Below are 57,671 nucleotides of genomic sequence, written 5' to 3' on the forward strand. Positions count from 1 at the left end.
CGGAACACCGCTTACAACTACGCAGACCACCGCTTCCAACTCCGGCTATCCGCCAGCCCCGGGCTTTGCCCTCTTCTTCGATGAAGCGGTCGATTCGCGCTACCTGAGACAGGGACCCGACTCGGCGTGGTAACTCTGCTGCATCGGCACCGTAGATTCGGTGCGGCAGTTCCCATTCGAGGCTCATGCTGTCCCCAAGGGCAGGGTGAGCCGGTCGCGCTCCAGCTCTCGATTCCCCGGGCCGAAGTGCTTCAGAATGACAAGGTCTTCCGTGGGGTGTGTATTGCGAATGGTCACTCCGGCGGAGGCGGCGGGAGCTGTCACGAAATACTCATCACAGGTCAGCTGGCCGTAGCGGACCATCGTGGCCGACATCAGTGGCTGGCCATCGATTTCCCCGGTACCTCCCACGCAGATGAGACCGTAGGCATCGGTTTCTTCGACCGCGACAGACGAGCCGGGCTGTACCGTGAGCTCTTTTGCGCTGAAGCTTGGCGAACGGTAAGTGATCCACTTCTCTGTCCAGCCCTGGCCCTGCGAGGAGGCTGTAGTTTCCACTGGGGGAGTGAAGCGGTTGCTGTAGAAGTGGTTATCCACGTTGCGGTCCCAGTCCACGAGATCGACAACGAAGTCCAAGTTCCCGTGGTGCTCCTCGGGGACGTCCTTCCACAGCAGCTCATCCGGGACCTCCCGATGATTGGACCAGGATTCCGTCATGGCGAAGACGTCGCAGGCTGCCTGCGGCTCATAAGTACAGACACTGGCCGGAGCATGGAGGATGCCGGCGGGTACGTCCCATCCGGTCCCGAGAGTGATCCGGTAAGCACGGGACAGCGCGGTGATGTTGTTATCGCCACCGGTGAGGAACTGCTCCAGCTTGTCCACTACATCCTGACGGGTGGTCTCGGGATGGAGGCCGAAGAAGGTGTAGCCGAACTCCCCCAGATGGTTGTTCATTTGCGGCGGGAAGTAGTACGCCTCGGGTTTCCCTGGCTTGCCCACCAGCGCTGCGTGCTCGTCGCGGTGGTGAATGTGGAAAGGCAAAGGCGCCTGGTTGTCGAAGAACTTCGAATACATGGGCCACCCCTGATGGGTATCCCAGAGCGTTCCTAGGGCCTGGTCTTGGAAGTGGGCAATGAACTCGTCGAAGGGGATCACGCCGCCCTCGGGGTCCACCACCAGGCTCAGGCCCTCGAAGGGGTCCGTTCTTGGACCGTTCTCCGCGCGGATTGCGGACGCGAGCCACCGCTCATCGATTCCGCCGCGGTCCTTGCCCAGGGGGTAATAGTCATTCGGGTGCAGGCGGATGCGCTTGCCCGGTGTGCAGAACGCCCGAGGCACCCAGGCGGGAGCTAGGCGCAGGACTCCGTTGCCCGAAGTCATTGCTCGTTCCATAGCCTCCTGGGAGGAGGTGACGCCTTCGTAAGGACCAGCTTTGCTCATGTGGCACTTCCTAGTTTTCGGGGGCCAAGAACTTGGCCCTTCGGGACTATGGTTCATTGAACCACGGCATGCTGTGACGGTAGTCACAAGAAGAGGAGGCTGTCAAGCCTGCAAAACAGGGGATTCTGCTCGGAGAGGGTCGGGTAGACGGTGAGAACGCTTCACTGAATCGATCTGTCCGGACCGGGGCTCCTCCTCGGGTAGCATTCCGAGGCATGGCCATTTCCTCGTCGCTCGACGCTGAGTCGAGGCGTTCCCGCCTTCTAGAAATCCTCGGTGCCGAGGGGCGGATTACGATCAGCGACGCCGCTGAAACCCTGGGGGTTTCCGAGATGACCCTGCGTCGGGATCTAGGGGATCTGGAGAGTCTCGGTCAGGTGCGACGGGTGCGTGGCGGTGCGGTTGCGCCATTGCAGCCCCAAAGCTTTTCTGAGCGCAGCAGCAAGCAGGCCGCGGCGAAGCGACTCATCGCGCAGAAAGCCCAGCGTCTGGTTCCCCGCGAAGGCGTCTGCGCTTTCGATGCTTCATCCACTATCGGGGTGCTGCTTTCTGGGCTGAGTGACGCGGCCGACTTGACGGTCGTAACGAACTCCGCGGAGAACTTTCGCGCGGCCGAAGATCGGCCGGGCGTGACGCCGGTCCTCGTGGGCGGCCACCGTGAGCGCCGGACCGACAGCTTTGTGGGGCCCCATGCTTCTTTGACGGCGGCAAGTCTCCACTACTCCGCCTTCATGACGTCGGCGGCTGCCCTGGACGCGGAATGGGGCAGCTCGGAGGCCACGGCGGGGGAGGCTGCGCTCAAGCGGGTTTTTCACGAGCACGCTGACATTACGGTGCTGCTCGTGGACTCCTCGAAGTTGAACTCTCGAGCGGTCGCCCGGGCGCTTGGTCTGGAGGAGGTGGATGTCCTGGTCACCGAACTTGACCCTTCGCATCCCAGGTTGGACGCGTATCGGCCTGTCGTGGAGCTCCTCTAGTCCGACTGCAAGGCGGGCACTCTTTCGGTCGTGACCCGGCTCCCCCTAGTGTGAGCCTGGGCACTTTTCATGATTGTCCTGCGAACCCATGCGTGATATTTTTTGTTCGATTGCTCAATATCGAACATCATCTTCGGGAGCCCCCATGACCAACCCAGCAGTTGAAGCACTCATCGCCCGGTCCAACCGTCTCGGTTCGGACCCCAAGAACACCAACTACGCCGGCGGCAACACCTCCGCCAAGGGCACTGACCGTGACCCCGTGACCGGTGAGGACGTTGAGCTCCTCTGGGTCAAGGGCTCCGGCGGAGACCTCGGCACCCTGAAGGAGACGGGCCTGGCCACCCTGCGCCTGGACCGCATGCGGGCTATGGCCAACACCTACCCCGGCGTGGAGCGCGAGGACGAGATGGTCGCCGCCTTCGACTACACCCTCCACGGCAAGGGCGGGGCCGCTCCCTCCATCGACACCGCCATGCACGGCCTGGTCGACGCGGCTCACGTGGACCACCTCCACCCCGACTCCGGCATCGCGATCGCGACCGCCGCGGACGGTCCCGAGCTCACCGAGAAGATCTTCGGCGACAAGGTCGTGTGGGTCCCGTGGCGCCGCCCCGGCTTCCAGCTCGGTCTCGACATCGCCGAGATCAAGCGTGCCAACCCCCAGGCAGTCGGCTGCATCCTCGGCGGACACGGCATCACCGCCTGGGGTGACACCTCTGAGGAGTCCGAGCAGAACTCCCTGTGGATCATCGATACGGCCGCCAAGTACATCGAAGAGAACTCCAAGCCCCAGCCCTTCGGCGCGCCCCTGGACGGCTATGGGCCTCTGGAGGAGGCTGAGCGCCGGGCCAAGGCTGCCGCGCTGATGCCCACCATCCGCTCCATCGCCAGCGCAGACCGTCCGCAGGTGGGTCACTTCACCGACGACGACGTCGTCCTGGACTTCCTCGCCCACGCGGAGCACCCCCGCCTGGCTGAGCTGGGCACCAGCTGCCCCGACCACTTCCTGCGCACCAAGGTCAAGCCCCTGGTGCTCGACCTCCCCGCGGATGCCTCCATCGAAGACTCGGTGAACCGCCTGCGGGAGCTCCACGAGGCCTACCGCACCGATTACCAGGCCTACTACGACCGTCACGCTGAGGCCGACAGCCCCGCCATTCGCGGCGCCGACCCGGCTATTGTGCTGGTGCCCGGTGTGGGCATGTTCAGCTTCGGCAAGGACAAGCAGACCGCACGGGTGGCCGGAGAGTTCTACATCAACGCCATCAACGTGATGCGCGGCGCTGAGGGACTCTCGACCTACGCCCCCATCGATGAGCGTGAGAAGTTCCGCATCGAGTACTGGGCCCTGGAGGAGGCCAAGCTCCAGCGCATGCCTAAGCCCAAGGAGCTCGCCACCCGAATCGCCCTGGTCACCGGCGCCGCCTCCGGCATCGGCAAAGCCATCGCCAAGCGTCTGGCCGCTGAAGGCGCCGTCGTCGCCATCGCGGATCTGAACCTGGAGAAGGCCCAGGAGACGGCCGCGGAGATCGGCGGACCCGATAAGGCGATCGGCGTCGCCGTCGACGTCTCCAGCGAGGAGGCGGTCCAGCAGGCCGTCAATGAGACCCTGCTGGCCTTCGGCGGACTCGACATCGTGGTCAACAACGCCGGACTGTCCCTGTCCAAGTCTCTGCTGGAGACCACAGAGAAGGACTGGGACCTGCAGCACAACGTCATGGCCAAGGGCTCGTTCCTGGTGTCCAAGACCGCCGCCAAGGTCCTCATCGAACAGGGTCTCGGCGGAGACATCATCTACATCTCCTCGAAGAACTCGGTCTTCGCCGGGCCCAACAACATCGCTTACTCCGCTACCAAGGCAGACCAGGCTCACCAGGTGCGTCTGCTGGCCGCTGAGCTGGGCGAGCACCAGGTCCGCGTCAATGGCATCAACCCCGACGGCGTGGTGCAGGGTTCGGGCATCTTCGCCTCGGGCTGGGGCGCCAACCGTGCCAAGACCTATGGCATCGAGGAGAAGGACCTGGGCAAGTTCTACGCCCAGCGCACCATCCTTAAGCGAGAGGTGCTGCCGGAGAACGTCGCCAACGCGGCGTTCGCCCTGCTCTCCTCTGACATGTCCCACACCACCGGCTTGCACGTGCCGGTCGACGCCGGTGTGGCCGCAGCGTTCCTGCGGTAGCGCCACACCTACACCGCATACAGCACGCTGACCAGGAGCAACATGGCAGACACCACCCTGCACGCGGCCGTGGACCTCGGCGCCTCCTCCGGGCGCGTCGTCCTCGGCCGCATCGGGCCCGATACTCTCGAATTCCGCGAGGCCGCGCGCTTCCCCAATGGGGTGATCAACCTCCCCGACGGGCTGCACTGGAACCTCGTGGGACTCTACGAGCACGCACTGAACGGGCTCGCAGCAGCAGTGCGCCAGGCCAAGCCTGAGGGTGGGCTCGCCTCCGTGGCCGTGGACTCCTGGGCGGTGGACTACGGTCTGCTGGCCAGCCCCTCGCACCTGGCCAGTAAGGCGCATGGGGCCGCCGCTCCGAAGCAGGGCGACGACGCCGGCAGCATGACCCTTCTGGGCACGCCCTTCCACTACCGGGACTCGCGCACCGGATCCGGGGTGGAGGCCGTGCACGCCACGGCGGACTTCGCCGAGCTCTACCGCCGCAACGGTCTGCAGTTTCTGCCGTTCAACACGCTCTACCAGCTGGCAGCGGAGCCGCTGCTCGCCCAGGCGCAGAAGCTGCTGCTGGTGCCTGATCTGCTGGGCTACTGGCTCACAGGGCAGATGCTCACCGAGGCCACCAACGCCTCGACCACCGGGCTGCTGGATGTGCGAACCACCTCCTCGGGGGCGCCCGAGTGGGACACCGATCTCATGGAGACTCTGGGGTTGTCCCGGGCGCTCTTCACCGAGGTGGCCGCCCCCGGCGCGACCCTCGGCTGGACCCGGGAGGAGCTGACCCCCCTGCTGGGGCAGCGCCTGCCGGTCACGCTGGTGGGCTCCCATGACACGGCCAGCGCCATCGTGGGAACCCCGCTGTCCACCCCCGACGCCGCCTACATCTCCTGCGGGACCTGGGGACTGGTGGGCCTGGAACTCGACGAGCCGGTGGTCACCGACGCCAGCCGTGAGGCCAACTTCACCAACGAGGGCGGGGTCGACGGTCGCATCCGCTTCCTGACCAACGTGATGGGCACCTGGCTGCTCTCGGAGACCCTGCGGACCTGGGAGCGCCAGAGCGGCAAGCCCCAAGACCTTCCGGCCCTGCTGGAGGCCGCCGCCGAGGTGCCCAACTACGCGGTCGCGGTCTTCGACGTGCAGGACGAGCGGTTCGTGGCCCCCGGCGACATGCCCGCCCGCATTGCAGAACTCTGCGCCGAGCAGGAGATTCCCGCCCCCGAGACGAAGCCGGAAATCGTGCGCAGCATCGTGGAGTCCATCGCCGCGGGCTTCGCCGCTGCGCTCACCGACGCCGCCCGGCTGGCCGGGCGCAGCATCGACGTCGTCCATATGGTCGGTGGCGGATCCCTCAACACCCTCCTCTGCCAGGCCACCGCAGACCGCAGCGGCTACCCTGTGGTTGCCGGACCTGTAGAGGCCACCGCGATCGGCAACCTGCTGATTCAGGCCCGTACAGCCGGAACCCTGAACGGCAGCCTCGAGGACCTGCGGGAACTCATCATCCGCACCAACAATCCCGAGACCTACCGGCCCCGCTGACGCGCAGACGCCCGCAGCCGACACCGCTCACATCAGCTTCTGAAGGAGATCCCATGGTGAAGCGACAGCTCCCCAAGCCCCGCGATCTGGCCCCCCTGATGCAGTTCAAGAAATTCGACTTCAACGCATCACGCCGCAGGCTCTCTGCAGCGCTGACCATTGAGGACCTGCGCACCATCGCCAAGCGCCGTACCCCCAAGGCTGCCTTCGACTACACCGATGGTGCCGCTGAGGGCGAACTCTCCCTCTCCCGCGCCCGCCAGGCGTTTGAGGACGTGGAGTTCAACCCCTCGATCCTGCGCGACGTCTCCCAGGTGGACACCTCCACCGAGGTCTTCGGCGGGCCTTCGGCGCTGCCCTTCGGCATCGCCCCCACCGGGTTCACCCGGCTGATGCAGACAGAGGGTGAGATTGCCGGGGCTTCGGCGGCCGGAGCCGCGGGTATTCCGTTCACGCTCTCCACGCTGGGCACCACCAGCATCGAAGACGTCAAGGCGGCGAATCCGCACGGCCGCAACTGGTTCCAGCTCTACGTGATGAAGGAGCGCGAGATCTCCTACGGCCTGACCGAGCGGGCGGCGGCGGCAGGCTTCGACACCATCTTCTTCACGGTCGACACCCCGGTGGCAGGAGCCCGGCTGCGGGACAAGCGCAACGGCTTCTCCATTCCCCCGGCACTGAGCCTGGGCACCATCATCAACGCCATTCCGCGCCCCTGGTGGTGGATGGACTTCCTCACCACTCCGCCTCTGGAGTTCGCCTCCCTCTCCTCCACCGGGGGCACCGTGGGAGAGCTGCTGGACAAGGCGATGGATCCCTCCATCAACTTCGAGGACCTGAAGATCATCCGCGAACTCTTCCCCGGCAAACTGGTGGTCAAGGGCGTGCAGAACGTGGAGGATGCCAAGAAGCTCGCGGACCTGGGCGTGGACGGCATCGTGCTCTCCAACCACGGCGGGCGCCAGCTGGACCGGGCCCCTGTGCCCTTCTACCTGCTGCCCGACGTCGTCCGCGAAGTGGGCCAGGACCTCGAGGTCACCCTCGACACCGGCATCATGAACGGTGCTGACATCGTGGCCTCCCTGGCGCTGGGGGCGAAGTTCACCTTCATCGGCCGCGCCTACCTCTACGGCCTGATGGCCGGCGGCCGCCCCGGCGTGGACCGCGCCATCGAGATCCTGAAGGACCAGATTGAGCGGACCATGAAGCTGCTGGAGGTTCCCAGCATCGAGGAGCTGGAGCCCAAGCACGTCACCCAGCTGCACCGGCTGATGCCCCGGAACTCCCAGACTCTGGTGGACCAGCCGCAGTAGCGCTGGAAGCGGCACCGTTTCGTGCGACCATAGTGGGGGTCTTCTGATACCACGTCCGTACGTCTCGGCAAGAAAGGACCGCATGCCGGCACTGCACATCATCACGCTGGTGAAATGGGTGCCCGATGCCCAGCTGGAGCGGCGCTATAACGACCAGCAGCGTCTGGACCGCTCTGAGGGCATCCTCGGGGAGCTCGACGAGTACCCCCTGGAGGCGGCGCTGCAGATCAAGGAAGCGCTCCAGGCCCAGGATGCGGACGCCCAGGTGCGGGTCTCCGCGCTGACCATGGGTCCGGCAGGTGCCTCCGCGGCGGTGAAGAAGGCGCTGCAGATCGGTGCCGATGACGGTCACCACCTCACCGACGAGGCGCTCATCGGCGCGGACCTCTACGCGAGCTCGGCTGCCCTGGCGGCCGCCGTGCAGCACGTGCTGGACACCGCGGAGTTCGCCGACGACGCCCAGCACCTGATCCTCACCGGCATGGCCAGTGAGGACGGCGAATCCGGGGCGCTGCCCGCCCAGCTGGCCGAGCGGCTGGGGCTGCCGGCGCTCACCCAGGCCACAAGCCTGAGCCTTCAGGACCAGACTCTGACGGTCACTCGCCTCGCCGGGGACCGGGCCCAGCGCATCGCTGCTCCGCTTCCGGCGGTGGTGTCCGTGACCGATCAGGCCAACGATCCCCGCTACCCCAACTTCAAGGCCATCATGGCCGCCAAGAAGAAGCCGGTGGCCACCTTCAGCCTCACCGATCTGGGGCTCAGTGCCACAGCGGTGGAGGCCCGGCTGTCCATGGTCTCCGCCGAACCGCGCCCCGAGCGCATGGCGGGGGAGATCATCACCGACGACGGCGACGCCGGCACCCGCGTCGTCGAATTCTTGGCTAAGGAGCGTCTGCTGTGACTCAGGTACTCGTCTTCTTCGACCAGGTGGGCTCCGCCCTCACCGGCGCCCAGCAGGAGCTGATCACCCACGCCGATGCGCTCGGCGAGGTCCGCGTGGTCACCGGCACGGCCCCGGAGTCCGCTGCGGCCCCGCTCGCGCTGGCAGCGGTCACGGAGGTCTACACGGGAGAGACCGCGCTGCGGGCCCCCGATGCCGCGCTGGCCGATCTGCTGGAGACCGCCGCCAAAGAGGTCCGCGCCGACGTCATCCTGGGCACGGACACTCCCGACGTCGTCGACGCCTTGGCGCGTCTGGCCGTTCGCCTGGACACCGGTCTGGTCACCGCGGCCACGGGTGTCACCGGAAGCGGAGTGGCCACCAAGCCGGTGCTGGCCGGAAGCTACTTCACGACCGCACAGCTGGTCGAGGACCGTCCCCTGATCGCCACCCTGCGGCCCAACACCGCGGAGAAGACCACCGAACCGGGCCCGACGCCGGAGGTGACGGCCCTACCCATCAGCGCCTCCAGCACCCTGCAGATTCTGGAGGAGACGGAGCTGCCGGCCACCGGCCGCCCTCCGCTGGCCGAGGCGCGCGTGGTGGTGGCCGCCGGACGGGGTGTGGACGGAGACTTAAGCCTCATCGAAGAGCTCGCCGATGAGCTAGGGGCAGCGATCGGCGCCTCACGTGCTGCCACTGATGCCGGTTGGCTGGACCACTCCGCCCAGATCGGGCAGACCGGCGTCACCGTCTCGCCGCAGCTCTACATCTCCGTGGGCATCTCCGGCGCCATCCAGCAGAAGGCCGGCATGCAGACCTCGGGCACCATCGTGGCGATCAACAAGGACGAGGACGCCCCGGTCTTCGAGATCGCTGACTTCGGTGTGGTCGGCGACCTCAACGACGTGCTGCCGCAGATGATCGAGGAAATCCGGCGTCGCAAGAGCTGACGCAACCGGAAGTTGGCTGGGTCCACGTGCAGCGACGGAGCCCCAGCGCCGCGCCGGTGCTGAAGCTCATGCTCACACCGGTCCGGACGTTACAGTGATGAAGTACGCCCCGCACAAGAAAGGCCCGCTGAGATGACCCAGCAGCACCCGGACGACCGCCCAGACGCCTACGAGCCGGTGCAGGGCGGCTACTCCCAGAATCCCTACGGGGCCTATCCAGCGCCCAACGCTTACCAGGGTGGCGCAGCCTGGCAGCCTCAGGCCGCCCCCAACCCGCAGGGCCAGAGCCACGCCACCACAGCACTGGTGTGCGGCATCCTCTCCATCGTGCTGGGGCTGGGCATCATCCTGGGCCCCATCGCGATCTGGCAGGCCGGCAAGGCCCAGGCGCTAGGGGTGGACGCTACCGCGGGGCGCATCTGCGGCTGGATCGGTCTGATCCTGGGCATCATCGGCACCCTGATCATCGTCGGCTACATCATTCTGATCATCTTCGCGTTCTCAAGCGGTTTCGCCGCTGGCTTCCTCCCCGTATGAGCCTCACTCCTTAGGAGACCATCGTGTCCTTCCTCGACCTCGGTCCAGCTCTTCTCTTCTGCCCCGCCGATCGTCCTGACCGCTTCGAGAAGGCCGCCGCCAGGGCCGACGCCGTCATCCTGGATCTGGAGGACGCTGTCACGCCCGAGTCCAAGGACCAGGCGCGCGAGAACCTCGTCCACGCTCTGAATTGGCAGGAGCCGGGTCTTCAGCTTGAGCGCACCCTGGTGCGCATCAACACCGCCGTCTCCGGGCATCAGGAGGCGGACCTGGAGGCGCTGGCCGGCACTGAGGTGCGCTTCGTCGTCGTCCCCAAATGCGACAGCCCCGAACAGCTCGACGCGGTGGCGCAGGCTCTGCCGGAGGCACAGCTAATCCCGCAGATTGAGACACCCGCCGGCGTGCTCGCCGCCCAGGCGCTTGCCGCCCACGGGTCTGTTGCGGCCCTGTTCTGGGGGACTGAGGATCTGATCGCCGGGCTCGGGGGCACCAGTGCGCGCGGGCCCGGAGGAGCCTTCCGGCACGTGATCCGGCACGCTCGCGCTCACCTGCTACTCGCCGCGGGGGCCCACGGCGTCGCCGCCATCGACACCATCTATCCTGCCATTCAAGACACCACGGGACTGGCGCAGGAGGCCTCGGACGCCGCCGCCGAAGGCTTCATCGCCAAGGCCTGCATCCATCCCCAGCAGGTCGAGACCGTCCGCGCCGCCTATGCGCCGGAGCCCAGCCATGTGGAATGGGCCAAGGCCCTGCTGGTCGAGTTCGCCTCCGCCGCGTCGATCACCCCGGAGGAAGCACGCACCGCCGAGGCATCCATGGTGGGCGCGTTCAGCTTCCGGGCCGAGATGATCGATGCGCCGGTGATCATCCAGGCCCAGCGCATCCTGCAGCGCCACTCTGCGACCTTGAGTCCCGAGGCGGCCTGAACTCCGACGCCGCTGGGTGCCCTGCCCGAGGCCAGTACCCACAGCTTAACGCGGGTGAGTGTTATCCCTGCCGCACGCTCCTGTGGGCCAGCGGCATCATTGCCGCCGCGTGTGGAGGGGTCGAGGGTTCTGGAGGCCGTGAGGGACCAGTGCTTGGGCACTTTGAGTCACGAGGGCAGCCCAGGAGCTGTTTCCGGGCCGCTTCAGTGACCTCAACTGCTGAATCAACGAGGGCCCGGCCGCCCAGAGTCCCTCCGGCTGACGGTAGTAGGCTGAGTTCCGTGTTCAGTGGCTTTTATGAAGAGATTCACGATGAGTTCCGCGAGGTCGTCCGAGAGTTCGTGACCCGCGAGGTCGCCCCTCACTACAAGCAGTGGGACGAGGCGCACCTGATGCCGCGCAGCCTCTGGGAGGCCGCCGCCGAGAACGGGCTCCTGGGTCTGGCAGTGGGGGAGGACCACGGGGGCATGGGGCTCACCGATTACCGGTTCCGCATGATCATCGACGAGGAGCTCGCCCGCGCCGACGCCCTCGCCGTGGCCCTGGCTTTTCACCTGCACGACGACTGGGTCCTGCCCGCCGTGCTGCAGTTCGGCACTGAGGAGCAGAAGCAGACCTGGCTGCCGCGCTTTGTCGACGGCTCCTTCGTGACCTCCGTGGCCTTCACCGAGCCCGGAGCCGGGTCCGACCTGCGGGGAGTCCGGACCAAGGCGGAGAAGAACGACGACGGCAGCTGGCGTCTGAACGGTCAGAAGACCTTCATCGGCAACGGCATCTCCGGCGACGGTTCCCTTGTGCTGGCCCTCACCGACCCTGACAAAGCGCACACGGGCGGCGGCCACAGTCTCTTCCTGGTGGAGAAGCAGGACAACCCGGGGTACAAGCCCGGCCGGCAGCTGCCGAAGATGGGGCTTCGCGCCTCCGACACCGCAGAGCTCTTCTTCGATGACGTACATGTGCCCGCTGCGAACCTCATCGGGGAAGAGGGGCGCGGGCTCGAATACGCCAAGGCGATCCTGCCTCAGGGGCGCCTGGCCGTGGCGGCTGCCGCCGTCGTCGTCGCTGAGGTCTCCCTCCACCAGACCCTGGACTACGTTCGCGACCGACGGGCGTTCGGCCACGCGGTTGCCGAATTCCAGAACACCCGCTTCCAGCTCGCAGAGCTCAGCTCAGGCCTCGAGGCGGCCCAGCGGCAGGTGGCCGCCGCGGTAGAGCAGTTCAATGCCGGAGACCTTAACCTTGTCGCGGCGTCCCGTGCCAAGCTGCACGCCGGCGATTTTGCCAAGGGCGCCGTGGACACCTGCCTGCAGCTGCACGGCGGGTACGGCTACATCCTGGAGTACCCCGTTGCTCAGGCCTATCTTGCCGTGAGACTCCTGACAATCTTCGGCGGCACCAACGAAATCCTCAAAGAGACCATTGCGAAGGACCTCCTCTCATGACCCCCAGCACCCCCAGCCCCGAGCGGTCCGCCGCCAACCCCTCCGCTGTGCTGCGGGCGGTGCGAGACATTGCGATCGAGGACCGACCGGTCCCGCAGCCGGCACCCGGCGAAGTCCAGGTGCGCATCGGTGCGGTGGGCATCTGCGGTTCCGATGTCCACTACTACGAGCACGGCCGCATCGGTGACTTTGTGCTGGACTCACCCATGGTCATTGGGCACGAGTCTGCCGGCGTTGTCACTGCCGTGGGCGAGGGGGTGGATCCGGGGCGCATCGGTCAGCTTGTGGCGCTGGAGCCCGGGGTGCCGTGCAAGAGCTGCACCCAGTGCCTGGCCGGACGCTACAACCTCTGCCCTGACATGCAGTTTTTCGCGACCCCGCCGGTGGACGGTTCGATCGCGGAGTACATCACCCACGACGCCGCCTTCGCTCACCCGGCCCCGACCGGTCTGAGCGCTGAGGCGGCAGCCATGGCCGAGCCCGTCTCGGTCGGCGTATGGGCCTCCCGCAAAGCTGAGGTGACCGTGGGGGACCGAGTGCTCATTACCGGCGCCGGCCCCGTAGGTCTCTTTGCCGCGCAGGTCGCTCGCGCCTATGGGGCCTCCTCGGTCACTCTCACCGACCTCTCCGACTACCGGCTCGAGATAGCTCGACAGCTGGGCTTCCAGGCACAACGCGGAGATGATCCCCTGAGTGAGGGCAGCTTCGATGTGCTCTTCGAATGCTCCGGTGCCGCTGCCGCATTCAAAGCCGGCATGAGGGCGCTGGACCGCAACGGCCGGGCCGTGGTCATCGGGATGGGAGCGGATGAGCTGCCGCTGGAGGTCTTCGCCCTGCAGGGACGAGAGCTGACCATCTCCGGAGTCTTCCGCTATCGCAACTGCTACCCCGCGGCCCTGGAGCTCATCGCCTCCGGAAAGGTCGCGGTGGAGCCGGTGCTCACCCACCGCTTCGGCCTGGCTGAGACGGAGCAGGCGCTCACCCTGGCACGACGCGAGCCGAACAGTCTCAAAGCAGTGGTAGCCCCTTAACGTCACTGGTCACTAACCCCTAAGTGCTGAATCGTTAAAAATTGCCCACCCTACACTGGTTGGTGATTGTTGTCACAGATGTTTCCGCCTGCTATAAAGATGAGGCGCAAGTGAGCTGAATCACTTGCCATCACCGCATCGACTGCCCAAAGGCGGGCACATAGCGTGAGGACACACAGATGAATATCACCCGCATTGCAGGGGTCGCACTCGCCGGAACAATGGTGTTCGGTGTGGCCGCCTGTGGCAACACCACCCAGGGAGAGGGCTCTGACGAGCTCACCTCCGTCGGCATTTCGATGCCGACCCGTGAGCTGGAGCGCTGGATCAACGACGGCGCCCAGCTTCAGGAGCTGCTGGAGGACGAGGGCTTCGAGACCGACCTTCAGTACGCGCAGAACGACACGGGCACGCAGATCTCCCAGATCCAGAACCAGATCGCTTCCGGCGTGGACGTGCTGGTCATCGCCGCCATCGACGGCGAGGTACTGGCACCGGTTCTGGAGCAGGCAGCCGAAGAGGACATCACTGTCATCGCCTATGACCGCCTGATCAACGGCACCCCGAACGTCGACTACTACGCGACCTTCGACAACTACGAGGTTGGCCAGCTGCAGGGCAACTTCATTGTGGAGCAGCTCGATCTGGAGAACACCGACGAGACGTTCAACCTCGAACCCTTCGCCGGCAGCCCCGACGACAACAACGCCCGGTTCTTCTTCTCAGGTGCCTGGGACGTGCTGCTTCCCTACATCGAAGATGGCACCCTGGAGGTCCCCTCCGGCAACTCCCCGGCATCGAATGACCAGTGGGCCTCGATCGGTATCCAGGGCTGGGAGTCCGCAGGTGCTCAGTCTGAGATGGAAAACCGGCTCTCCTCGTTCTACACCGGTGGGGAGCAAGTCGACGTCGTGCTCTCCCCGAACGACTCGCTGGCACTGGGCATCGCCGAGGCGCTCTCTACCTCGGGCTACACCCCCGGTGAGGACTGGCCGATCCTCACTGGTCAGGATGCCGACCGCGCCAATGTCATCAACATCCTTGACGACCGCCAGTCCATGACCGTCTGGAAAGACACCCGCCTGCTGGGTCAGGCCGTGTTCGAGATGATCGTGGCACTGCGCGACGGCGGCGAACCTGAGATCAACGACACCGAGACCTACGACAACGGTGAGAAGGTCGTTCCGACCTACCTCATCGAGCCCGAAGTGGTGACTAAGGACACCGTCGAGGAGAAGCTCGTCGACTCGGAGTTCCTCAGCGCCGAGGACATCGGACTCTGATCCCCTCAGTGGACTAGACACCCACTGATACCCCGCGACACGGCGGCAGGACGCATGCGTTCCTGCCGCCGTCGTCGCCGACTGAGGAGATTTTCACACCGTGAAACCCACCGTGAATCGAGGTGCCCGATGAGCGAGGCCCCCATCCTGCGCATGGAAAACATCGTGAAGGAGTTCGGCGGCGTCAGGGCCCTCGACGGCATTGACCTCGAGGTCCGCCGCGGCGAAGTCCACGCCATCTGCGGCGAGAACGGCGCCGGAAAATCCACACTGATGAAGGTGCTCTCCGGGGTGTGGCCCCACGGCTCCTTCACCGGTCGCATCATCTACGAAGGTCGCGAGGCCCAGTACAAGTCGATCAATGACTCCGAGGCCGACGGCATCGTGATCGTCCACCAGGAACTCGCGCTGAGCCCCTACCTCTCGATCGCCGAGAACATCTTCCTGGGCAACGAGCTATCCCGAGGGGGTGTCATCGACTGGCACGCCACCAATAAGCGAGGTGCCGAGCTGCTGGAGCGCGTCGGTCTACGGGAGAACCCCGCCACGCCAGTGAACCAGATCGGCGTGGGCAAGCAGCAGCTGGTGGAGATCGCTAAGGCCTTCGCCAAGAACGTGAAGCTGTTGATCCTCGATGAACCCACCGCCTCCCTGAACGACGAGGACTCCGCGCATCTGCTGGGCCTCATCGAGGGCCTGCGGGATCAGGGGATCACGTGCATCATCATCAGCCACAAGCTCAAGGAGATTCGCAGAATCGCTGATCGGGTCACCGTGATCCGGGACGGCGCCACCATTGAAACCCTAGACATGAGCGCACCCGACGCGGATGAGTCACGCATTATCCGCTCCATGGTTGGCCGCTCGCTGTCCTCCTTGTTCCCGGAGCGTGCGCCCGAGATCGGGGAGGAGAAGTTCCGGATCGAGGACTGGCGAGTGCATCACCCCAGTGATCCGAGCCGTGTCGTGGTCGACGGCGCCAGCCTCAGTGTGCGCGCCGGGGAGATCGTCGGGCTGGCGGGACTCATGGGGGCTGGCCGCACCGAGCTGGCGATGAGCGTCTTCGGTCGCAGCTGGGGCACCGGCATATCCGGCCGGGTCTACAAGGACGGGCAGCAGATCACCACGAGCAGCGTTCCCGAGGCTATCCGGCACGGCATCGCCTACACCACCGAGGACCGCAAGGGCTTGGGCCTGAACCTCATCGGTACCGTGCAGACCAATATCTCTCTCGCCTCCCTTCCCGGGTTTTCCCGCTTCGGCGTCGTGGACCAGTACCGAGAGAACCGGGTGGCCGAGAGCTACCGGAAGTCCATGAACATCAAGACCAACACGGTGGCCAAGGAGGTTGGCAAACTCTCCGGTGGAAACCAGCAGAAGGTGGTCTTGAGCAAATGGCTGGAGACCTCACCGGACGTGTTGATCCTCGACGAGCCCACCCGAGGGATCGACGTGGGTGCCAAGTACGAGATCTATGAGCTCATCAACGAGCTCGCGGCCCAGGGTAAAGCCGTGCTCATGATCTCCTCCGAGCTGCCGGAGTTGCTGGGCATGTGCGATCGCATCTACGCGCTCTCCGAGGGGCGTATCACCGGTCAGCTCAGCCGCGGCGAGGCCGACCAAGAATCACTTATGCATCTGATGACCGCTGGAAAGGAAGCAGCGCTATGACCACTGCCGTGAAAGAGGAGTCCTCATCAGGCTCCCGCAGACTGCGCATCAAGATTGATGCGCGCCAATACGGAATCCTCATCGCGCTGGTCGCGATTGTGCTGTTCTTCCAGATCCTCACCGAGGGCAGGTTGCTGATTCCGGCCAACGTCAGCAACCTCATTCAGCAGAATGCCTATGTGCTGATCCTGGCGATCGGGATGGTCTTTGTCATCGTCTCCGGCCACATTGATCTCTCCGTTGGCTCAGTGGTGGCCATGGTCGGTGCGATCACCGCGATTGCCAGCGTCAACTGGGGATGGTCCTGGTACGCAGCGGTTCTCCTGGCACTGGTTGTCGGAGCCTTGGTGGGGGCCTGGCAGGGCTTCTGGGTCGCTTACATCGGGATCCCGGCATTCATCGTGACACTGGCGGGCATGCTCCTCTTCCGAGGCATCACACTTGTGCTGCTCTCGGGCGGCACCATCAACGCCCTTCCCCAGGGACTGGTCAGCATCGGGCAGGGGATGCTGCCGCAACCCTTCGGGCTTCTCTTCGACGGGCGTGACGGTCTGACGCTTCTGATCGCCGTCGTCGTCGTCGGTGCCATTGTGCTGGCCGCCCAGCGGAGCCGCCACCGCAAGCAGCGCCTGGCCTTGCCGGTGGAGAAGATGCCGGTGTTCGTCCTGCGCCTTGCCGTGACCGGCATCGGCATTCTGCTCTTCGCCTGGCTCCTCTCCGGACACCGCGGGCTGCCGATTATCCTGATCATTCTCTCGGCGCTGATCCTGCTCTACACCTTCGTGCTGCGTAACACCGTCTTCGGTCGCCAGGTCTACGCAGTGGGCGGGAATCGTCATGCCGCCATGATGTCGGGCGTGCGCACCCGTCGCGTGGACTTCCTCGTGTTCGTGAACATGGGAACCCTGGCCGCACTGGCGGGTGTGGTGACGGCATCTCGTGCCGGAGGCGCGGTGGCGTCCGCGGGGTACATGTACGAGCTGGACGCCATCGCAGCCGTCTTCATCGGAGGTGCGGCCATCACCGGTGGCGTCGGTACGGTAATCGGCGCGGTGATCGGTGCTCTCATCATGGGCGTGCTGAACATGGGTCTGTCCATCCTGTCGGTGGACTCCGCCTGGCAGCAGGTCGTCAAGGGTATGGTGCTGCTGCTCGCCGTCGGCTTCGACGTCTGGAACAAGCGCCGCCAGCGCCAAACCTAAGGCGCCGCACGCAAGTATGATCTGCGGCCCGGGCCGGCGGTACAAGCTGCCCCCGGGCCGCAGGCGTGTGCAGGACCAGATCGCAGCCGAGACCAGCAGTGCGCGCCGGCCGATAGCATGGAGCCCATGCCTGAGAACCCCGCAGTTGAGAGCCTCGTGAGTGAGTCCCTGGTCAGTGCCGCCCATGCGCGGCTGGAGCAGATGCTGGAAGACATCCGGCGCCTGGTAGAGGTTGAATCGCCCTCCGAGGATCTCGAAGCAGTCGCCCGGGGTGCCGCTGAGGTGGCCGCGCTCGCTGTGGAGCGCCTCGGTGCGGAGCCGGAGACCCTGACCATCGACGGCGTCCCGCATCTGCGGCTGCGCTTCGGTGCGGACAATCCCAAGGTCGTGCTGGTGAACCACCAGGACACAGTCTGGCCCCTGGGCACCCTGGAGCGGAAACCCTTCACCCACGACGACGGCGTCCTGCGCGGCCCCGGAGTCTTCGACATGCTGACCGGGGTGGTGATGTCCCTGCATGCCGCAGCGATACTCAAAGATGCCGGGCACAGCCTGGAGGGCCTGAGCATTCTGGTCACCGGGGATGAGGAGGTCGGTTCGGTCACCTCCCGGGAGCTGCTGCAGGAGGAGGTTGCCGGTGCTCGGGCCGCATTCGTGATGGAGTCAGCGGCAGCGGGGGCCTACAAGATTGCCCGTAAGGGCACCTCCAACTACGAGGTGATCGTCCACGGCCGTGCCGCTCACGCTGGACTGGAGCCGGAGAAGGGAATCAATGCCGGCATCGCGCTGGGTCTGCTGCTGCCGGAGATCGAGGCGCTGGGCGATCCTGAGGCCGGCACGACCGTGACCCCCACCGTGATGAGCGCGGGAACCACCACCAACACCGTGCCGGACCGGGCCCAGGTGATCATCGACGGGCGGGCGACGACCGTGGCTGAGCAGCAGCGCGTGGACCGTCAGATCCGGGAGCTGACCTCGCCGGTGGAGGGTGCCGTGGTGGAGGTGACCGGCTCCATCAACCGCCCGCCCATGGAACGGCGCATGGCCGATGAGCTCTTCGCTGAAGCTCAGGAGGTCGCCGCCGCACTGGGGCTCCCCCAGGTGCCGGGTGCAGAAGTGGGCGGAGCCTCCGACGGCAATTTCACCGCAGCGGCCGGAGTTCCCACCCTGGACGGCATGGGCGCGGTAGGCGACGGCGCGCACGCCGAGCATGAGCACACCCTGGTCGAGCACATCGCCCCCCGCACCGCAATGCTGGCCGGGCTGATGGCGCGCCGGCTCGCTGACTGATCAGGCCTCCCCGTAGCGGATCTCGACCCGCCGGTTCTCCGCCAGCGTGCCGGGATCTTCGGGATCCTCCTGAACGGCCGGTTGGCTGTCTCCGAATCCTTCAACCTCCAACCGCAGGTCAGGCCGCTCCTGCTCCAGGACGTCGGCCACCGCTTGGGCGCGGTTCTCCGAGAGCTGCTGGTTGTCGAAGTCATAGCCCTCCGGCACCGGATTGGAGTCGGTGTGGCCGTGCACGCGCACCGTGGCGCCCTCGGGGACTACATCCACCAAGTCACCGATGCTCCCAGCAGCGCTGGCGGGCAGCTCCCACTCCATCGCCGGGAACAGGATGTCGGTCTCCAGGACGATGACGTCATCCTCCTCGGACTCCGAGGTTCCCAGCCGGTCGATGTAGTCCTCAGGGTCGATGCGGAGAATGTAGTCCTCCGCATCGGGAGCCAGGATGTAGTCGTGCAGCGACTCCCGTCCCTCAGCGGGGATCTCTGGTGCGGAGTCCGGAAGCTGTTCGTCCTCCTGCCCGGAGGCGTAGGCGGACGGTGCCCCGGCGAGGAGTCCGCAGGCGAGCAGCAGGCCAGCGGACGGCAGTGCCAGGGAGCGGAATGGATCGCGGACGGCGGACCGCTTACGCCTGGCCATCGTCGGGCTCCTCGGTGTCTGCGTCCTCGGAGGACTCGTCGTCGTCGGGCGTCTCATCAGAGTCGTCAGTGTCTGCGGGAGAGTGGGCGCCCCAGTCGATCTCAACATCGCGGAATTCCTGCACTCCGGGGACCACGGAGACGTCAACTGTCTCCACATCATCCTCCGGGGCGGGGAAGTGCGCCCACATGATCAGCGTCTCACCGGAGGGGACGGGGTGATCGACGGTGCTCGCCCAGTGGTGGAAGGTGTCGGAGGCCCATCCGGTCCGGTGGAATCCGTCTTCGCCGGGAACGTAGTAGCTCTTCATGTGCTGCCGATCGATCACCTGGGGCAACAAGTAGGCCGTGACATTCTCGAACTGCACCGTGTGCATATCCCGGGTGAAGACAGCAATCTCGTCACCGTCGTCGTACTCGGGGACGAAGCTGACGGTCAGCAGCATGGTCTCCCCCTGGACCTCCAGGGAGTGCAGCCCCATGGTGATCTCGCCGTCGACCTCTCCGGTCATGGGATAGGTGATGGTCTGCTGGGCGTCCTGCGCATCGATGGTCTGGTCCTGAGGGGAGCTCGCCGGGGCGCTCTCGTCGTCAGATTCCTCGTGCTCCGCATCGGTTGCTTCGTTGGCAGCAGAGCCCTCGGCGGTCCTTTCCTCGGAGCCTTCCTCCGTGGTGGAGGAGGCGCGCGAGCCTTCGGCCGAGCCGTTCTCTTCGTCGCCGGGAGCACAGGCCGTCAGGGCCAGAAGGCTGACCAGGCCGAGTGCCGCCGCTGATTCTCGGAGGGGGAAGTCCATGATGTCTCCTGATGTGTGTGCGGTCCGTGACCGGGGTTCCCCACCCCGTTGAATTCACAATAGCAAACACGTGTGAATTCTGTGAAGGCTTCCGCACCGGGACGGCAGAAGATCAGTTGGCCGCCCCGGGCACCGTCTGGTCCCAGTCGATGATGGAACCCGTGACCACCCCCGAGCGCGGCGAGAGCAGGTATGTCACCATCTCGGCGATCTGCTCGGGGTCGCCGAGCTGGCCCATCGGCTGGGACGCTTCGGCCTCCTGCAGCCATGTCTGCGGGGCGCCGTGAAACTCGGTCTGCACCTTCTTCTCGCCGTCGGTCTTGGACCAGCCGATGTTGAGGGCATTGACGCGTATGCGGTCCCAGCGGTGGGCGTAGGCGGCGTTCTTGGTCATGCCCAGAAGCCCGGATTTAGCAGTGGAGTAGGGCGCGAGGAACGGCTGGCCCCCGTGGGCGGACATGGAGGCGATGTTCACCGCCGACCCCGCGGCGGCCGCTTCAACGCGGTGGCGGATGAAGCCCTGGAGCAGCAGAAAGGGCGCGCGCAGATTGACGGCCAGGTGAAGGTCCAACAGATCCGGATCGCTGTCCAGCCAGCCGCCGCGGGTGGAGATTCCCGCGGCATTGACCAGGCCGTCCAGTGCGCCGGCCCTCTCCAATGCCTCGGGGAGTAGCCCGAGCACTTGCTCACGGTCCGCCAGGTCGGCGAGCACCACGTGCGGGTGCGTGCCCAGGTCCTGGAGCATCTGTGCCGTGTGTTCCGCGGCCGCAGCATCGCGACCGGTGATGACCACGTGGGAGGCTCCTTCGAGGGCCGCCCTGCGTGCGATGGCCCGGCCCAGACCGTGAGTGGCTCCGGTGATCAGGATGCGGTGGCCGGTGAGCATCCCACTGCCCTGGCTGCTCTTCGGGTCGGCGGGGAGGTTTCGCGGCGTCGTCGTCATGTCTGTTCTCCTTGTGTGCAGCACACGCATTCGCTGTGCCGCAGGCCACAGCTTACTGCGCAGCAGCGGACGAGGTCCCAAGGCCTGCGTCCAGGTCAGGCATCATAGAGGGATGCGCAGAGCAGGCAGTCCCTGGATGATCTATGTCTTCGGTGCCCTCGGGGGCCTGAACTGGGGGTATGACACGGGTGTCATCTCCGCGGCGCTGGTGTATTTGCGCCGAGACTTTGCCCTCAGTAGCTGGTCTGAGGGCGGAATTGTGACCGCTCTGGCGGTGGGGGCGGTGCTGGGGGCGGCTCTGGGAGGCAGGCTCTCTGACCGGTACGGACGCCGTGCGGTGCTGATCCTCACCGCTGCGCTGTTCACCCTGGCGCCGGTGGGGATGGCGCTGTCCCCCACCACCGAGGTGCTCTTCGGCTTCCGGCTCATGGTCGGCTTGGGAACGGGACTGGCCGCCGTTGTCCTGCCGGTCTATCTCTCGGAGATGGCTCCGGCGCGGATCCGCGGGCGAGTCACCGCCTTCTACGTGTTGGCCATTGTGGTCGGGCAGTTCCTCGGCTTCCTCATCGGTGTGGCCTTCGCCCCGGTCGAGTCCTGGCGGTGGATGCTGGGCCTCTCGGTGGTGCCTTCGCTGCTGTTTGCCCTGGGTCTGCTCGCCGTGCGGGAGACTCCGCGATGGCTGATGCGTCAGGGCCGGGAGGTGGAGGCCCGTCAGCTGCTGCTGCGGGATCGGACACCGGCTGAGGCGCAGGGCGAGCTGGAGGAGATCCGCACCGTCCAGCAGCAGGAAGACCACGACGACGTCCGCGGACTCCGTGCCCTGGCCCAGCCATGGGTGCTGTCGATCCTCCTGGTGGGATTCGGATTGGGCGTCTATCAGCAGATCATGGGAATCAACGCCGTGCTCTACTACGCGCCAACCACGCTGCAGAACGTGGGATTCTCCGACGAAGGCGCCATCGCCTCGAATCTGATCATCGGCGCCCTGAACATTCTGGCCGTCTGGGTGGCCATCACCTATACCGACAGCTGGGGCCGGCGGCCCATGCTCCTGGTCGGGGCAGCCGGCACGTCCATCAGCCTGGCGGTGCTCGCCGCGGTCAATCTGACGATGCCGGCCCCTGACGGCTTTGGGCCGCTGGGTGCCATCACGCTGGCGTGTCTGGGCCTCTTCATCTTCTTGTTCCAGGTCAGCTGGGGCGCGCTGGTCTGGGTGGTCCTGGGCGAGATCTTCCCCCTGGGAGTCCGCGCAGCCGCCATGGGGGTTGTGACGGCCGCTCACTGGATTGCCAACGGCCTGGTGTCGCTGCTGTTCCCCAGTCTGCTAGCAGCGTTCGGCGTGGGCTGGGTCTTCGCCGGGTTCGCGCTGATCTGCGCGACGGCGTTCGGCTTCACCTGGGCCAAGGTCCCCGAGACCAAGGAGCGCACCCTGGAGCAGATTGAGCGCCGCTTCCGCTCACGCCGCAGGGCACCTGCCTGACCTGCGCAGTGAGAGGCGACGACGGCCGGCCGCCTCCATGAGTGGAGTTGACCGGCCGTCGTCGTCGGAGGAGTCCTAGGCGGGAGCGGGAGCGCTGCGCTGGTGCTCGCGGGCGGAGTGCTCCAGCTTCACCGTCCACACCTCGCCCGGGGTCAGCGTCTTGGGCTTGCCCTCAACATTGACGTCGATCGGCTCAGCCGAACCCTCGGAGAGCTTCAGCGTGACGTGCTCGTGGTTGATGTGCACCAGGATCGGCTGGTTGCGGTAGCGCATCCGGAACGTCACCTCTGGCAGCTCATCCGGCAGCAGCGGGTGCAGCCACAGCGCGTCCGCGCGGGTCTCCACACCGCCGTAGCAGCGGATCACCATGTCCACGGTTCCCGCCATGGCCCCCAGGTGGATGCCCTCGCGGGTGGTGCCGCCCTGGGTGTCGGAGAGGTCGGCCTCCAGAGCCTCCTTGAACAGGTTCCAGGAGCCGGCACGGTCAAACCGTGCGGCGACCCAGCCGTGCACGAGGCGCGAGAGCGTGGAGCCGTGCGAGGAACGCGCCAAGTAGTACTCCACAGTCTTGCGGAAGTCCTCCATGGTCAGGTCATAACCCATGTAGTCGAGGGTCTCGATGAGCTCTGAGGCGGAGAAGATGTAGCAGAGCATGAGCACGTCAGCCTGCTTGGAGAGCTTGTACCGGTTGGTCGCATCGCCCTCGGCCTGCAGGATCAGGTCCAGCCGGCCGATGTTTCCGTACTTGGCGCGGTAGCCCTCCCAGTCGAACTCCATCAGGTCCTCATAGCCGTCGAACTGGCTGATGACTCCGTCCTGGTGGAAGTGCAGGCGCAGTCGCTGGGCGATGTGGTCCCACTTCTCCAGTTCGTCCTCGTAGATGTCCAGCCACTCCGAGAGCGGGTCGTCGCGGCTGTCGAGCTCACGGACCAGCCGCGCGGTGTGCCGCAGGACCCACGCGGCGAGCACGTTGGTGTAGGCATTATTGCGCAGACCTGAGCCGGGGGTGTCGGGGTAGCCGTCGTGATACTCGTCCGGCCCCATGACGCCTTCAATGTCATAGCGGTCCGCTTCGGCGTCGTAGGTGGTCATGGAGACGAAGAAACGGCTGATCTCCACCAGCATCTCCCCGCCGTAGTCGGAGAGGAAGGTGTAGTCCTGGGTGGCCTCGAAGTACTGCAGCACCGAGTAGGCGATGGCCAGGGAGACGTGGCGCTGGCGGTGGGAGTTGTCCGGCATCCACATCTGGGACCGGGGGTTCCACAGCTCGGTGGGGGTCTCCTCGCGACCGTCGGAGCCGGCCTGCCAGGGGAACATCGCGCCCTCGTAGCCCTCGGCGCGGGCGGCGGCTCGAGCCTCGGAGAGGCGCCGGAAGCGGTACATCAGGATGCCGCGGGTCAGCTCCGGACGGCGCAGTGTGAGCATCGGGTACATGAACATCTCGTCCCAGAAGAGATGTCCGCGGTAGCCCTCGCCTGAGAGTCCGCGTGCCGGCAGGGAGGCATCCAGATCGCGGCGAGCACCGAATGCGGTCTGCAGCACGTGGAAGGTGTGCAGGTTCAGGGCTAGCTGCTGGCGGGAGTGGCCCGGGCCGATCGAGACGGCGAAGCGGTGCCACAGCGCGCCCCACATCTCCTCGTGGTAGGTCAGCAGCTCGCGGAAGCGCGAGGCTCGCTGCACGCGCTTGACCGCGTTGTGCCACACCGTGGAGATTGCGTGATCGTGGGAGTTGGAGACCGCCGCGATCTTCTCGATCTTCACCGGCTGCCCGGCCTCGACCTGCAGGGAGATGTCGTGGCCGGCCACCAGGTCGCCTTCGAGCACGGGGCGACGCATCGGGTTGGTCATTCCCTTGGTGGTCACCGAGGTGCGGGTGGCGACGGCGATCTGCACCTTGGACTGGTTGGTCTGGGTCTCCAGGAGCACGGTCTCGCCGTCGACCTCCCGGGAGTCGACGGGCTCCAGATGGTTGCCGGCCAGTTCGCGGTCGGCGGCGACGTTCCGGTTGGCCACGCGGCCGTCAATCATCGAGCGGATGTTGATGTTGCCGGACCAGTTCTCGGCCTCGATCTTCATCTCCATGGCGGCCAGGTGCACCCCGGCCAGGGACTGGAACTGCCGGGTGGTCACACGGGTGCGGCGACCGTGCAGGTCCTGGAACCGGGCGATGCGCGTTACCAGTCCGCGCCGCATATCCAGCTCCTGGCGGTACTCGATGAGCTCCGGGGAGCCCGGTAACAGAGGCGTTCCGGCTTCCGGGGTGACCTGCAGGAAGGTCCAGTCCGGAATGTTGACCATGTGCTCGGTCTCGACCGTCTTGCCCATGATGTCGGTCTTCAGGCGATTGAAGACTCCCGCGATGTAGTTGCCCGGGTAGTGGGTGGCGTCCGCGGCGGTGCCGGGATAGGAGCCTCGGGTGCCCCAGTAGCCGTTGGCCATGGAGCACAGCACCTCGCGGGTGGGCTCTTCCTTGGGATCGAAGTTGTCGTAGACGAGCACCCAGTTCGGGTCGTAGGGGCGCGTGGTGCGTGTGGCCAGTTTGGCGACCGCGAGGTCCTTGACCACGATGTCGGCCCCGCCCTCCTTCAGGCGCCGCGGGTCCTCACCGCGGTTCAGGCCCACCACCATGCCGAAGTTTCCTGCGCGTCCGGCCTGCACGCCGGAGACAGCGTCCTCGATGACGATCGCGTCCTCGGGCTCAACCTGCATCAGGATCGAGGCGTGGAGGAACATATCGGGATTGGGCTTGCCGGGCAGGCCCAGCTCCAGGGCGTCGGTGCCGTCAACGATGACGTCAAAGGCATCCAGCAGTCCGGCGATGCGCAGGACCTCGCGCCCATTGCGGGAGGAGGTCACCAGGGCGATGGGAATGCCGTCACTGCGCAGCGTGGTGATCAGATCCACCGTGGAGTCGAAGACCTGAACGCCGTCGCGCTCCAGCACCGCCTCAAAGTAGGTCTGCTTGCGTGCGGCAAGACCATAGATGCTCAACGTCTCGGGGGAATCACCGGGTGCGCCTTCGGGGACCTGCAGGTTCCGTGCAGAGAGGAACGAGCGCACACCATCCTCGCGGGGGCGCCCGTCGACGAAGTTCAGGTAGTCCTCGTCGGTGAACTCCGGCTGGGGAGAGCCGGCGATCTGGTTCACCGCGGTGTCGAAGAGCTCCTTCCAGGCCTTGGCGTGGACGCCGGCGGTATCGGTGACCACGCCGTCCATGTCGAAGATCACGGCACGGAAGTGGCGCAGCGCGTGGCGCTTTGCTTCAGCACTGTGACGGAAGGGGTTCTCAAAGGGGTGCATCAATTACCTCACTCGAGGACGGTCAGGGCAGACGTACCGGTGCGTCCTTGCACGCGAAATCCATCGTAGGCCGGTTTCGCTGAACACCCATAGAGATTTCTGGGTTTCTGCTGTGTGTCTGCGGTCACGAGCGCGTTGCCTAACGGTGCTAGCGTGATCCTTATGCCGCGCAGGTCCAGCATCGAACTGACATTCCGTGAGGTCAAAGGCACCTCCAAGGAATCTGCCGTGGCCGCCGGCGTCGTGGTGGACTGGATCGACAAGACCGCCTACGCCTGCGCGGCTTCGTGGACCCGCAGTGCCTGCGTGACGTCCTACGTGGGCAATATGCACTTCACCGTGCCGATTCCGCGGGACACCCCGGTCACGGTCCAGGCGCGCGTGGTCCACACCGGGCGCACCAGCGTGCACATCCAGACCCGTGTACTCATCCGCCGCCGCACCTCCGGCGCTGAGAGTCCTGAGGCCGGGCAGGGATCGCCGGCACCCGACTCCTTGGATAGTCGGGATGCCCGTGAGGCTGCTCCGCTGGAGGACGACGACGCCGGCTGGACCGTGTGCACCGAGTGCTTCATGGTCTACGTGGCCATCGGTGAGGACGGCGAGCCCGCACAGGTGCCCAAGTTTGAGCCCACCACCGAGCTGCAGCGGCGACGCGACGTCGACGCCTCCCAGCGGATGGTGCATCGTCGTGAGATCGAGCAGACTATCCAGGACCTGCCGGAGTCCATGGGCACCTCGGAGGGACTGACGCTGCGGTTCATCGCCGACACGGACGAGCGCTACCCCGATGGCAAGATCCGTGGCGGTGCGGTGATGAAGTGGATCGACCTGGCGGCCGAAATCTGTGCGGAGCGGTACTGCGGCTACGACGTGGCCTCCGTGCTGACCGGTGGTGTGCGTTTCTACCGGCCCATCACCATTGGGGATCTCGTAGAGGTCGACGCGCGCATGGTGCTCACCGGCTCCAAATCGATGCATGTGCTGGTGCGTGTGCGCGCCGGCGACCGCTGGGAGCGTCACCCGGAGGTGGTGGCCTATGGACTGCCGGTCATGGTGGCTCCCGACGGGTCTGGCTCGGCGCGGTCCATCGCCCGCTGGGAGCCCATCAGTGATGAGGATCATGCGGTGGCTGAGAAGGCGCGCCGCATCCGGGACCTGCGTAACGCGACGCTGCTCAGCCCCAGTCCGCATACCTCCCAGGGCTGACGACGACGCCAGGTCCCTTCGCTAGGCTGGGTCACGATGAGCACCCCGCCTCCCATACAGAATCCATACGGACGGCCTCCTCACGAGCAGCCGGCCTCCCCTCAGCACGGCTTCTACCAGCACGGGGGTTACCCGCAGGGGCCCTATCAGCCGGTCCCGCAGTGGACGCCCCCCGAGCGGGTCAAACAGCCGGACTCCCGTCCCGGCCGTTTCCTCTGGTGGGACTTGCTGCCCACCGTGCCCTATGTGGTGCTGTTCTTCGGGCTGCCGCTCTTTTTCACCCTGGTCTTCGGCAGGCAGGAGAGCACCGGCGGGGAGGCCGAGGCGGGCATGGCCGACCCGATGCTCGTCTTCCTCGAGAACGCCATCATCTTCGGCGGCATTTTTGCCCTGTGCCTGCTTGTCTCGGGCAAGGCGCTCCTGCGTTCGACGATCACCTTCACCCACCGGGCCATCGCCTGGTTGAAGCTGCTGCTGATTCCGGCCATCTGGTTTGGCGTCATCCTCGCCAACTTGTTCATGACCCTGGTGATCTGGCGTCTGACGGGACAGGAGCCTGATACCAGCGCCAACCAGGCGGGCATCGAGGAGATGACAGGTGTGGTGCCGTTCTGGGCGGCTCTGGCGATCTTCGGCCTGATCGGCCCCTATGTGGAGGAGTACTTTTTCCGCCACCTGCTGGTCGGCAAACTCTCCCGGCACCTGAACATCTGGATCTGCGGTGTGATCTCGGTGGCGATCTTCGCCTTCATGCACGTAGCCGTGGAACTCTTCAGCGGTGACTGGATGCTCCTGCTGCTCACCGTGGTGCCCTACCTGACCATGTCGGTGGCCTTCACGGTGGCCTATATCCTCACCGGCCGGTCTCTGGCGTTCGTCTGGCTGCTGCACGCGTTCAACAACTGCGTAGCCCTGCTGGTCACCTACTACGTCCTGCCCTGGGCTGAAGAGCTCGAGGGCCAGCTCGAGGCAGTCCTGCGTGTCCTCCCGCTCTGACCGGGCTCCGGGGGCCTCCGACCCCCGTCCGCTGCCGCGGCAGATACTTGCCCTAGCTATTCCAGCTCTCGGTGCCCTGCTGGCCGAGCCGCTGTTCCTGCTGGCGGACACCGCGATCATCGGACGGCTCGGCGTCGAGCAGCTGGCCGGTGCCGCGCTGGGCATCACCGTGATGCACACCGTCACGGGCCTGATGATCTTTCTGGCGTACTCCACCACTCCCGCGGTGGCGCGCTTTGTGGGCGCAGGACGCATGGCCAAAGCGCTCGCCGCCGGGCGCGACGGGCTCTGGCTGGCGCTCATCCTCGGCGTCGTGCTGGGCCTGGCAGGGCTGGCCTTCGGCGAACAGCTGCTGCAGGCCATGGGCAGCTCCGGAGACATCCACCCCCACGCCTGGAACTATCTGCTGTGGTCGCTGCCGGGAGTACCGGCAATCCTGCTGGTCTTCGCGGCCACCGGAATGCTGCGCGGCCTGCAGGACACCAAAACGCCGCTGATCATCGCCGGCGCCGGCTTCGGCGGCAATATCGTGCTGAACCTGGTGCTGGTGCACCCGGTGGGCATGGGGACCGCGGGCGCCGCGCTGGGCACCTCGATCGCCCAGTGGGGTATGGCGCTGGTCTACCTGTGGCTGCTGGTCCCGCGGCTGCGCGCCGAGGTAGTGCCCCTGGGAGCTGACCCGTTAGCCCTTCGTCGGGCTGCGGCGGTGGGCAGCTGGATGATGCTGCGCACCGTCTCTCTGCGTGTTGCTGTGGTGGCGACAGTATTGGTGGCCACCGATCTCGGCCCCGAGGCGCTGGCTGCCCACCAGGTGGCCTTCACCATCTTCTCCACACTGGCCTTCGTGCTGGATGCACTGGCCATCGCCGCCCAGGCCCTCATCGGCCGCGAACTCGGGGCCTCGCGCCTGGCCGAGGCCAAGACCATGACACGGCTCATGGTGCTGTGGGGGGTCGGCTTCGGAGTGGTCACCGGGGCGGTGACCGCCCTGGCAGCACCGTGGCTGCCGGGACTCTTCACCCCGGATGAGCAGGTGGCCGCCGGCATCACCGCCGCGCTGTTCGTGCTCGCTGCGGCGCAGCCCATCGCGGGCTTCGTCTTCGTGCTCGACGGTGTGCTGATGGGCGCCGGAGACGTGCGCTATCTCGCGCTCGCGGGCGTGATCAACCTAGCGGTCTATCTGCCGGTGCTATGGCTCGTCGCCGCTCCGCCCCAGGGTGCCATCAGCCTGGACTGCGTCCTCTCGGATGCCGTCTGTCCGGCCGCGCCAGGCGGCACCGCAGCAATCGTGTGGCTGTGGGCGAGCTTTGCTGTGGTCTACATGGGAGCCCGGGCACTGACCTTAGGTCTCCGCGCAGCGGGCAGCCGCTGGCTGGTGCTGGGAGAGTCACGCTGACGGCCCAGAGACGACGACGGCGGTAGACTGACGGCCGTGCCCGTGAAGAGAACTCCCCCTGAGACCGCCCAGTCGCTGGCTCGTCCGGCCTGGCTGCGCGCCGGAACCACCATCGGCTTCTCCGTGTTCAGCATCGTCTGGCACGGCAATGCCTGGTTCGCCGATCTGTGGGACGGCAACGACCTCATGGTCGCCCGCATCGCCGTGGCGGCGTTCTTTGTGCTGACCGCGTCGATGGTCTGGGAGTACGTCAAACAGGAGGGCGTGCCGGAGGTGCTACGCGGGTCTCTGGCACTGGGAGCCGCCGCATGGCTCCTGACCGGCGTCCTGGTGATCTTCATGACCACTACCACCGGAGTCGCACTAGCCGCCGGCGCGGGGTTCCTCATTCTGGGACTAGCTGAGCTCTTCGGAGGCCTCAGGACCAGGAACGAGTTTGTGCCCTCCCGGGACCACGCGCTTCTAGGCGCCATCGGCGCGCTGACCGGTCTGCTGATGATCGCCTGGTGGGGCTTGGACATTCACGGCGTAATCGGCATCGCAGGAATGGGCATGATTCTCTCATCGGTTCTGCTGGCCATCGGTGCCGCGGGACTGACCCACGACGCCAAGCGCGCCGCTGCCTGACCACCCTGGAAGGCAGCGGGATGCGGGCCTACTTCTACGGCGCGTAGAATGGGTCAGTGCCTCGTGGGCAGTGCCGGTAAAGTTCTGGGCGCTGTGCCTGGTGGCGCATCCGACCGGCGGGTGAAGCTCCCGCACCCACAACCTCAAGGATCGAAGAACCTGTGGCTGAAGACTCCCCGCGCCGTTCCCTCAAGGAGACGGTCAAGGCTCCGCTGATCTTCTCCTTTGCCCTCGGCGTGCTTGCCGGCGCGGTGACACTCATGGTGACCTCCGGCGGTAGTGACAACCCCGATGTCACGCATGCGGGCATGAGCCTGGACAATCCGCTGAACCTTGCGCTCATCGCGTTCGGGATCGCCTTCATCGCCTCGCTGCTCATCGTCTCGATGCTGCAGCTCGCCTCCCGTGAGAATCCTGAGCACCTGGCGACCGGCTCGGGCGTCAACCGGAACTCGGAGGAGCTCTACCGCCAGCAGGTGGCTGAGCGTCGCGAGAAGGCCCGCCGAAAGAAGCAGCAGGAAGCCCGCGAGCGCGGCGAACAGCCTCCGTACGGCAAGGATGCCGATCCCGAAGGCTGAACGCCGCTGACCCCGGTGGGTCCGGGGAATCTCAGCCCTTCTTGGCTTTCTTCTTCGCCTTTTTGCCCTTCTTCTGCGTCTTCTCGCGCGCTTGAAGGAGCTCCTCCTTCATGCGGTCCCGGAACTCCTTGGCCGCAATAGCGGTGGTGGAGGTCGGGCGTGCCAGCTGATCAGCCTTTTCCGCGGCCGAGGGCTTAGTCATCTTCTTTCGCGCTGCTTCAGGCTGCTGCTCCGAGGGCTCAGTGTTCACCTTGCGCGCAGCCTGCCGTGCCCGGTAGGCCCGCACATGCGCGCGGTTGGCGCAGTTGCCGAAATCGCAGAAGAGTTTCGACCTGTTACGGGTCAGGTCCACGATGGCGGCATCGCAGTCATCGCCCTTGCAGATGCGCAGGCGGCCGGTCTCCTCCTCTACCACCAGGTAAGCCAGTGCGGCGGCGACGGTGGCCGTCATGACATCTGAGACCTGGGGGGAGACCGGAATCGGGACCTCCCGGAACGGTCCCCCCGGGGCATCGGAGCCGACGACTTCCAGACGGGTGCCGACTCCTTCCAGGAGTTCGTTGAGAACGTCCAGCGGCTCCTGCGATTCGATGGGCGCGGCTTCCCAGAGGGTCCGCAGGCGGCCACGCAGGGCCCTGACGCGTTCCACCTGCTTGCGGTCAGCTTTGGACGCCGGCCACCTCAGCTCGGCGTCGCGGTCAGCCAGGTACTGCTTCAGACCCTCCACGCTCTCCAGTGTGTCGGGCGTGGGTTTCGCGCTCTTGATGCCATCCGAGGTATTGATCAGATCAGCGGCGGCAGTCAGGGCACGGTTTATCTCTGCGTTGAACATGCAGCTTCTCCTGACGGTTCAGTACGCCAGCGTGGGAACGGCCACATCTGGCGTTATAGGTGCAACGGGGGTCGGGCCTGTCCCGGGTGTTGCCAGTACCCAAGCGGCCGCGACCGGTGACCTGAATTGTACCCGTCCGCCTCTGACCAGCACGGATGTGTCTCACGGGGTGTTACTCGTGCGTTGCAGACTTCTGGTCGGTCCGCCGCATCGCGCGGTGATCGTGCGCTGATCAGGGTCGATGTCTTGCTGGTGAGAATTACTGGGGTGCCATCAGCTGCTGGAGGCGCTCTAGAGAAGCTCGGATGTTACGCGCATTCTCTGCCGGAACCTTCACGGCGGACAGGACGGCCCGGGCCAGTGGGTTCTGACCCGTGGCGTCATAGGTCTCGGTCACTACGGTCGCTTCGCCGTCGTTGATCGGCTGCATCTCCCAGCGCCACCGGTGGCCCGTGGGCTGACGCCACTCCACGACTCCGCCGGTCCCCGTGCCTGCCTCGGGCGCCCGCGCGCGGGTCACCTTCAGCGGCAGCCGGTAGGGGAGCCCGAACTTGCGCATATGCACACTGAACCGTGCGCCCTCGCTCAACACGTGCGGGCCTACCGCTCGGTCCCGCACGGTGCCGGAACCGTCCAACTCATGGTGCCGATGAGGATTCGACACCAGAGCCCAGACTTTCTCCGCGGGGACTGGGAGGGTCACCGCGTACCCCACGGCATGTTCGCCTGCCCTGATTGGCTGCGGTGCGGAGCTTTTCTCAGGAGTGCCGGTCTCGGGAGTGCCCATGGGCCCAGTGTAGACATCCGTGTCGGTGGGGGTCTCCCATCAAGGTGGTGATCAGGCTAACGCCGGACTGTTCTGCCTTCGTGAGGGTCGTCATGGTAATTCTTGTGAGATGAGTTCCTTGGGCAGGCGAGGCAGAGCGCGCAAGCTGGCGGCTCAGGCTGCCGTGGAGGAGGCCGCGCACCCGACCATCACCACGCGGACTCAAGCCGAGACTCAGGCCCGGCTGCAGGTGCTCATCGAGTCCCGCGCCATCTGGAGCGCCATCATCGGTGGCCTCATCGGTCTGGGAGTGGGCTTCGTGGTCTTTCCGGGGCAGCGGCCCGCCTTGGCGGGGGACGAGTCCATTCAGTTCTACGGTGCCATCGTCGGCGGCGTCACCGGAGGTCTGGCGTTCCTCTTGGGCTACACCCTCAACGCTCGGCTGGCTAACATCTGGCTGGGGCAGCGGCCCCGTCTGCGCCAGCTCATCGATACCCTGGCGCTGCTGGTGGTGCATTCCTCCATTGCGGTGATGGCCGCCCTGGGGTTGTTTCGCATTTTTCAGGAAGCGTTCATCGGGCTGACCGTGGACCACATTGCGGGCGCGGTGCTGCTGGCCATCGTCGGGGGAGTGGCGGCCTACTTCAGCTTCAACTCAGGAGCGCGGATCACCGCCTTCAGCCTCTCGACGCTGCTGGCAATCTTCATGGCATCCGGTGTGCTGGTGTCCATGATCTTTGCGGAGAACCCGTTCTGGTGGCACGTGATGTTCTCCGAGCTGGGCACCGGACAGGCCGGCCTGACCAGTTTCTGGACCTTCAACACCACCCTGATCGTCTCGGGGATCATCATCACCACCCTGACCGCCTTCATCACACGGGACCTGGAAATCTGGGCGGCTCATGCCAAGCGTCAGCACGCCCGGCGGCTGAACCGGCGGTCCGAGGAGCGCCGGGCGCAGAAGGGGCGGGTGCCGGTGCGCACCCGCATCTCCAACGCCTTCAGCCGGCACGTGCACACCCCCCGGGTCATGGTGGTGCGAATCACGATGATCAGCATGGGGCTCTCCCTGGCCGGGGTCGGCCTCATCCCGATCAGCCTCCACCACGACGGGCATGTCATCGTCACCGCCGCCTTCGGCGTCTGTTTCCTGTTCCTGCTGCTGGGCATGCCTTACTGGCTGCCGGGCTTTCCGTGGACCTTTTACCTGCTGAGCTACCTCTCGGCCTTTGGACTGCTGTTCGCGGCCAGCCTGTGGTGGCCTGTGGGTTATTACAACCTGACCTCATTGGAGCTCATCGCGGCAGCGGTGCTGTTCTCCTGGCTGATCGTTTTCATCCGCAATATCGCGGCGCTGGTGGAGCAGATTCGCAGTATCGAGGCCAGCGACGCCGAGGGAGCCGCGCGGTCGGGAACCGAAGCTTCAGGCGTGGATCCGGACGAGAGTCGTTCATTAGTGGGTCAGGGTTCCCCCGCCCGCGGAACCAACGCTTCAGGCGTGAAGCCCGATGAGAGTCGGGCGAGAGCGTGGCGGGGTTCCCCCGCCCGCGGAACCAACACAGAGGACACACCATGAGCCCAGTAGCTGCCGTCGTCGGATCTGGACCCAACGGCCTCACCGCCGCCTGCGCCCTGGCCAGAGAGGGCTTCGATGTCACGGTCTACGAGGCGGCCGAAGCCCCCGGCGGTGCGCTGCGCTCCGCCGAACTCTTCGGCGAGGGGATCATCAGCGACCTCGGGGCCAGCGTGCACCCGCTCAACATCGCGTCCCCGGCCTATGACGAGCTGCTGGCGGGCCACGACCTGGGGTGGCGGCACCCAGAGATTCCCGCTGCGCATGCCCTGGACGGCACCAACGACGCCGCCTCGCCGGTCCTGCTGCGATCCTCGTTGGAGGAGACTGCTGCGGGACTGGGAGAGGACGGGGTGCGATGGCGTCAGCTCATCGGACCCATGGTGGAGCATTGGGACGCGGTGCGCCGGGCCGCGTTCACCCCGCCGAGCCGGCCTTTCACCGGGGCGACCAGATCCGGTCAGGGTGGAGAAGCTCCTTCCCTGCGGCCGCAGGTGGGGCAGCTGGCCCACCGCGCCCATGCACTGCTTCAGGTAGGTGCCCGCGGAGGTCTGCCCGCAGCGGCCTTTGCCCGGCTGTTCCGCTCAGACCGGACCCGGGCGCTCTTTGCCGGTCTGGCTGGGCACTCGACCGCGCCGCTGACAAGGCCCATGACTTCAGCATTTGGAGTGATCCTCGCTGCGGTTGCTCACTCCAGCGGCTGGCCGGTGGTGCAGGGCGGCTCCCAACGGATCGTCGACGCTCTCACCGCGGAGCTTCATTCCCATGGAGGACGGATCGAGACAGGTTTCCGGATCGAGGGGGTGCACGAGGCGCCGCTGCCTGCGGGCCGTCGTGGCATCCGCCGCGATCTGCGCCGCCGGGGCTGGCGACTGGAGGGCGTGCGACGCGCCCATGAGGGAGCTCGCGCTCGCCGGCGCACCGCGGAGGAGGTCGCCGACGTCGTCGTGCTGGATGTGACGCCGGCCCAGCTGCTGCGTCTGCAGGGGCTGAACTTCCCCCAGGGCGTGCAGAGCGCCCTGCGCCGTTGGGAGTACGGGTCTGCGGTGGTCAAGGTCGACTATCTGCTGCATGGACCCGTGCCCTGGTCCCAGCCCGAGCTGGCCCGCGCCGGCACGGTGCACCTGGGCGGGACGGCGGAGCAGATCGTGCTGAGCGAGGCGGCTGCCCACCGCGGCGTGCTGCCGGGGCGACCCTATGTGCTCATGGCCCAGCCCAGCGCAGCAGATCCCACCCGCACCCCCGATGACCGGACCGTAGCCTGGGCTTATGCGCATGTGCCCCGCGGGCTGGACGCCACCGGGACGCGCCGGGCGGTGACGCTCATTGAGGAGGAACTCAGCAGGCAGGCCCCCGGATTCCGGGATGCCGTGGCCCAGCGCCGAGTCTGGGGTCCAGCAGAGCTGGAGTCCTGGAACGAGAACCTGGTGGACGGCACCATCAGCGGTGGCCTGCCGACGCTGATGCAGACGTTCTCGCGCCCGGCCCGGCCGTGGAAGCCGTACACCACGGGGGTGGAGGGCGTGTATCTGTGCTCCTCGGCCACGCCCCCCGGGGGCGGGGCGCACGGTATGGGCGGCTGGAACGCAGCCCACCGGGTGCTCCGAGACGTGCAGGGCTAGCCGGACCACAGCCGGCGCCCATCGAGTGGAAGATTCCTTCCGGATATTCCCCCGAAACCGGTGCTTTAGCGGGACAGATCTTCCACTCGATGGGCGGTGCGCGCTATGCCCACCGCTGAGACTTAGCCCAGCAGCAGGGAACGCAGCGCGGATTCCGGGGTGCGCGAGGTGTCCAGCAGCTGCCCCCGACGGTACTTTTTGAAGACCCGCGGGTCGATGTAGGAGCTCTTGGCGACCGCGGGCGTGTTGCCCAACCCGTCTGCGCAGGCCTGTACCGCGCGTCGTTCCGCCTTGGCCCGTTCACGCTTGGTGGTGGCGGGGCCGGTGCGCGCTAGTGATTCGACGGCCAGGATGGTTCCGCGCAGGGTGCGGAAATCCTTAGCCGTGAATCGGCCACCGGTGACCTCCCGGACATAAGCATTGAGCTGAGAGGGGCGCACAGAACGACGACGGCGTCCTTCCCGCCAGCTCAGCAGGGTGGCCCGGGTCCTGCCTTCAGTCAGCTGCTGCAGCAGGGGTGCCAGGTCGGAATCGGTGACGCTGATCTCCTGTTGCTGGCCGCCCTTGCCAGGAAAACACAGCGTGATGGTGGTGTCCGCGACGGTCACGTGGCGGCATTGCAGAGTGGTCAGGCCCCGGTTGCCGCTGCGTCGGAGATACGTGGTGGAACCCGCTCGCAGGGCTCCGCGGTCTAACAGGCGGAAAGCTGCAGCGAGCACTTTCTGCTCGGTCATGCCCTCTGCGTGGAGCGCGGCGGTGACCCGTGCCCGGGCAGCGGGCAGACGGGCCGCGAGGTCCAGGGCGCGGGAGAACTTGCCCCGATCGCGCCGGGCTGACCAGTCATCGTGGTAGATGTACTGGCGCCTGCCGGCGTCGTCGGTGCCCACCGCCTGGACGTGACCGTGCTCATCCGCACAGATCCACACGTCTGTCCAGGCCGGGGGAATGGCCAGTCGCTCGATCCGGGCACAGTCGCTCTCAGCAGCCGGCTTGCCCGCGGCATCCACATAGGTGAAGCCCTCCCGGGCTTCCCGGCGTTGGAACCCTGAATCCTCGACCGGTCTCACGCGTTTGAGCCGCGGCATGGGGACCTCCTTCTCCTCAACGGATCTGAGGCTAATACCCCCTGCTCAGAGCAACCTTGATGGGATCGGTGGGTTCCCCGGCGGAGGGCCCGAGCTGTCACCGCCGGAGCACGACCGTGTGCCCGTTGTTGATGTGGAGTACCAGGTGCTCCTCGGTGGCCTGGACCCCCGAGATCAGAGCCAGCTCGCCCCCGGAGTCGCGCACCTCTCCGGTGCGCTCTTCAATGATGCGGTAGTTCGGTGCCCCTTCCTCCCAGGTGTCGCTGAACAGCAGCCATCCGCTGTCGGTCTCTGCGGCCTGTTCGAGGTAGTCAGCGGCACCGGCGGACTCCAGGGTCCAGAGGCGCTCACCGGTGGCCAGGTCATATCCGGTCAGCTCGGTCCGTTCCCCGCTGTCGGGATACTCCTCAGTCCAGTCCTCGTCTTCCTGGCGGACCAGTACGTCTCCCCAGAGGGCAAAGGCCCCGGGGGACTGGCCCACCGGAAGGTCGGTGCTCCACAGCGGGTCTCCGGACTCATCCACCAGTTCCATGGTCCAGCTGACCGGACAATCGCTGAGCCCTTCACTCCAGCAGCGGTGGTCATGAACCTCATCCTCGGCGATCATCTCGGCGCGCAGCATCACCGCGGCACCGGGGATGTGGTTCCCGGCGTCCCCCAGGGAGGCCACCGCGGGAACGCTGACCTGGGGCACCTCGTCCGTTGATGCGTACTCCCACACCACCGAGCCGTCGTCGGGATCAAGGGCTGGGCTGGGCACCGCGGAGCCGGGCAGGCTAGTCTGCCGGCGCTCGCCGTCGCGGGCCGCGGCTAATCTCGAGTTCAGCGAGTAGTCAAGGTAGTCGCCGGTGTCATGCTGCTGGCCGGCCGGGGCGGCGATGCGGCTCGGCAGCGGAAGCCAGGAGCGGATGAGTGCACCAGAAGGGGTGCGTGCCACGGCGCCGGGCACCCGCAGGCTGGGCTCGGTGGAGTCTGATTCCTGCTCCCAGATCAGCCGCTCCTCCTCAGCCTCATACAGGGCGATGACATGCCGGTAGCCCAGGTCCGTGGCCTCACCGTCGCTGGTGGTGAGGTGAACTAGGAAGCGGTCCTCGCCCACTCCCTGCACACTTCCGGTCACCGCAGGAACACGATGCTGCAGAGCCTCTTCCGGCAGTGCGCCCACCAGGTCGTGACAGTCGCGGAGCTCGCCGGTCTGCAGGTCGAAGGAGCGCAGTTCCAACCGGGCCTTGTCGCCGGGGACGCTTCGGCTCTGAAGACCCACCAAGCGGTCGGAGGTCATCGCCTGCGCCCCGGGACGCAGCAGCCGAGGAAGGTCGCCCTCGTAGGCCCAGTCGAACCGACGCTCGGCATAATCAGCCCGCGCCGTGCTCTCGCTGTCGCCGAAGGAGTCGTCGGGATCCGAGAGCACAAAGGTCTCGGCGTCGAGGGTCACCGCACGCGCCGAGCCATGAACCTCCTGCAGGCTCAGCAGCAGAGGCTCCGCCCCAATAGCCTGGGCCAGCTCCTCCACGTGGGCCACGTCCTCGGTGTAGTCGAACTCCCAGTCCGAGCCGTCCTCAAAGGACAAGGTGCCGGCGACCTCGGCGGTTTCCCAGTCCTGAAAGACCTGGCCGAACTTCAGTCCCTGCGCGGACTCGTAGCCTGCACCAACCCCGCACCGCAGTCCCGCAGCGTCGAGAACCCGCTGGGGCACCGGGAAAGAGAACAGTACCGCCGCGAGCACAGCCAGGATCGCCGTGGCCGCGATCCAGCGACCCCAGCGTCGCCGCGGTTCGGCCCTCTGCGGCGACGATCTCTTCTCAGGCGCGTCCCTCATGTCATCTGTCATCTCCCCGGCCCCTGCCCGTTCCGTGCTGAAAGCATCGAGCACGGCACCCCCGTCAGAGGTGGCCCGGGGAGCAGTGCCGGCAGATCAGGCGCTGCGCGGGCTGGTGGCGTTGTAGTGGGAGGGAGCGTCGGGCCCGGAGGTGTTGAGATGGGTTGAGGCGTTGGGCCCGGCTGGAGGCATTGCGCCCGACTGCGGACGGGCCTCGGCAGAGGCCTAAAGCGCCTGCAGAACCAGCATGGCAGCCACGCCCACCATGGTGACTCCGACGATGACGTCGATCACCTGCCAGGTGCGCGGCCGGTTGAGCAGTCCCGCCAGGGCACTGCCGCCGCCGGCGAGCAGCGCGTGCCACAGCACGCAGGCCACGATGGCGCCTGCGGCGAAGAACCACCGGTCCTCTGCGAAGCTGTTGGCCATAGTGCCCAGCACCACCAGGGAGTCCACCCAGGCGTGGGGGTTGAGGATGCTCAGCGTCAGGGCCGTGCCGGCCACCGTGGAGACCTTGGAGACATGCGTGACGTGGACGCGCTGGCGTGCCGCAGTCATGGTGGCGGTCTCCGACTCCGAGGTCTGAGCGGGGGCAGTCCCGTCCGGGTTCAGCATCGGGATTTCAGAGGTCATCGCCACATGCACAGTGTGAGAGGGGCCGGACGGCGAGGAGCCGGGGGAGAGGGCCGAGGAGTCGTCGTCGGCCCCGGCGCCGGGGCGGGCGGTGAAGGCGGAGCGGAAGGAGCGGTAGGCAAACCACAGAATGTAGGCCACGCCTAGCCAACGCAGCACTTCCAGCATCCAGGGGGCATGGTCCAGCAGGGCGCCCACGCCCGCGGTGCCGAGGCTGATGAGCAGGATGTCGCCCACCAGGCAGCAGGCCACAGCCAGCAGCACTCGGTCACGGCGAAGCCCCTGGCGCAGCAGAAACGCAGCCTGCGGCCCAATGGCCACAATCAGCGCCAGGCACGTCAGAAACCCGGTGAGCAGCACGGTCATCATGAGCTCCATTCTTAGGGCCCCTACGCATCCGTGCCAGCGCATTATTCTTCAGAGTCTGAAGGATTCCTTCAGATGTTCGTTAAGCTGATCCCATGAACACGGATCATCTGCGCGCCTTCGTCATGGCGGTGGATGAAGGCACCTTTGAGTCGGCTGCCGCGATCCTGCGCATCAGCGGCTCCGCTTTCTCCCAGCGGATCAAGGCACTAGAGAAGGAAGTGGGTCAAGTGTTGCTGACCCGCACTATCCCGGTCACTCCCACCGAGGCCGGGCAGCAGCTGCTGCGCATTGCGCGTCAGACCATCCTGCTGGAGGACGAAGCGCGCCGCAGTCTCGGCTTCCGCGGAAGCTCGGTGAACTTCCGCCCCACCATCACCCTCTCGGTGGCGGTCAACGCCGACACTCTGGCTACCTGGTTCCTGCGAGTTCTGCGCGAGGCCGCCACGTGGGACGACGTCGAACTTCACCTGCACACCGAGGACCAGGAGCACACCCACGAGCTGCTGCGCAACGGCACGGTGGGTGCGGCGGTGACCGAGCACCCCACTCCGGTCTCAGGCTGCCAAGCGGAGGCCCTGGGCACCATGCGCTACTGGCCGGTGGCCAGCGCCGAGCTGCTGGACCGGCACCGGGGCGAGGACGGGAAGGTCCAGTGGGCGCGAGTGCCCCAGATCGACTACAGCGTGCGCGATTCCACCCAGCGCACCGCCCTGGCCGCACTGGGGGTCACGACGCCGGCCATCACTCACCTGGTGCCCTCGGTGCAGGCCTATAACGCCGCCGTCGGCTACGGGCTGGGCTGGGGCATGATTCCGGACTCCATGCTGCCTGCCGGGGTGAAGGAAGGGAGGCACCGAGATCTGCAGATCATTGAGGAGATCCGTCCCGACGACGTCGAGCTCCACTGGCAGCACTGGTCCACCACCACCCCCGCTCTGGACCGGCTTACGGAGGCCGTACAGCGCGCTGCCGCGAGGGGCCTGGGCTGAGGCTCGCGGAGGGCGACACATATTAAAAGTTAAAATTTGAAGGAATGTTGGCGGCGTCGTCGTGGTTGCACCGGGTATGACGCAACTCAGCGACGAACGCCAGAGCCCCCAGTTCGAATTTGGCCTGCACACCTTCGGTGACGTGACCTCCACGGCCGACGGCTCGCGCCAGCTCTCCCAACCGGAGGTGCTGCGCAATGTGCTCGCCGAGGCCCAGCTGGCCGACCGCTCGGGCGTGGACGTCTTCGGGGTTGGTGAGCATCACCGCCCCGACTACGCCGTCTCGGCTCCCGATGTGGTGCTGGCCGGCATCGGCACCTCCACTGAGCGAATCAAGCTGATCTCCGCGGTCACCGTGCTCTCCTCCGATGACCCGGTGCGCGTGTATCAGCGCTTTGCGACCATTGATGGACTCACCGGCGGCCGCGCTGAGGTGTCGCTCGGGCGCGGTTCCTTCATCGAGTCCTATCCGCTCTTCGGCTACGACCTCTCCGACTACGAGAAGCTCTTCGAGGAGAAGGTGGACCTCTTCGTCAAGCTGCGCAGCGAGGGCAAGATCAACTGGAGCGGAGACACCCGTGCTGGGCTGAAGAACCAGGAGATCTTCCCCAAGACCGAGCATGAGCGCGGGCTTCCTACGTGGATCGCGGTCGGCGGGACGCCGAACTCTGTGGTGCGCGCAGCCCGCCATGCAGTGGGACTGGAGCTAGCCATCATCGGTGGGGCCCCGCACCGCTTTGCCCCGCTGGTGGACCTCTACAAGCGCGCCCTGGTGGAATTCGGGCACGCCGCCAGCCCTGAGACTGCCGACTTCCGCGTGGCTAGCCACTCCCACGGGTTCATCGCGGACACCGATGAACGCGCCCGGGACATCTTCTACCCCTCGTGGGCTGAGACCATGGCGCAGCTGGGCCGGGAGCGCGGGTGGGGCAACGGCTATCCCTCGCGTGAGCAGTTCGAGCAGGAGATCACCCACGGCGCGCTCTTTGTGGGCTCCCCTGAGACGGTGGCGGAGAAGATCGTCAAGACCCAACAGCAGCTGGGGATCTCACGCTTCGGCCTCAAATACGGCAACGGCTCCCTGGCACACGAGCACATGATGGAGGCCATCGAGCTCTACGGCACTAAGGTCAAGCCGCTGGTGCTTGAGCGCCTCCAGGGCTGAGCTGACGCAGAGCAGGGGGCGGGGAAGGTCGGACGGCACTCCCCGCCCCATCTCTTGCGGTGCCAGAGCAGGGGGCGGCGAACCGGCAGGGCGGGGCATCCGAGGCTCTGTTCGCCGCGGTCTGACCGTTGCTTCCGCAGTTTGAGTCACGATGCCGGTGTTCAGCGGGCCCAGAACGGGTCTGCGTGACCACAACTCCGGAAGCAACGACGGCTCCCGCTCCTGAGCTCCGGGCGCCGTACGGTCTGTCCTGGCAATCCCCAGCTTCCAGTCAGCGCCGGTTGAGCGGGCGCCCATACTCTGTGCCCGTGACTCAGCAGGGCCGAAGCAGTAATCAGCACGACGTCGACCGCCACCCCGAGGACACGGAGAATCAGGGCCAGACCGAGGTGACTGAGGGACAGGACGACCCTCAGGAGTCAGCCTCTGCCGAGCGGGCTGCCGCCGATACCCCCGCCATGGGCTCCGATAAAGGCCCGGGTGATGCTGAGGACTTCACGATCGCCATCTACAGCGACCCGGGGCGCACCTCCCTGCACATGCGTAAGCTCATGGAGGAGCAGGGGCAGAAGTGGAGTCGCGGCGCCACCATCAAGCACAAACAGCTGCTGATCCCGCTGCGTCAGGACGCGACCCTGGACTTGGACGAGGTCCTGAAGTGGGCGCGTGAGGACGGTGCGGACCTCTCCATCATTCTCACCGAGGTTCCGCGCACCGCCGGCCGTCGCGCCAAGGCGGTGGAGCTGCACTTCCGGGAGAAGATGGGCGTGATCTCTTTCCCTGCACTGGGGCCGGTGGCCTTGAAGGCGAGTCTGCGCCGTGAGCTGCGCCGCTGCGTGGACGCCCTGCTCTACCACTCGGTGGATGAGGCGCGTGAGAAGGGCGGAATCCTCACCCACGTGGAGTCTCAGGAAGGACGCGAGACGGCGTTCATCACCCCCGCGGGGCTCTTTCCCGGACGCGTGTGGATGACGCTGGGCATGGTCGCGGCCAACGAACCCTTCTGGTCCCTGACCAAGCTCTCGGGCGTCTTCGCCGCCGCCGCGGCCACGGGCGCCTTCGGCATCTTCTTCAGCACCATCTGGGAAATGGCCAACTTCCTGCCGGCATGGCGCCTGGCGATCGTCTCGGTCATTGTGATCTCCATCGTGGTGCTGTGGCTGATCCTCGCCAACCGGCTGTGGGATCGCCCCAACGCCGTGGGCGGGCGCAAAGAGGCGGTCATGTACAACGCCTCCACCGTGGTGACCATGGTGGTCAGCGTGACCTCGCTCTACCTGCTGCTCTTCGGCGGCATCCTCGGCATGGGTCTGCTGCTGATCGAACCAGCGTTCATGGCGCAGAACATTGGGGAGGACGAGGCCACGTTCATGAATTACGTGGATGTGGGCTGGCTGTCTGCCTCGATGGGGGTGGCGGCCGGCGCGATCGGCTCCAACTTCGACGACGACGCCGACCTCCAGCGCATCACCCAGGGCTCCCGTGAGGCCCAGCGCTACCCCAAGGACGAGCGGCAGCGCTGAAACCTCAGCTGTGCTGCGCTGAGCCTCGGGTCAGGCTCTGCCGGCTAGGTACAGGAAGCCGAAGCCCAACGCCACGGAGAGCAGGCCCCACAGCACGATGGATACCGCCATCCACAGCATCACCAGGTGGCGATTGGCACCGAAGGAGACCATCAGCGGCGCAGTGAACTGGCTGGGCAGCGCGAAGGGGCCGAGGATGGCCACTCCGGGGACCCCGAAGCGGTCGAAGTACTTCTTGATCTTCGCGCGCCGTGCCGTCTGCTTCTCTGTCAGGTCTTTCGGGGCGGCGTTCTTGGTGCGGGCCGAGCGAAGGCTGTGTGCACCGTAGACCAGGACGGCCACGGCCGCCGCATTGCCCAGTACTCCGCAGAGCAGTGCAGCCCACCACGGCATGCCTACGACCATGCCGATGAACGGTCCGCTGTAGGACTCGATGAACGGCACAGCACTGATGGCCAGCAGGCCCAGCCATTGCAGGGCCTCGGGTAGCCCGTCGACCCAGTTCTGCAGGTCGGCGATCCAGCTGCCCTCCTGCACAGGGTTCATCTCGGCGGAGCGGGCAGCCAGGGTCGTCGACAGTGTGCTGATCATGGGTTTCATTATGGGTATCGCTCGTGCCTCAGTCGTCATCCCTGGTGCGTATCTCGGTTGCCTGACGCGCCTGCGGCGGGAGAGGAGGTCATCGTGCCTGCCGTGCCCTCATCCCCCCGGGTGGCTTGCACTTGTGCAAAAATGCGAGAGTGCATAAGATGCACTAGTGCAAGAAGATCTGACGCAGCGTGAACGCAATCAGCGCGACACCTGGAATGCCATCCACGACGCCGCCTTCACCCTGGCCCGTGACGAAGGTCTGCAGGCGGCGACCGTCGATGCCATCGCCTCTCGCGCCGGGGTCTCCCGGCGCACCCTGTTCAACTACTTCCCCACCAAAGAGGACGCCGTGCTCGGAGCTCGGCTGCCCTCACTTCCCCAAGAGATCGTGGAGCGCTTCACCTCCTCCGAGGAGGATGACCTGACGCGCGTCTCCCGCCTGCTGCTGGATGTACTGCGCACCTCCCTCTCCCGGGAGACCTCCGCGCGCCGCTTCGAGATCGTCAAGCGCCATCCCGGTCTTCGCGGCCGCATGATGCAGCTGCTCGCCGAAGTGGAGCACCTGGTCAGCGATGTACTGCACGGCCGGGTCGACGCCGATCCGGAAGCCCTGCTGCACACCCCGGCCGATGAGCGTGGCGTCCACGCACTGCTCATGCTGGCAGGAACCATCACCAAGCATGCCTATGCCCAGTATCAGGATCGCGGCGCGGGAGAGGTCGAGGACTACCTCGAGGATTCTGTGGCGCTCTTCAGGAAAGTGGTTGATGAGACGCGATGACCTCTCGTGATGCCCGTTCAGATTCCCGCACCCGTGACGACGCCGGCGGCCTCGCGCCCAGCATCAGCGAGCCCGCCTCGACTCCGGAGGATCAGCCCGCGCAGGGCCACAGGCTCGGACTGATCTTCTCCGCGCTGATCCTCACGATGCTCATGGCATCGCTGAGCCAGACCGTCCTGGCTACCGCCCTGCCCACGATCGTCGGTGAGCTCAGCGGGGTGGAGCACATGGCGTGGGTGATCACCGCATTTATCCTGGCCTCCACGGTGACCATGCCGGCCTACGGCAAGCTCGGCGACATGTTCGGGCGCAAGCCGCTGTTTCTGATCGCCATTGCGCTCTTCGTGGTGGGGTCTGCTGTCGGGGGAGCTGCACAGGAGATGCCGCAGCTCATCGCTGCCCGCGTTGTCCAGGGACTCGGCGGCGGCGGACTGATGATCCTCTCCCAGGCCACCATCGCCGACGTCGTCCCGGCGCGCGAGCGCGGCCGCTACATGGGGGTCATGGGCGGGGTCTTCGCCTTCTCCTCCATCGCCGGGCCCCTGCTGGGCGGCTGGCTGACCGATGGTCCGGGCTGGCGCTGGACGTTGTGGCTGAATGTGCCGCTCGGGCTCCTATGCCTGGTAGGCGTCGCGGTGCTCCTGCGCCTGCCGGCCAGGCCGCCGCGGGACCGGGGCCGTATTGATGTGTGGGGAATGCTGCTGCTCGCCATCGCCACCACCGCCGTGGTCCTGATCGCCACCTGGGGCGGGGCGGAGTACGCCTGGGTGTCACCGCTGATCCTCGGTCTGATCGCCGCCGCCCTGGTGGCCGGTGGACTCTTCGTCTGGGTGCAGTCGCGGGTGAGCGAACCGATTATGCCGCTGCTGCTCTTCCGCAACCGCAACTTTGTGCTGACCCTGGTGGCCGGCCTCATCACAGGCGTGGCGATGTTCGGAGCCTTGGGCTACATGCCCACCTATCTGCAGATGGTCACCGGCTACAGTCCGGCCCAGGCGGGGCTGCTGATGATCCCCATGATGGGGGCCCTGCTGGTGGCCTCGATTGTGGTGGGCCGCCGGGTGGCCATCACCGGGCGTTACAAAACCATCATGGTCGCGGGCACCGTGATCACGGCTCTGGGTCTGGGGCTGCTCTCCACGGTCAACGCCGATTCCCCCATTGTCCTGGAGTGCCTCTACCTGGGCGTGCTGGGCCTGGGGCTGGGCTGCAGCATGCAGCTGCTGACCCTGGTGGCCCAGAACTCGTTCTCCTGGCGATTGGTAGGTACGGCGACTGCCGGACAGAACTATTTCCGCCAGGTGGGGGCGACCCTGGGGTCCGCGGTGGTGGGAGCGCTCTTCGCCTCTCGCCTCCGCGACCTGCTGGCGGGGAACCTGGGCGGCAGCTCCGGCACGGCGGATATGAACTCCCTCACGCCGGAGGCGGTGCGGCAGCTACCTGAGCCGCTGCACACGCTCGTGGTCGAGGGGTATAACGAGGCGCTCATGCCCCTGTTCCTCTGGATGGTTCCCCTGGTTCTCGCCGCCACGGTGCTGCTGCTGTTCGTGCAGGAGAAGCCCCTGGCTACCACGATCGACCAGGACTGAGCGAGCGAAGCCAGAAAGGCCAAGATACTGAGAATTAATAGCAATAAAGCGAGGGGAGAAAAGCTCGCGTTCCGGGCTCCGGTAATGCCAGGATGAAGGGGTAAAGACCACCCCATCCCATGCGTCCGCATCAGCCCGAAGGAGACCCTCGTGCCTCAGACCGTCAACGGCGTCGTCGTCCGCGAAAAGAACGTCCCTGCCGTCATCGAGCAGATCGTCATTCCTGATCCCGGCCCGGGTGAGGTCGTCGTCGACGTCCTGACCTGCGGCGTCTGTCAGACGGATCAGCACTTCCAGCAGGGCGAGGTGGGCGATAACTTCCCCTACCTGCTCGGCCACGAGGCCACCGCCCGGGTCTCCCAGATCGGTGACGGAGTGACCAACGTCAAGGTTGGCGACAAGGTCATCCTCAACTGGCGCGCCGTGTGCGGGGAGTGCCGGGCGTGCCGCAAGGGCGAGCTGAAGTACTGCTTCAACACCCACAACGCCGCCCAGAAGATGACGCTCACCGATGGCACCGAGCTGGAGGCCGCCCTGGGCATCGGGGCCTTCGCAGAGAAGACCCTGGTCCACTCCGGCCAGTGCACGGTGATCGACGACGTCGAGGATTCCTCCAACGCCGCCGTCGGCCTGCTCGGCTGCGGCATCATGGCCGGCATCGGTGCGGCCATCAACACCGGTGAGGTCAAGCGCGGCGAGTCCGTCGCCGTCATCGGAGTCGGCGGGGTCGGCACCGCGGCCATCGCCGGCGCCAAGCTCGCCGGCGCCACTACGATCATCGCCGTGGACATCGACCCGCGGAAGCTGGAGAAGGCCCAGGAGCTGGGCGCGACCCACACCGTCAACTCCAAGGAGACCGACGCCGTGGAGGCGATCCGGGAGCTCACCGGAGGCTTCGGAGCCGACGTCGTCATTGACGCCGTGGGACGCCCCGAGACCTACAAGCAGGCCTTCTATGCTCGCGACCTCGCCGGACGCGTGGTGCTGGTGGGTGTGCCAGATCCGTCCCTGAAGATCGAGCTGCCGCTGATCGACGTCTTCGGCCGCGGTGGGGCCCTGAAGTCCTCCTGGTACGGGGACTGCCTGCCCTCGCGGGACTTCCCGATGCTGGTGGACCTCTACCAGCAGGGCCGTCTGGACCTGGACGCGTTCGTTACCGAGCGCATTACGCTGGACAAGGTCCAGGAAGGCTTCGACACCATGAATCGCGGCGACGTGCTGCGCTCCGTGGTGGAGATCAACGCCTGATCTGCCCGCCTCCGATCGACACCGTCTGACCAGCATCAGCTAGGAGTAGAGATGAACGCGCGAATCGAACACCTGGAAACCTCTGGCACCTTCTCCCTCGACGGCGGCACCTGGGAGGTGGACAACAATGTGTGGATCATCGGCGACGACCAGGAAGTGATCGTCATCGACCCTGCCCATGACGCTGAGGCCGTGCAGAAGCAGGTCGCCGGCCGCACAGTGGTGGCCATCCTGCTCACCCACGCCCACGATGATCACATCCGTCAGGTCAAGGATGTGCAGGAACGCATCGGCGGCCAGATCCACCTCAACTGGGACGACAAGGTGCTCTGGGAGCAGGTCTATGAGGGCACTGAGCCCGATGTGAAGCTCACCGACGGCGACACTTTCACGGTGGCCGGCGCCACGCTGCGGGCCATCCACACCCCGGGTCATTCCCCGGGTTCCACTTGCTTCCTGGCAGAAGGCCTGGAAGCCCACCCCGTGCTCTTCTCCGGAGACACTCTCTTCCAGGGCGGTCCCGGCGCCACCGGACGCTCCTACAGCAGCTTCGAGACCATCATTGAGTCCATCCGGACCAAGCTGTTCTCCCTGCCCGCGGAGACCACGGTGAACACCGGGCACGGACCCTCCACCACGATCGGCGAGGAATCTCCGAAGCTTCAGGAGTGGATCGACCGCGGCCACTGAGCCGTGGAGCAGGGGCCCGTTCAGGATCGCCCCTTCCGTCCTGACGCCCCGTGCCGGTTGAGGCCGCTCCTGCATGGGATACCCTCATGCAGGAGCGGCCCTCAATGGGGAGGGCCCACCATACGGAGGGGTTTTCTGACGTGTTTTCCAAAATCCTGGTGGCCAACCGCGGCGAAATCGCCATTCGGGCCCTGCGCGCCGGCGTCGAGCTGGGCGCACGCACCGTAGCGGTCTATCCGCACGAGGATCGCAACTCCCTGCATCGGCAGAAGGCGGATGAAGCCTACCGCATCGGCGAAGAGGGCCACCCCGTCCGGGCCTACCTCGACGTCGAGGAGATCATCCGTGTGGCCAAGGACTCCGGCGCCGAGGCCATCTATCCCGGCTACGGCTTCCTCTCGGAGAACCCGGAACTGGCGCGTGCTGCCGAGCAGGCTGGCCTGACGTTCATCGGGCCCCCAGCTGAAGTGCTGGAAGCCACCGGCGACAAAGTCAAGGCGCTGCGCGCCGCTAAGGCCGCCGGCATTCCCGTGCTCAATAGCTCCGAGCCCTCATCCGACCCCGAGGAGCTGATCTCCGCTGCCGAGAGCATCGGCTTCCCGATCTTCGTCAAAGCCGTGGCCGGTGGCGGTGGTCGCGGCATGCGCAGGGTCGAGCGCGCCGAGGACCTCCCTGATGCTCTGCGTTCGGCCATGCACGAGGCTGACACGGCCTTCGGCAATCCCACCGTCTTCCTGGAGCAGGCGGTGGTGCGCCCCCGGCACATTGAGGTGCAGATCCTCGCCGATGCTGAAGGCAACGTGGTTCATCTCTTCGAGCGGGACTGTTCCCTGCAGCGACGGCACCAGAAGGTCATGGAGCTAGCCCCGGCACCCAATCTCGATGAGGACATTCGGCAGGCCCTGCATCGCGACGCCGTGGCCTTCGCCCGCGCCATGAACTACCGCAACGCCGGCACCGTGGAGTTCCTGGTGGACACTGCCGGAGACCGTGCCGGCCAGCATGTCTTCATCGAAATGAACCCTCGCATCCAGGTGGAGCACACGGTCACCGAGGAGATCACCGACATCGACCTGGTCTCCTCCCAGATGCGCATCGCCGCCGGAGAGACGCTGCAGGACTTGGGCATCGCTCAGGAGACCCTGCAGGTGCGCGGCTCCGCCCTGCAGTGCCGCATCACCACCGAGGACCCCGCCAACGATTTCCGGCCCGACGTCGGCACCGTCTCCGCCTACCGCTCCGCTGGTGGCTCCGGCATTCGGCTCGACGGCGGCACGGTCTACACCGGAGCCGAGATCAGCCCGCACTTCGACTCCATGCTGGTGAAGCTCACCGCCAGGGGCCGGGACCACGCCACCGCGGTGGCCCGTGCCCGCCGCGCACTCTCCGAATTCCGCATTCGCGGTGTGGCCACCAACATCCCCTTCCTGCTCAATGTGGTGGACTCTCCGCAGTTCCAGGCTCTGGACGTGGCCACGGACTTTGTGGACAAGCACCCCGAGCTGGCCAAGACCAACCGCTCCCAGGACCGCGGTTCCCGCGCCCTGCAGTATCTCGCTGACATCACCGTCAACCAGCCCTACGGTCCCCGGCTGGAGGGAATCGATCCGCGCGATAAGCTGCCCAAGTTCCCCGGCGACAAGCGTGACGAGCCCGATCGCAGCCCGTTTGACGGTCCCTCCGAGCATCCCCGCCCGGACGGATGGCGACAGGTGCTCCTGCAGGAGGGACCGGAGGGCTTCGCCGCCCGGCTGCGGGCGCAGACAGCGCTGGCAGTCACCGACACCACCTTCCGGGATGCGCATCAGTCACTGCTGGCTACGCGCGTGCGGACTCGGGACCTGCTCGCCGCGGCCCCGGCGATGGCCCACGTGCTGCCCGGGCTGCTCTCGGTGGAGGCGTGGGGCGGCGCCACCTACGACGTCGCACTGCGCTTCCTCTCCGAGGACCCGTGGGACCGGCTGGCTCTGCTGCGCGCGGAGATGCCCAACATTCCGATCCAGATGCTGCTGCGCGGGCGCAACACCGTGGGCTACACCCCCTACCCGCTGAAGGTCACCGAAGCCTTCGTGGAGGAGGCGGCTGCCACCGGCGTCGACATCTTCCGGATCTTCGATGCGCTCAACGACGTGGACCAGGCGGTGCCAGCCATTGAGGCCGTGCGTGCCACCGGCACCGCGGTCGCGGAGGCGGCACTGTGCTACACCGGAGACCTCAGCAGTCCTGCCGAGGACGTCTACACCCTGGACTACTATCTTCGCCTGGCCGAGCAGATGGTGCAGGCCGGTGCACACATTCTGGCGATCAAGGACATGGCCGGTCTGCTGCGTCCGGCCGCCGCCCGCACCCTCGTGACTGCGCTTCGAGAGCGCTTTGATGTGCCGGTTCACCTGCACACCCATGACACCGCGGGAGGGCAGCTGGCTACCCTGCTGGCGGCGTCGGAGGCGGGGGTCGACGCCGTCGACGTCGCCTCAGCCTCGATGGCCTCCACCACTTCCCAGCCGCCAGCGGCTGCCCTGGTCGCGGCTCTGGAGCATACCGAGCGTGACACCGGGCTGGGCCTGGAGGCCGTCGCCTCTATGGAGCCCTACTGGGAAGCTGTGCGCGGTATTTACCAGCCGTTCGAATCCGGCTTGCCGAGCCCCACCGGCCGTGTCTACCGGCACGAGATCCCCGGGGGCCAGCTCTCGAATCTGCGCCAGCAGGCCATTGCCCTGGGCCTGGGGGAGCGGTTCGAGGAAATCGAGGAGATGTACCACGCCGCAGACCGGATGCTGGGCCGCCTCATCAAGGTCACCCCGTCCTCCAAGGTAGTCGGGGATCTGGCCCTGCAGCTGGTCGGGCTCGGCGCCTCTCCGGAGGAGTTCGAGGCCAGCCCGCAGAACTTCGACCTGCCCGATTCGGTCATCGGTTTCCTCGCCGGTCAGCTGGGCACCCCTGCCGCCGGCTGGCCCGAGCCTTTCCGCACGCGCGCGCTGCAGGGACGCACGGTCAAGCCCCTGGAAGAGACCCTGTCCGAGGACGACGCCGAGGCGCTGGATTCGCAGGAAGCCACTCGTCGTCGTCGGACCCTGAACCGGCTGCTTTTCCCCGGGCCGACACGGGACTTCGAGGCTTCCCGGGAGAAATACGGTGAGATCCAGGTGCTCCACACTCGGGACTTCCTCTACGGCATGACCCCGGGGCATGAGCACGTCATCTCACTGGGACGCGGGGTGCGACTGCTGGCGACCCTGCAGTCCGTCTCGGAACCCGATGAGAAGGGCATGCGCACGGTGATGTGCACCCTCAACGGGCAGGCCCGACAGGTGCTGGTCCGTGATGAGTCGGTCCAGGCCACGGTCAAGGCTGCGGAGAAGGCCGATCCCAGCCAGCCAGGCCATGTAGCCGCACCCTTCGCCGGGGCCGTGACCCTCACGGTCTCGGAAGGGGAGAGCGTCAGTGCCGGGCAGAACGTGGCGACCATCGAGGCGATGAAGATGGAGGCGGGAATCACGACCTCCGTCTCCGGAACGGTCTCACGCACCGTGCTCGAGGGTGTACAGCAGGTGGAGGGCGGGGATCTGCTGCTGGTGATCGACCCCGACTGAGTTGCGCGCCGCAGCGGCCGCGGAGTCCTGGTCTAGGGGCGCATCCCGCGCTCATAGGTGTGTCCGGCCTGGGTCCCGTGGCCGAGGATCTCGCTGACGGTGACCAGGTGGTAGCCCTCGGCGAGCAGGTCGCGCACCAGGTGCGGCACCGCCTCAGCGGTGGATTCCTGCAGGTCATGCAGGAGCACGATGGAACCTGGCTCCACCTGGCGCATCACCTCCTGGCGGGTCTGGGAGGCGCTGCGGTGTGACCAGTCTTTGGAGTCCACATCCCACATAATCATGGGCCCGCCCACCAGCGCGTTCACTCTGGAGTCCGTCATGCCGTAGGGAGGGCGCACCAGCGTGGGCCGCGCTCCGGAGACCTCGGCGATGGTCTCCGCGGTGCGGCTGATCTCTCCGAGCAGCTGAGCGTCGCTGAGGGTGGTGAAGTCCGTGTGGGACCAGCCGTGGTTGGCGACTTCGTGCCTTTCAGCCGCTACGCGGGCGGCGATGGAGGGGTGATGTGCCGCCATCTGGCCCGTCATGAAAAAGGTGCCGCGCGCGTTGACCGCGCCCAGGGCGTCCAGCACCCTGGCGGTGCTGGGCACAGGTCCGTCGTCAAAGGTCAGGGCCACGCACGGCACGGCGGAGCAGTCCACGGGACCACCGGGATTGCGGGCGAAGACCTGCCGTGACGGTTCCCTCGGGGTCTCCGGCTCAGAGTCCGGGTGCCTCATCTGCTCCTCCTCGTGGTCCTGACCCTCCCGATCCTCCGTGGAGGGCTCCTCTTCGGTCCCGGGTATGTCGGAGTCCTGCTCAGCACCGGCGTCGTCGTGCGTGTCCCCGGGGTCTGCCTCATCCGTCTGTCCGGTGTTCGGAGCCTGGGCCGCCAACTCCTCCTCCCACGGGTAGGAGGTCAGGGAGTCCCGCACCTGCGCGGTGCGCTCGTTGACGAGTTGAGCCCACACGGGACTAGACGCTGCGGACGCACTGGGCGCGGGGGAGGGAAGCACCAGCAGGACGAGTGAAAGCGCTGCGAGGGCACCGAGGCTCCGCAGCATCAGGGGAAGGTGACGCACGCAGGTCAGCCTAGAGGCACCGCTGCCCCTGTGCCCGCGGCACACCCCGGGGGCGGGTGAACTTTGCGTAACAAGACGAGGAACCCTCTGGTGTTGGACAGGTCCGTTCCATGCGTGGGAAGCACCCTGCCGCGTCGGACGTGAGCTGAGTTACGATTTCCTCAGCGCGCCCTTCAGCGGCGCGCCCGGATCACAGGGACACCCATGAAGAAAACCCCAGCCCGGCACGCCGTCATTGGCGCTGCGGCCTCCTTTGCACTGACTGCATCACTCCTCTTTGGCGCTGCTCCGCCGGCCGCAGCCCAGGTAGGTTCGCCCGCCCCCTCCGAGACCTTCTCATCGCAGTCCGTCACGCCCTCGCCCTCCGCTGGGGTCCGCACCGAGGCCCCGGGCTCGGCATCGCCGGCGCCCTCGCCTTCCGTCTCTCCGACTCCGACGCGCACCGCCGCCCCTTCGCCGTCTTCCTCCCCGTCCCCGACTTCCGCACCGACATCCTCGGCGCCGGCTCCCTCGCCCACGCGGACGACGCCGGCCCCGCGGACTTTGACCGCGGGCACCCCCACAGTCTCGGGCGCGGCCGTGGCGGGCTCCACGCTGACCGCGGCACCGGGACGCTGGAGCTCCGCGGCTACGCTGTCCTATCAATGGCTCAGCGACGGCGTGCCGATCCGCGGCGCTACCAAGTCCACCTACAAGGTGGGATCCGGCCAGGTGGGCAAGAAGATCTCGGTGCGAGTCACCGGCACCTCCTCGGGCTACACCAGCGCAGAGCGGACCTCCAAGGCCACCAGCCGCGTGGCTCAGGCCTCGATCCCCGGCATCACCGGATCCGTGAGGGTCGGTGCCACACTCACCGCTGCACCGGGCAAATGGACCTCCGGCACGTCGTTCACCTACCAGTGGCGAGCAGACGGCAAGGCCATCAAGGGTGCCACCAAGAAGACCTACAAGGTGGGATCGTCCCACGCCGGCAAGCGCATCAGCGTGACCGTCACGGGCAAGAAGTCCGGGCACACCACCGTGGAGCGCACCTCCAAGCAGACCTCGCGAGCGCTGAGCACAGGGTCTCCCCGCATCTCGGGGAAAGCGATCGCGGGCAGCACGCTCACGGCGAATCCGGGCACCTGGAGTTCCGGGACCAAGCTCAGCTACCAGTGGATGGCTGACGGCAAGCGCATTAAGGGTGCCACGAAGAAGACTTACAAGATCGGGGCCGCGCAGCAGGGCAAGAAGATCGCCGTGCGGGTGACGGGCACCAAGTCCGGGCATGCTCAGGCCCAGCGCAACTCATCGGCCACAGCCCGGGTGATGCGTGCCGGGACTCCGAGCATCAGCGGCACCGTCCAGGTCGGCAAGACCCTGACGGCCAAGCCCGGCACCTGGACGTCCAAGACCAGCTTCACCTACCAGTGGTACTCCGGCGGCAAGAGGATTAAGGGAGCCACCAAGCGCACCTACAAGGTGGGTGCGGCGCAGCAGGGCAAGAAGATCACCGTGAAGGTCACCGGCAAGAAATCGGGTCACACCACGGTGACCAAGAGCTCCAAGGCCACAGGTGCAGTGAAGAAGGCTCCGGCCTCAAGGCCCGCGCCGAAGAAGAGCACAAGCAGCGGCGGTGTGCGGCGAGCTCCGGCCAGCAGCTGGGACTGTCCGCGTAGTGCTCCCATCAAGGGCAACGCCAACTCCGGGATCTATCACGTGCCCAGTGCTCGGTTCTACAACGCCACCAAGCCCGAGGACTGCTTCTCCACGGAGTCTGCCGCAGTGCGGGCCGGATACCGGAAGGCTAAGGTCTAGGGGATCCTCAGAGAGCGGCAATCACCATGAAGCCGACGATGACCACGATCAGGATCCCCAGCAGCGGAGCGATGAACCGTAGGTAGGTGCCCTAGCCGACCCTGGCCAGGGCCAGGCCTCCCATCACCACAGCCGACGTCGGAGTGAAGAGGTTGATCCAGCCTGAAGCCGACTGGAACGCCGTGACGACGATATCGCGCTAGGATGCCACTGCCGCGGTCCTGGCCGAGACCTTGGACGCCGATGCGCTGCTTATCCTCACCGACGTGCCCTACGTCTACCGCGGCTACGGGACACCGACCGCGGAACCGGTGTACCGGGCGACCCCGGCCGAGCTTCGACGAGAGGACTTCCCCGCCGGCTCCATGGGACCCAAGGTGGAGGCGGCCTGCCGATTTGTTGAGCTCACAGGCAGACTTGCCGCCATCGGCAGCCTGACCGACGCCGAGGCGATGCTGCGCGGCGAGGCGGGGGCGCTGATCACCACTACGGGCAGCTTTGGCCATCAGCACCTCGCCGGAGCTGTTTCGGCACCTGGCTGTAGGATCCCACGGATCCTGTCACACGTAAGGGCCGCTGACATGGGGAGTGACATTTCGACGGGACGCGGTCTGTCTCACTAACTTGTCGTAATCCTCAGAACAGGTCGTCCTGGCACGTCCGCCGGATGCCGCACACGGACCGGACCACGCGGGTCTCTAGACTGGTGCGATGGGTGCAAGATCTTTGGAAGACGGATCCTGCTGGTGGTGTGGGCAACTGGCCGACTCCAAAGAGCATCGCTTCAAAGCGAGCGACTTACGGTGGATGTTTAAGGACTCTCCCTCGCTATGGCTCGACGCGGGGGAGCGCCCCGCCAGGATAAAAGGGCCCGGAGCAAAAGCGGTACTTTTCCCCGAGGTGTTATGCCGCGACTGTAATTCTGAGCGTAGCCAGCCCTTTGACGAGGCATATTCGGTGTTCTTCCGCTACATCTGTGCCGACACCGAGCGCTTTCGGCATCCCACTGAGTACTCGATGGAGAAGATCTATCCCTTTGATGTTCAAGGGCCCGGGAACCTGGCCCGGTACGCCATGAAGAACTTCGCTTGCCGGATCGCCTCGAGAGGATTCGAAGTGCCTCAGCAAGTCATCGAGTTTATGAATGGGGCCGAGGGCACCTAACGCTTGCCTGCTCCTGTACCGGGACTTCGCTTTGCACGACCACTTCCGGCAAATCGGAGATCACGGGATCTTTCTCTACGCCAACGCCATGAACTCTCCGACGGAGCCGAGCGAAGGGCCGCCCATTGCTATATGCGCGGAGCTACAGGTCGGGCCGATCGGAGCCTTGTTCTTCTGGGATGTTGACACTGTGCTGGGGCCCATCTTCTCCACAGGTCCTTGGGTGTACCTTCGAGACAGACAAGAGCTGCCGTATCCCGAGCTGCACGCTGAACAGTGGGCCCGCCTTCACGAGTAAGTGGCATCTGAGACTCGGGTTTCACGACTTCGCCCGCGAAGGTGAGGGATCTGCCTATTGAGAGGTCGCTCTGAGTCAATGCAGTGGTAGCTTTCTCGCTGGGCGCGATCGGTGGCCCTTTCGTCGTCCATGAACCGCGGGAACTACAGAGCACCTGGGAGGCTGGAGGCGGCTGTTTCTCCAACACGCCACACAGAACCAGCTCTCCATTGCGAACGACGGCGAGATACCGCGCTAAGGACTGCCACGCCGGAAGGCCGTTACTCGGCTGAGGCTGCAGGGGCTGCCTCGTGGCGGAACCACTTTTCTGCGATGGCGACTTCTGGGTCGATTCCTAGTTGCTTTGCGTAGACCAGGCACATTCCGAGGACGTCCCCGAGTTCGTCGTCCACCACTTGCCGCTGATCATCTGCGCTGATGCCACGATCTCTGCTCTAACCGGGCGGGGTGAGGTGGGCCTGGGCGAGTTCTCCGACTTCTTCGGTGAGTTTGAGGAGAGCCCAGTCGGCAGAACGGTTAATCCCGTAGGCCTCTGGGTACTGGATTAAGAGGTTCTCGATGCGGAGAGTTATGTCATCGAGGTGCATTTGGACGATGCTACGCACCCAGACGGGACGTGACTCCGGACGCCCCGCGAAGGTGCAACAGCGGGACCGATCACGGGATCGAGGTTCCTCCTAGAACTCGCCCCGACCGTCGCCCAAGGACTGGGCGCCGCCTAGCGCCGTAGCAGAGCCCTGTCACCCGGTACGAGGCGCGGTGATTGCTTTGCAACTGCCGTCACTCGCGCGGCGATACGTGTTGCAGTTGTCGTACCCCTGCGGGCATTTTCAACGAGCGGGGTAAACGGGCATCGCAACAGTGGCGCGGGTGCGAGATCTTGATGAGGCGGCTCGCGCTCGTTGGAGGACCGGCTTACGGGCGCAGACAGTGGTTAATTATTCTGGAACCAAATAGTCGAGGTGTGTTGCACCTCCGCAGCGGCAGACGCGTCACTTGGCGCATAGGTACATCGTGTTGGTCCAGTACGCTGAGTTCAGCGGCTGCTTGACGGTGCTCACGCGGGTGTTGTTGGCGCTTCGTCATGAATGGGGTGGAGGCACATACGGACCGTCGGCGGCGGTGGGGCCTGGGGCTTCAATTTCAGGCTAGACGAAGCAGCCTTTCCTCAGCAGCGGGGGCGTGGACATCATTACCTGCTTCGTCATCGATCTCTGTCATTCAGCGGCTTCTCGAACGATGGATGAGCTTGTGCCCCAGGAGCCGAAGGCTAGTTTTAGACGGGTTCAAACATCCGGTTGCGAGGGTCACCTGAATAATGCGTCCCAGGTCCTCCCCAAGAGCTCGCAGTCTTGCACCGGAGCGTCAACAGACTTAACAGCGTTGCTGCCTCAAGTCAGAACTTCTCAGGCCGCAAGACCTCGACGTCGCTGAGGTAAAGGATCATCGCGTAGTTCTCGGAGTAGTGCTCACGTAGATGGGTGGCCAGTGTCCGAGCAGTGTCGACGTCGCAGACGACCTCGATCCTGATATTCGCACTGGCTTCCCAGCCGGCGTCGCGCACTCCATGGTGGCCTTTTCCGCGCGCGTCGGTGATTGTGTATCCGTGTGCGCCGAGACTTTCGATCTCACGTACGAGCGTCCCCTCCAGGGCCGCTTCGGTAACGACGGTGAGTAATTTGCGTTGATGTGGATTCACGGGTCACCTCCTTGTTAACCATGCAGTTAACCATGCACGAGGGTCGCCATGGCGTGATAGATGGGTATGCCGAGCAGGACGTTAAAGGGGAAAGTGATGCCGAGGGCGGCCGCCAAGGACAATGTGGGGTTGGCCTCCGGGACCGAGA

Annotated in this window: 49 protein-coding genes and 1 pseudogene (1 of these 50 running past the window's edge); 34 read left to right on the top strand and 16 right to left on the bottom strand. The window is 66.1% G+C overall.

All coding sequences use genetic code 11. The features are described from left to right. Window positions 1–183: 183 nt before the first annotated feature. Entirely contained in the window at window positions 184–1,443 is a 1,260-nt protein-coding gene (locus RH857_RS05165) for a hypothetical protein (RefSeq protein WP_310536905.1), read from the bottom strand. A 215-nt stretch (window positions 1,444–1,658) separates the two neighbouring features. Here RH857_RS05165 and RH857_RS05170 point away from each other — a divergent pair, with 215 nt between their 5' ends. The 14 genes from RH857_RS05170 to RH857_RS05235 all read left to right on the top strand — a co-directional run bounded on the left by RH857_RS05170 (window position 1,659) and on the right by RH857_RS05235 (window position 18,678). After that, complete coding sequence (locus tag RH857_RS05170; protein ID WP_310536906.1) at window positions 1,659–2,420, top strand: DeoR/GlpR family DNA-binding transcription regulator; 762 nt, start codon at window positions 1,659–1,661, stop codon at window positions 2,418–2,420. 145 nt (window positions 2,421–2,565) lie between these two features. Further along, window positions 2,566–4,602: a bifunctional aldolase/short-chain dehydrogenase gene (locus tag RH857_RS05175; protein ID WP_310536907.1), complete on the top strand. Its 2,037-nt coding sequence runs from the start codon at window positions 2,566–2,568 to the stop codon at window positions 4,600–4,602. 42 nt (window positions 4,603–4,644) lie between these two features. Further along, window positions 4,645–6,147 (top strand): rhamnulokinase, encoded by a 1,503-nt coding sequence (locus RH857_RS05180; protein ID WP_310536908.1) that lies wholly within the window; start codon window positions 4,645–4,647, stop codon window positions 6,145–6,147. 53 nt (window positions 6,148–6,200) lie between these two features. After that, window positions 6,201–7,460, top strand: coding sequence for an alpha-hydroxy acid oxidase (locus tag RH857_RS05185; RefSeq protein WP_310536909.1), 1,260 nt, complete (start codon window positions 6,201–6,203; stop codon window positions 7,458–7,460). A gap of 82 nt (window positions 7,461–7,542) precedes the next feature. After that, a complete protein-coding gene (locus RH857_RS05190; RefSeq protein ID WP_310536910.1) occupies window positions 7,543–8,361 on the top strand; it encodes an electron transfer flavoprotein subunit beta/FixA family protein in 819 nt (272 codons plus the stop codon). After that, window positions 8,358–9,293, top strand: a complete 936-nt coding sequence (locus RH857_RS05195; protein WP_310536911.1) for an electron transfer flavoprotein subunit alpha/FixB family protein — start codon at window positions 8,358–8,360, stop codon at window positions 9,291–9,293. Before RH857_RS05190 ends, RH857_RS05195 begins: the two co-directional genes overlap by 4 nt. A 132-nt stretch (window positions 9,294–9,425) precedes the next feature. After that, a complete protein-coding gene (locus RH857_RS05200) occupies window positions 9,426–9,830 on the top strand; it encodes a hypothetical protein (RefSeq protein WP_310536912.1) in 405 nt (134 codons plus the stop codon). A gap of 23 nt (window positions 9,831–9,853) precedes the next feature. Further along, entirely contained in the window at window positions 9,854–10,759 is a 906-nt protein-coding gene (locus RH857_RS05205) for an HpcH/HpaI aldolase/citrate lyase family protein (RefSeq protein ID WP_310536913.1), read from the top strand. Between the two features lie 281 nt (window positions 10,760–11,040). After that, window positions 11,041–12,201, top strand: a complete 1,161-nt coding sequence (locus tag RH857_RS05210) for an acyl-CoA dehydrogenase family protein (RefSeq protein ID WP_310536914.1) — start codon at window positions 11,041–11,043, stop codon at window positions 12,199–12,201. Further along, complete coding sequence (locus tag RH857_RS05215; protein ID WP_310536915.1) at window positions 12,198–13,232, top strand: NAD(P)-dependent alcohol dehydrogenase; 1,035 nt, start codon at window positions 12,198–12,200, stop codon at window positions 13,230–13,232. Before RH857_RS05210 ends, RH857_RS05215 begins: the two co-directional genes overlap by 4 nt. Before the next feature lie 179 nt (window positions 13,233–13,411). Continuing rightward, the gene (locus tag RH857_RS05220; protein WP_310536916.1) at window positions 13,412–14,515 is read left to right on the top strand and encodes a substrate-binding domain-containing protein; all 1,104 of its coding nucleotides are present in this window, start codon (window positions 13,412–13,414) and stop codon (window positions 14,513–14,515) included. A gap of 129 nt (window positions 14,516–14,644) precedes the next feature. After that, window positions 14,645–16,186 (top strand): multiple monosaccharide ABC transporter ATP-binding protein, encoded by a 1,542-nt coding sequence (mmsA, locus tag RH857_RS05225; RefSeq protein WP_310536917.1) that lies wholly within the window; start codon window positions 14,645–14,647, stop codon window positions 16,184–16,186. Continuing rightward, window positions 16,183–17,388, top strand: a complete 1,206-nt coding sequence (gene mmsB / locus RH857_RS05230; protein ID WP_310536918.1) for a multiple monosaccharide ABC transporter permease — start codon at window positions 16,183–16,185, stop codon at window positions 17,386–17,388. Before mmsA ends, mmsB begins: the two co-directional genes overlap by 4 nt. Before the next feature lie 126 nt (window positions 17,389–17,514). After that, complete coding sequence (locus RH857_RS05235; protein ID WP_310536919.1) at window positions 17,515–18,678, top strand: M20 family metallopeptidase; 1,164 nt, start codon at window positions 17,515–17,517, stop codon at window positions 18,676–18,678. Here the strand turns inward: RH857_RS05235 and RH857_RS05240 are convergent, their stop codons facing one another. The 3 genes from RH857_RS05240 to RH857_RS05250 all read right to left on the bottom strand — a co-directional run bounded on the left by RH857_RS05240 (window position 18,679) and on the right by RH857_RS05250 (window position 21,050). Then, entirely contained in the window at window positions 18,679–19,314 is a 636-nt protein-coding gene (locus tag RH857_RS05240; protein ID WP_310536920.1) for an OmpA family protein, read from the bottom strand. After that, window positions 19,301–20,107: a hypothetical protein gene (locus RH857_RS05245; RefSeq protein ID WP_310536921.1), complete on the bottom strand. Its 807-nt coding sequence runs from the start codon at window positions 20,105–20,107 to the stop codon at window positions 19,301–19,303. Before RH857_RS05245 ends, RH857_RS05240 begins: the two co-directional genes overlap by 14 nt. 112 nt (window positions 20,108–20,219) lie before the next feature. Continuing rightward, window positions 20,220–21,050, bottom strand: coding sequence for an SDR family oxidoreductase (locus RH857_RS05250; RefSeq protein ID WP_310536922.1), 831 nt, complete (start codon window positions 21,048–21,050; stop codon window positions 20,220–20,222). 112 nt (window positions 21,051–21,162) lie between these two features. On the opposite strand from RH857_RS05250, the gene RH857_RS05255 reads away from it, so the two are divergent. Next, window positions 21,163–22,530, top strand: a complete 1,368-nt coding sequence (locus tag RH857_RS05255) for a sugar porter family MFS transporter (RefSeq protein ID WP_310536923.1) — start codon at window positions 21,163–21,165, stop codon at window positions 22,528–22,530. Window positions 22,531–22,605: 75 nt separating this feature from the next. Here the strand turns inward: RH857_RS05255 and RH857_RS05260 are convergent, their stop codons facing one another. Next, window positions 22,606–25,830, bottom strand: a complete 3,225-nt coding sequence (locus RH857_RS05260) for a beta-phosphoglucomutase family hydrolase (protein ID WP_310536924.1) — start codon at window positions 25,828–25,830, stop codon at window positions 22,606–22,608. 162 nt (window positions 25,831–25,992) lie between these two features. On the opposite strand from RH857_RS05260, the gene RH857_RS05265 reads away from it, so the two are divergent. The 5 genes from RH857_RS05265 (at window position 25,993) to RH857_RS05285 (ending at window position 30,636) form a co-directional block, all read left to right on the top strand. Then, a complete protein-coding gene (locus tag RH857_RS05265) occupies window positions 25,993–27,039 on the top strand; it encodes an acyl-CoA thioesterase (RefSeq protein WP_310536925.1) in 1,047 nt (348 codons plus the stop codon). 36 nt (window positions 27,040–27,075) lie between these two features. Then, window positions 27,076–28,035, top strand: coding sequence for a CPBP family intramembrane glutamic endopeptidase (locus RH857_RS05270; RefSeq protein WP_310536926.1), 960 nt, complete (start codon window positions 27,076–27,078; stop codon window positions 28,033–28,035). Then, complete coding sequence (locus RH857_RS05275; protein WP_310536927.1) at window positions 28,019–29,431, top strand: MATE family efflux transporter; 1,413 nt, start codon at window positions 28,019–28,021, stop codon at window positions 29,429–29,431. The genes RH857_RS05270 and RH857_RS05275 overlap by 17 nt, the downstream gene beginning before the upstream one ends. A 36-nt stretch (window positions 29,432–29,467) precedes the next feature. Continuing rightward, on the top strand, window positions 29,468–30,058 hold the full coding sequence (locus RH857_RS05280; protein ID WP_310536928.1) for a hypothetical protein: 591 nt from the start codon (window positions 29,468–29,470) through the stop codon (window positions 30,056–30,058). A 161-nt stretch (window positions 30,059–30,219) separates the two neighbouring features. After that, a complete protein-coding gene (locus RH857_RS05285) occupies window positions 30,220–30,636 on the top strand; it encodes a hypothetical protein (RefSeq protein WP_310536929.1) in 417 nt (138 codons plus the stop codon). Between the two features lie 31 nt (window positions 30,637–30,667). Here the strand turns inward: RH857_RS05285 and RH857_RS05290 are convergent, their stop codons facing one another. Both RH857_RS05290 and RH857_RS05295 read right to left on the bottom strand, forming a co-directional pair. Then, complete coding sequence (locus tag RH857_RS05290) at window positions 30,668–31,468, bottom strand: CGNR zinc finger domain-containing protein (protein WP_310536930.1); 801 nt, start codon at window positions 31,466–31,468, stop codon at window positions 30,668–30,670. 259 nt (window positions 31,469–31,727) lie between these two features. Then, entirely contained in the window at window positions 31,728–32,255 is a 528-nt protein-coding gene (locus RH857_RS05295; protein ID WP_310536931.1) for an SRPBCC family protein, read from the bottom strand. A gap of 109 nt (window positions 32,256–32,364) precedes the next feature. Here RH857_RS05295 and RH857_RS05300 point away from each other — a divergent pair, with 109 nt between their 5' ends. Beyond that, complete coding sequence (locus RH857_RS05300) at window positions 32,365–33,810, top strand: hypothetical protein (RefSeq protein ID WP_310536932.1); 1,446 nt, start codon at window positions 32,365–32,367, stop codon at window positions 33,808–33,810. After that, complete coding sequence (locus RH857_RS05305; RefSeq protein WP_310536933.1) at window positions 33,807–35,429, top strand: phytoene desaturase family protein; 1,623 nt, start codon at window positions 33,807–33,809, stop codon at window positions 35,427–35,429. Before RH857_RS05300 ends, RH857_RS05305 begins: the two co-directional genes overlap by 4 nt. 122 nt (window positions 35,430–35,551) lie before the next feature. Here the strand turns inward: RH857_RS05305 and RH857_RS05310 are convergent, their stop codons facing one another. From RH857_RS05310 to RH857_RS05320, 3 genes are all read right to left on the bottom strand, one after another. Further along, window positions 35,552–36,514: a DNA topoisomerase IB gene (locus RH857_RS05310; RefSeq protein ID WP_310536934.1), complete on the bottom strand. Its 963-nt coding sequence runs from the start codon at window positions 36,512–36,514 to the stop codon at window positions 35,552–35,554. A 97-nt stretch (window positions 36,515–36,611) separates the two neighbouring features. Next, complete coding sequence (locus tag RH857_RS05315; RefSeq protein ID WP_310536935.1) at window positions 36,612–38,333, bottom strand: hypothetical protein; 1,722 nt, start codon at window positions 38,331–38,333, stop codon at window positions 36,612–36,614. Between the two features lie 225 nt (window positions 38,334–38,558). Further along, complete coding sequence (locus RH857_RS05320) at window positions 38,559–39,335, bottom strand: LysE/ArgO family amino acid transporter (protein WP_310536936.1); 777 nt, start codon at window positions 39,333–39,335, stop codon at window positions 38,559–38,561. 92 nt (window positions 39,336–39,427) lie between these two features. On the opposite strand from RH857_RS05320, the gene RH857_RS05325 reads away from it, so the two are divergent. The 3 genes from RH857_RS05325 to RH857_RS05335 all read left to right on the top strand — a co-directional run bounded on the left by RH857_RS05325 (window position 39,428) and on the right by RH857_RS05335 (window position 43,012). After that, a complete protein-coding gene (locus RH857_RS05325) occupies window positions 39,428–40,324 on the top strand; it encodes an ArgP/LysG family DNA-binding transcriptional regulator (protein WP_310536937.1) in 897 nt (298 codons plus the stop codon). A 76-nt stretch (window positions 40,325–40,400) separates the two neighbouring features. Then, window positions 40,401–41,489, top strand: a complete 1,089-nt coding sequence (locus tag RH857_RS05330; RefSeq protein WP_310536938.1) for an LLM class flavin-dependent oxidoreductase — start codon at window positions 40,401–40,403, stop codon at window positions 41,487–41,489. Window positions 41,490–41,797: 308 nt separating this feature from the next. Then, window positions 41,798–43,012 carry a hypothetical protein gene (locus RH857_RS05335; RefSeq protein ID WP_310536939.1) on the top strand — a complete coding sequence of 405 codons (1,215 nt, stop codon included), beginning with the start codon at window positions 41,798–41,800 and terminating at the stop codon, window positions 43,010–43,012. 30 nt (window positions 43,013–43,042) lie between these two features. Here RH857_RS05335 and RH857_RS05340 read toward each other — a convergent pair whose 3' ends face one another. Beyond that, window positions 43,043–43,603 (bottom strand): hypothetical protein, encoded by a 561-nt coding sequence (locus RH857_RS05340; protein WP_310536940.1) that lies wholly within the window; start codon window positions 43,601–43,603, stop codon window positions 43,043–43,045. A gap of 166 nt (window positions 43,604–43,769) precedes the next feature. Between RH857_RS05340 and RH857_RS05345 the strand changes: the two genes are divergently transcribed. The 5 genes from RH857_RS05345 (at window position 43,770) to RH857_RS05365 (ending at window position 51,504) form a co-directional block, all read left to right on the top strand. Continuing rightward, the gene (locus RH857_RS05345) at window positions 43,770–44,384 is read left to right on the top strand and encodes a TetR/AcrR family transcriptional regulator (RefSeq protein WP_310536941.1); all 615 of its coding nucleotides are present in this window, start codon (window positions 43,770–43,772) and stop codon (window positions 44,382–44,384) included. Beyond that, window positions 44,381–45,973 carry an MDR family MFS transporter gene (locus RH857_RS05350; RefSeq protein ID WP_310536942.1) on the top strand — a complete coding sequence of 531 codons (1,593 nt, stop codon included), beginning with the start codon at window positions 44,381–44,383 and terminating at the stop codon, window positions 45,971–45,973. Before RH857_RS05345 ends, RH857_RS05350 begins: the two co-directional genes overlap by 4 nt. 150 nt (window positions 45,974–46,123) lie before the next feature. Beyond that, window positions 46,124–47,221 carry an S-(hydroxymethyl)mycothiol dehydrogenase gene (locus RH857_RS05355; RefSeq protein ID WP_310536943.1) on the top strand — a complete coding sequence of 366 codons (1,098 nt, stop codon included), beginning with the start codon at window positions 46,124–46,126 and terminating at the stop codon, window positions 47,219–47,221. A 51-nt stretch (window positions 47,222–47,272) separates the two neighbouring features. Next, a complete protein-coding gene (locus tag RH857_RS05360; RefSeq protein WP_310536944.1) occupies window positions 47,273–47,911 on the top strand; it encodes an MBL fold metallo-hydrolase in 639 nt (212 codons plus the stop codon). Between the two features lie 140 nt (window positions 47,912–48,051). Beyond that, window positions 48,052–51,504: a pyruvate carboxylase gene (locus RH857_RS05365; RefSeq protein ID WP_310536945.1), complete on the top strand. Its 3,453-nt coding sequence runs from the start codon at window positions 48,052–48,054 to the stop codon at window positions 51,502–51,504. A gap of 32 nt (window positions 51,505–51,536) precedes the next feature. On the opposite strand, the gene RH857_RS05370 is transcribed toward RH857_RS05365, so the two are convergent. Both RH857_RS05370 and RH857_RS05375 read right to left on the bottom strand, forming a co-directional pair. After that, complete coding sequence (locus RH857_RS05370) at window positions 51,537–52,565, bottom strand: polysaccharide deacetylase family protein (protein ID WP_310536946.1); 1,029 nt, start codon at window positions 52,563–52,565, stop codon at window positions 51,537–51,539. 173 nt (window positions 52,566–52,738) lie between these two features. Next, window positions 52,739–53,122, bottom strand: coding sequence for a hypothetical protein (locus RH857_RS05375; protein WP_310536947.1), 384 nt, complete (start codon window positions 53,120–53,122; stop codon window positions 52,739–52,741). Here RH857_RS05375 and RH857_RS05380 point away from each other — a divergent pair. Next, a complete protein-coding gene (locus RH857_RS05380) occupies window positions 53,109–54,362 on the top strand; it encodes a sunset domain-containing protein (RefSeq protein ID WP_310536948.1) in 1,254 nt (417 codons plus the stop codon). The genes RH857_RS05375 and RH857_RS05380 overlap by 14 nt on opposite strands. Before the next feature lie 91 nt (window positions 54,363–54,453). Here RH857_RS05380 and RH857_RS13655 read toward each other — a convergent pair whose 3' ends face one another. Next, the gene (locus RH857_RS13655; RefSeq protein ID WP_374761122.1) at window positions 54,454–54,555 is read right to left on the bottom strand and encodes a hypothetical protein; all 102 of its coding nucleotides are present in this window, start codon (window positions 54,553–54,555) and stop codon (window positions 54,454–54,456) included. A gap of 22 nt (window positions 54,556–54,577) precedes the next feature. Here RH857_RS13655 and RH857_RS05385 point away from each other — a divergent pair. From RH857_RS05385 to RH857_RS05395, 3 genes and pseudogenes are all read left to right on the top strand, one after another. Beyond that, window positions 54,578–54,985 (top strand): annotated as a pseudogene (locus tag RH857_RS05385) (amino acid kinase family protein); the annotation flags it as partial. A gap of 88 nt (window positions 54,986–55,073) precedes the next feature. Further along, a complete protein-coding gene (locus tag RH857_RS05390) occupies window positions 55,074–55,526 on the top strand; it encodes a hypothetical protein (protein ID WP_310536949.1) in 453 nt (150 codons plus the stop codon). A 636-nt stretch (window positions 55,527–56,162) separates the two neighbouring features. After that, window positions 56,163–56,372, top strand: a complete 210-nt coding sequence (locus tag RH857_RS05395; RefSeq protein ID WP_310536950.1) for a hypothetical protein — start codon at window positions 56,163–56,165, stop codon at window positions 56,370–56,372. Between the two features lie 848 nt (window positions 56,373–57,220). Here RH857_RS05395 and RH857_RS05400 read toward each other — a convergent pair. Further along, window positions 57,221–57,523, bottom strand: coding sequence for a P-II family nitrogen regulator (locus RH857_RS05400; RefSeq protein ID WP_310536951.1), 303 nt, complete (start codon window positions 57,521–57,523; stop codon window positions 57,221–57,223). A 26-nt stretch (window positions 57,524–57,549) separates the two neighbouring features. Next, window positions 57,550–57,671, bottom strand: partial view of a sodium-dependent bicarbonate transport family permease gene (locus tag RH857_RS05405; RefSeq protein WP_310536952.1) — the end only. It continues 811 nt past the right edge of the window; the window shows 122 of its 933 coding nt (coding positions 812–933); the start codon falls outside the window, past its right edge; it ends in the stop codon at window positions 57,550–57,552.

Origin of the sequence: Nesterenkonia flava, assembly GCF_031432335.1 — a bacterium.
Classification (GTDB): domain Bacteria; phylum Actinomycetota; class Actinomycetes; order Actinomycetales; family Micrococcaceae; genus Nesterenkonia; species Nesterenkonia flava.

What these genes read in the sequence shown, in the direction of transcription:
- RH857_RS05360 (WP_310536944.1), top strand. Translation starts at nt 47,273, where the DNA reads ATGAACGCGCGAATCGAACACCTGGAAACCTCTGGCACCTTCTCCCTC.
- RH857_RS05325 (WP_310536937.1), top strand. Translation starts at nt 39,428, where the DNA reads ATGAACACGGATCATCTGCGCGCCTTCGTCATGGCGGTGGATGAAGGC.
- RH857_RS05170 (WP_310536906.1), top strand. Translation starts at nt 1,659, where the DNA reads ATGGCCATTTCCTCGTCGCTCGACGCTGAGTCGAGGCGTTCCCGCCTT.
- RH857_RS05215 (WP_310536915.1), top strand. Translation starts at nt 12,198, where the DNA reads ATGACCCCCAGCACCCCCAGCCCCGAGCGGTCCGCCGCCAACCCCTCC.
- RH857_RS05305 (WP_310536933.1), top strand. Translation starts at nt 33,807, where the DNA reads ATGAGCCCAGTAGCTGCCGTCGTCGGATCTGGACCCAACGGCCTCACC.
- RH857_RS05190 (WP_310536910.1), top strand. Translation starts at nt 7,543, where the DNA reads ATGCCGGCACTGCACATCATCACGCTGGTGAAATGGGTGCCCGATGCC.
- RH857_RS05255 (WP_310536923.1), top strand. Translation starts at nt 21,163, where the DNA reads ATGCGCAGAGCAGGCAGTCCCTGGATGATCTATGTCTTCGGTGCCCTC.
- RH857_RS05180 (WP_310536908.1), top strand. Translation starts at nt 4,645, where the DNA reads ATGGCAGACACCACCCTGCACGCGGCCGTGGACCTCGGCGCCTCCTCC.
- RH857_RS05235 (WP_310536919.1), top strand. Translation starts at nt 17,515, where the DNA reads ATGCCTGAGAACCCCGCAGTTGAGAGCCTCGTGAGTGAGTCCCTGGTC.
- RH857_RS05185 (WP_310536909.1), top strand. Translation starts at nt 6,201, where the DNA reads ATGGTGAAGCGACAGCTCCCCAAGCCCCGCGATCTGGCCCCCCTGATG.
- RH857_RS05270 (WP_310536926.1), top strand. Translation starts at nt 27,076, where the DNA reads ATGAGCACCCCGCCTCCCATACAGAATCCATACGGACGGCCTCCTCAC.
- RH857_RS05320 (WP_310536936.1), bottom strand. Translation starts at nt 39,335, where the DNA reads ATGATGACCGTGCTGCTCACCGGGTTTCTGACGTGCCTGGCGCTGATT.
- RH857_RS05310 (WP_310536934.1), bottom strand. Translation starts at nt 36,514, where the DNA reads ATGCCGCGGCTCAAACGCGTGAGACCGGTCGAGGATTCAGGGTTCCAA.
- RH857_RS05260 (WP_310536924.1), bottom strand. Translation starts at nt 25,830, where the DNA reads ATGCACCCCTTTGAGAACCCCTTCCGTCACAGTGCTGAAGCAAAGCGC.
- RH857_RS05390 (WP_310536949.1), top strand. Translation starts at nt 55,074, where the DNA reads ATGGGTGCAAGATCTTTGGAAGACGGATCCTGCTGGTGGTGTGGGCAA.
- RH857_RS05265 (WP_310536925.1), top strand. Translation starts at nt 25,993, where the DNA reads ATGCCGCGCAGGTCCAGCATCGAACTGACATTCCGTGAGGTCAAAGGC.
- RH857_RS05290 (WP_310536930.1), bottom strand. Translation starts at nt 31,468, where the DNA reads ATGTTCAACGCAGAGATAAACCGTGCCCTGACTGCCGCCGCTGATCTG.
- mmsA (WP_310536917.1), top strand. Translation starts at nt 14,645, where the DNA reads ATGAGCGAGGCCCCCATCCTGCGCATGGAAAACATCGTGAAGGAGTTC.
- RH857_RS05200 (WP_310536912.1), top strand. Translation starts at nt 9,426, where the DNA reads ATGACCCAGCAGCACCCGGACGACCGCCCAGACGCCTACGAGCCGGTG.
- RH857_RS05240 (WP_310536920.1), bottom strand. Translation starts at nt 19,314, where the DNA reads ATGGCCAGGCGTAAGCGGTCCGCCGTCCGCGATCCATTCCGCTCCCTG.
- mmsB (WP_310536918.1), top strand. Translation starts at nt 16,183, where the DNA reads ATGACCACTGCCGTGAAAGAGGAGTCCTCATCAGGCTCCCGCAGACTG.
- RH857_RS05250 (WP_310536922.1), bottom strand. Translation starts at nt 21,050, where the DNA reads ATGACGACGACGCCGCGAAACCTCCCCGCCGACCCGAAGAGCAGCCAG.
- RH857_RS05220 (WP_310536916.1), top strand. Translation starts at nt 13,412, where the DNA reads ATGAATATCACCCGCATTGCAGGGGTCGCACTCGCCGGAACAATGGTG.
- RH857_RS05295 (WP_310536931.1), bottom strand. Translation starts at nt 32,255, where the DNA reads ATGGGCACTCCCGAGACCGGCACTCCTGAGAAAAGCTCCGCACCGCAG.
- RH857_RS05340 (WP_310536940.1), bottom strand. Translation starts at nt 43,603, where the DNA reads ATGATCAGCACACTGTCGACGACCCTGGCTGCCCGCTCCGCCGAGATG.
- RH857_RS05330 (WP_310536938.1), top strand. Translation starts at nt 40,401, where the DNA reads ATGACGCAACTCAGCGACGAACGCCAGAGCCCCCAGTTCGAATTTGGC.
- RH857_RS05300 (WP_310536932.1), top strand. Translation starts at nt 32,365, where the DNA reads ATGAGTTCCTTGGGCAGGCGAGGCAGAGCGCGCAAGCTGGCGGCTCAG.
- RH857_RS05165 (WP_310536905.1), bottom strand. Translation starts at nt 1,443, where the DNA reads ATGAGCAAAGCTGGTCCTTACGAAGGCGTCACCTCCTCCCAGGAGGCT.
- RH857_RS05350 (WP_310536942.1), top strand. Translation starts at nt 44,381, where the DNA reads ATGACCTCTCGTGATGCCCGTTCAGATTCCCGCACCCGTGACGACGCC.
- RH857_RS05175 (WP_310536907.1), top strand. Translation starts at nt 2,566, where the DNA reads ATGACCAACCCAGCAGTTGAAGCACTCATCGCCCGGTCCAACCGTCTC.
- RH857_RS05315 (WP_310536935.1), bottom strand. Translation starts at nt 38,333, where the DNA reads ATGAGGGACGCGCCTGAGAAGAGATCGTCGCCGCAGAGGGCCGAACCG.
- RH857_RS05245 (WP_310536921.1), bottom strand. Translation starts at nt 20,107, where the DNA reads ATGGACTTCCCCCTCCGAGAATCAGCGGCGGCACTCGGCCTGGTCAGC.